Source organism: Pseudomonas sp. MF6751 (assembly GCF_016613265.1).
Taxonomy (GTDB): Bacteria; Pseudomonadota; Gammaproteobacteria; order Pseudomonadales; family Pseudomonadaceae; genus Aquipseudomonas; species Aquipseudomonas fluorescens_BV.
On record NZ_JAENSV010000023.1, the window covers coordinates 1 to 54,823 of the forward strand.

Annotated in this window: 56 protein-coding genes, 2 tRNA genes and 3 pseudogenes (1 of these 61 cut by a window edge); 29 read left to right on the plus strand and 32 right to left on the minus strand. The window is 59.0% G+C overall.

What is annotated here, in order from left to right:
- Window positions 1-296: 296 nt before the first annotated feature.
- Window positions 297-1,514: a class I SAM-dependent methyltransferase gene (locus JJD66_RS18295; RefSeq protein WP_200648707.1), complete on the plus strand. Its 1,218-nt coding sequence runs from the start codon at window positions 297-299 to the stop codon at window positions 1,512-1,514.
- A gap of 541 nt (window positions 1,515-2,055) precedes the next feature.
- Here the strand turns inward: JJD66_RS18295 and JJD66_RS18300 are convergent.
- From JJD66_RS18300 to JJD66_RS18310, 3 genes are all read right to left on the minus strand, one after another.
- Entirely contained in the window at window positions 2,056-4,614 is a 2,559-nt protein-coding gene (locus JJD66_RS18300; RefSeq protein WP_200648708.1) for a TonB-dependent receptor, read from the minus strand.
- A gap of 127 nt (window positions 4,615-4,741) precedes the next feature.
- On the minus strand, window positions 4,742-5,710 hold the full coding sequence (locus tag JJD66_RS18305) for a FecR family protein (protein ID WP_200648709.1): 969 nt from the start codon (window positions 5,708-5,710) through the stop codon (window positions 4,742-4,744).
- The gene (locus JJD66_RS18310) at window positions 5,707-6,246 is read right to left on the minus strand and encodes an RNA polymerase sigma factor (RefSeq protein WP_034126541.1); all 540 of its coding nucleotides are present in this window, start codon (window positions 6,244-6,246) and stop codon (window positions 5,707-5,709) included. Before JJD66_RS18310 ends, JJD66_RS18305 begins: the two co-directional genes overlap by 4 nt.
- Before the next feature lie 168 nt (window positions 6,247-6,414).
- Here JJD66_RS18310 and JJD66_RS18315 point away from each other — a divergent pair, with 168 nt between their 5' ends.
- Window positions 6,415-6,747, plus strand: a complete 333-nt coding sequence (locus tag JJD66_RS18315; RefSeq protein ID WP_105226088.1) for a YegP family protein — start codon at window positions 6,415-6,417, stop codon at window positions 6,745-6,747.
- Between the two features lie 50 nt (window positions 6,748-6,797).
- Here the strand turns inward: JJD66_RS18315 and JJD66_RS18320 are convergent, their stop codons facing one another.
- Window positions 6,798-7,676, minus strand: coding sequence for a dihydrodipicolinate synthase family protein (locus tag JJD66_RS18320; RefSeq protein WP_200648710.1), 879 nt, complete (start codon window positions 7,674-7,676; stop codon window positions 6,798-6,800).
- 30 nt (window positions 7,677-7,706) lie between these two features.
- A complete protein-coding gene (locus JJD66_RS18325) occupies window positions 7,707-8,489 on the minus strand; it encodes an aldolase (RefSeq protein WP_073521601.1) in 783 nt (260 codons plus the stop codon).
- Window positions 8,490-8,649: 160 nt separating this feature from the next.
- Between JJD66_RS18325 and JJD66_RS18330 the strand changes: the two genes are divergently transcribed.
- Complete coding sequence (locus JJD66_RS18330) at window positions 8,650-9,177, plus strand: helix-turn-helix domain-containing protein (RefSeq protein WP_014717336.1); 528 nt, start codon at window positions 8,650-8,652, stop codon at window positions 9,175-9,177.
- A 123-nt stretch (window positions 9,178-9,300) separates the two neighbouring features.
- On the opposite strand, the gene JJD66_RS18335 is transcribed toward JJD66_RS18330, so the two are convergent.
- Window positions 9,301-10,317 (minus strand): DUF4917 family protein, encoded by a 1,017-nt coding sequence (locus JJD66_RS18335; RefSeq protein ID WP_200648711.1) that lies wholly within the window; start codon window positions 10,315-10,317, stop codon window positions 9,301-9,303.
- Window positions 10,318-10,440: 123 nt separating this feature from the next.
- On the opposite strand from JJD66_RS18335, the gene yiaY reads away from it, so the two are divergent.
- Window positions 10,441-11,589: an L-threonine dehydrogenase gene (gene yiaY / locus JJD66_RS18340; RefSeq protein ID WP_014717338.1), complete on the plus strand. Its 1,149-nt coding sequence runs from the start codon at window positions 10,441-10,443 to the stop codon at window positions 11,587-11,589.
- Here the strand turns inward: yiaY and JJD66_RS18345 are convergent.
- Entirely contained in the window at window positions 11,556-12,740 is a 1,185-nt protein-coding gene (locus tag JJD66_RS18345) for an MFS transporter (RefSeq protein WP_198715041.1), read from the minus strand. The two genes, yiaY and JJD66_RS18345, sit on opposite strands and share 34 nt — an antisense overlap.
- Before the next feature lie 105 nt (window positions 12,741-12,845).
- The gene (locus JJD66_RS18350; RefSeq protein WP_200648712.1) at window positions 12,846-14,099 is read right to left on the minus strand and encodes an aminotransferase class I/II-fold pyridoxal phosphate-dependent enzyme; all 1,254 of its coding nucleotides are present in this window, start codon (window positions 14,097-14,099) and stop codon (window positions 12,846-12,848) included.
- Window positions 14,100-14,424: 325 nt separating this feature from the next.
- Between JJD66_RS18350 and JJD66_RS18355 the strand changes: the two genes are divergently transcribed.
- Window positions 14,425-15,099: an NAD(P)H-binding protein gene (locus JJD66_RS18355; protein ID WP_200648713.1), complete on the plus strand. Its 675-nt coding sequence runs from the start codon at window positions 14,425-14,427 to the stop codon at window positions 15,097-15,099.
- On the opposite strand, the gene JJD66_RS18360 is transcribed toward JJD66_RS18355, so the two are convergent.
- A complete protein-coding gene (locus tag JJD66_RS18360; protein WP_200648714.1) occupies window positions 15,071-15,547 on the minus strand; it encodes a DMT family transporter in 477 nt (158 codons plus the stop codon). The genes JJD66_RS18355 and JJD66_RS18360 overlap by 29 nt on opposite strands.
- 77 nt (window positions 15,548-15,624) lie before the next feature.
- Here JJD66_RS18360 and JJD66_RS18365 point away from each other — a divergent pair, with 77 nt between their 5' ends.
- The 4 genes from JJD66_RS18365 (at window position 15,625) to JJD66_RS18380 (ending at window position 18,309) form a co-directional block, all read left to right on the plus strand.
- The gene (locus JJD66_RS18365) at window positions 15,625-16,557 is read left to right on the plus strand and encodes a LysR family transcriptional regulator (RefSeq protein ID WP_442800179.1); all 933 of its coding nucleotides are present in this window, start codon (window positions 15,625-15,627) and stop codon (window positions 16,555-16,557) included.
- Window positions 16,558-16,974: a fosfomycin resistance glutathione transferase gene (fos, locus tag JJD66_RS18370; RefSeq protein WP_200648716.1), complete on the plus strand. Its 417-nt coding sequence runs from the start codon at window positions 16,558-16,560 to the stop codon at window positions 16,972-16,974. It abuts the gene before it with no gap.
- A gap of 46 nt (window positions 16,975-17,020) precedes the next feature.
- Window positions 17,021-17,662 carry a LysE family translocator gene (locus JJD66_RS18375; protein ID WP_198715036.1) on the plus strand — a complete coding sequence of 214 codons (642 nt, stop codon included), beginning with the start codon at window positions 17,021-17,023 and terminating at the stop codon, window positions 17,660-17,662.
- A gap of 119 nt (window positions 17,663-17,781) precedes the next feature.
- A complete protein-coding gene (locus JJD66_RS18380) occupies window positions 17,782-18,309 on the plus strand; it encodes a DUF4142 domain-containing protein (protein ID WP_003189402.1) in 528 nt (175 codons plus the stop codon).
- Window positions 18,310-18,400: 91 nt separating this feature from the next.
- Here JJD66_RS18380 and JJD66_RS18385 read toward each other — a convergent pair whose 3' ends face one another.
- The 7 genes and pseudogenes from JJD66_RS18385 to JJD66_RS18415 all read right to left on the minus strand — a co-directional run bounded on the left by JJD66_RS18385 (window position 18,401) and on the right by JJD66_RS18415 (window position 21,911).
- The gene (locus JJD66_RS18385) at window positions 18,401-18,901 is read right to left on the minus strand and encodes a methylated-DNA--[protein]-cysteine S-methyltransferase (protein WP_105226097.1); all 501 of its coding nucleotides are present in this window, start codon (window positions 18,899-18,901) and stop codon (window positions 18,401-18,403) included.
- A 97-nt stretch (window positions 18,902-18,998) separates the two neighbouring features.
- Window positions 18,999-19,331, minus strand: a complete 333-nt coding sequence (locus tag JJD66_RS18390; protein WP_200648739.1) for a hypothetical protein — start codon at window positions 19,329-19,331, stop codon at window positions 18,999-19,001.
- 85 nt (window positions 19,332-19,416) lie between these two features.
- Window positions 19,417-19,532 (minus strand): annotated as a pseudogene (locus tag JJD66_RS18395) (type II toxin-antitoxin system HicB family antitoxin); the annotation flags it as partial.
- 108 nt (window positions 19,533-19,640) lie between these two features.
- Window positions 19,641-19,714, minus strand: a tRNA-Gly gene (locus JJD66_RS18400).
- Window positions 19,715-19,827: 113 nt separating this feature from the next.
- Complete coding sequence (locus JJD66_RS18405) at window positions 19,828-20,712, minus strand: alpha/beta fold hydrolase (protein ID WP_200648717.1); 885 nt, start codon at window positions 20,710-20,712, stop codon at window positions 19,828-19,830.
- Between the two features lie 304 nt (window positions 20,713-21,016).
- Complete coding sequence (locus JJD66_RS18410; RefSeq protein ID WP_198715033.1) at window positions 21,017-21,709, minus strand: pseudouridine synthase; 693 nt, start codon at window positions 21,707-21,709, stop codon at window positions 21,017-21,019.
- The gene (locus JJD66_RS18415) at window positions 21,699-21,911 is read right to left on the minus strand and encodes a cysteine-rich CWC family protein (protein ID WP_105226100.1); all 213 of its coding nucleotides are present in this window, start codon (window positions 21,909-21,911) and stop codon (window positions 21,699-21,701) included. The genes JJD66_RS18410 and JJD66_RS18415 overlap by 11 nt, the downstream gene beginning before the upstream one ends.
- A 243-nt stretch (window positions 21,912-22,154) precedes the next feature.
- Between JJD66_RS18415 and JJD66_RS18420 the strand changes: the two genes are divergently transcribed.
- Window positions 22,155-22,514, plus strand: a complete 360-nt coding sequence (locus JJD66_RS18420; RefSeq protein ID WP_105226101.1) for a hypothetical protein — start codon at window positions 22,155-22,157, stop codon at window positions 22,512-22,514.
- A 156-nt stretch (window positions 22,515-22,670) separates the two neighbouring features.
- A complete protein-coding gene (locus JJD66_RS18425; protein WP_200648718.1) occupies window positions 22,671-23,123 on the plus strand; it encodes a DUF3757 domain-containing protein in 453 nt (150 codons plus the stop codon).
- Here the strand turns inward: JJD66_RS18425 and JJD66_RS18430 are convergent.
- Window positions 23,109-24,221 (minus strand): enoyl-CoA hydratase/isomerase family protein, encoded by a 1,113-nt coding sequence (locus JJD66_RS18430; RefSeq protein WP_200648719.1) that lies wholly within the window; start codon window positions 24,219-24,221, stop codon window positions 23,109-23,111. The genes JJD66_RS18425 and JJD66_RS18430 overlap by 15 nt on opposite strands.
- A gap of 136 nt (window positions 24,222-24,357) precedes the next feature.
- Here JJD66_RS18430 and ung point away from each other — a divergent pair, with 136 nt between their 5' ends.
- Complete coding sequence (gene ung / locus JJD66_RS18435) at window positions 24,358-25,050, plus strand: uracil-DNA glycosylase (protein WP_020301023.1); 693 nt, start codon at window positions 24,358-24,360, stop codon at window positions 25,048-25,050.
- Window positions 25,051-25,079: 29 nt separating this feature from the next.
- Here ung and JJD66_RS18440 read toward each other — a convergent pair whose 3' ends face one another.
- The 5 genes from JJD66_RS18440 to JJD66_RS18460 all read right to left on the minus strand — a co-directional run bounded on the left by JJD66_RS18440 (window position 25,080) and on the right by JJD66_RS18460 (window position 30,542).
- The gene (locus tag JJD66_RS18440; RefSeq protein ID WP_057975659.1) at window positions 25,080-26,117 is read right to left on the minus strand and encodes an AbrB family transcriptional regulator; all 1,038 of its coding nucleotides are present in this window, start codon (window positions 26,115-26,117) and stop codon (window positions 25,080-25,082) included.
- Window positions 26,110-27,624: a tripartite tricarboxylate transporter permease gene (locus tag JJD66_RS18445; protein WP_200648720.1), complete on the minus strand. Its 1,515-nt coding sequence runs from the start codon at window positions 27,622-27,624 to the stop codon at window positions 26,110-26,112. The genes JJD66_RS18440 and JJD66_RS18445 overlap by 8 nt, the downstream gene beginning before the upstream one ends.
- Window position 27,625: 1 nt before the next feature.
- The gene (locus tag JJD66_RS18450; RefSeq protein ID WP_198715027.1) at window positions 27,626-28,084 is read right to left on the minus strand and encodes a tripartite tricarboxylate transporter TctB family protein; all 459 of its coding nucleotides are present in this window, start codon (window positions 28,082-28,084) and stop codon (window positions 27,626-27,628) included.
- A gap of 147 nt (window positions 28,085-28,231) precedes the next feature.
- Complete coding sequence (locus JJD66_RS18455) at window positions 28,232-29,221, minus strand: Bug family tripartite tricarboxylate transporter substrate binding protein (RefSeq protein ID WP_161793218.1); 990 nt, start codon at window positions 29,219-29,221, stop codon at window positions 28,232-28,234.
- Between the two features lie 28 nt (window positions 29,222-29,249).
- On the minus strand, window positions 29,250-30,542 hold the full coding sequence (locus JJD66_RS18460; protein WP_200648721.1) for an OprD family porin: 1,293 nt from the start codon (window positions 30,540-30,542) through the stop codon (window positions 29,250-29,252).
- Window positions 30,543-30,777: 235 nt separating this feature from the next.
- On the opposite strand from JJD66_RS18460, the gene JJD66_RS18465 reads away from it, so the two are divergent.
- Both JJD66_RS18465 and JJD66_RS18470 read left to right on the plus strand, forming a co-directional pair.
- Window positions 30,778-31,449, plus strand: coding sequence for a response regulator (locus JJD66_RS18465; RefSeq protein WP_014717358.1), 672 nt, complete (start codon window positions 30,778-30,780; stop codon window positions 31,447-31,449).
- A complete protein-coding gene (locus JJD66_RS18470; RefSeq protein WP_105226105.1) occupies window positions 31,442-32,827 on the plus strand; it encodes a sensor histidine kinase in 1,386 nt (461 codons plus the stop codon). The genes JJD66_RS18465 and JJD66_RS18470 overlap by 8 nt, the downstream gene beginning before the upstream one ends.
- Here JJD66_RS18470 and JJD66_RS18475 read toward each other — a convergent pair whose 3' ends face one another.
- Both JJD66_RS18475 and ygfZ read right to left on the minus strand, forming a co-directional pair.
- Window positions 32,828-33,649, minus strand: coding sequence for an HDOD domain-containing protein (locus JJD66_RS18475; RefSeq protein WP_034126564.1), 822 nt, complete (start codon window positions 33,647-33,649; stop codon window positions 32,828-32,830). It lies immediately after the preceding gene.
- 35 nt (window positions 33,650-33,684) lie between these two features.
- Entirely contained in the window at window positions 33,685-34,626 is a 942-nt protein-coding gene (gene ygfZ, locus JJD66_RS18480) for a CAF17-like 4Fe-4S cluster assembly/insertion protein YgfZ (RefSeq protein ID WP_200648722.1), read from the minus strand.
- A gap of 140 nt (window positions 34,627-34,766) precedes the next feature.
- On the opposite strand from ygfZ, the gene JJD66_RS18485 reads away from it, so the two are divergent.
- A complete protein-coding gene (locus tag JJD66_RS18485) occupies window positions 34,767-35,021 on the plus strand; it encodes an FAD assembly factor SdhE (protein WP_003189444.1) in 255 nt (84 codons plus the stop codon).
- The gene (locus tag JJD66_RS18490) at window positions 35,005-35,451 is read left to right on the plus strand and encodes a protein YgfX (protein ID WP_105226108.1); all 447 of its coding nucleotides are present in this window, start codon (window positions 35,005-35,007) and stop codon (window positions 35,449-35,451) included. Before JJD66_RS18485 ends, JJD66_RS18490 begins: the two co-directional genes overlap by 17 nt.
- Here the strand turns inward: JJD66_RS18490 and JJD66_RS18495 are convergent.
- A pseudogene (locus JJD66_RS18495) lies at window positions 35,420-35,611 on the minus strand (L-aspartate oxidase); the annotation flags it as partial. The gene JJD66_RS18490 and the pseudogene JJD66_RS18495 overlap by 32 nt on opposite strands.
- A gap of 43 nt (window positions 35,612-35,654) precedes the next feature.
- Here JJD66_RS18495 and JJD66_RS18500 point away from each other — a divergent pair.
- The 3 genes from JJD66_RS18500 (at window position 35,655) to JJD66_RS18510 (ending at window position 38,935) form a co-directional block, all read left to right on the plus strand.
- Window positions 35,655-37,094, plus strand: a complete 1,440-nt coding sequence (locus JJD66_RS18500; RefSeq protein WP_012273935.1) for a tyrosine-type recombinase/integrase — start codon at window positions 35,655-35,657, stop codon at window positions 37,092-37,094.
- Between the two features lie 194 nt (window positions 37,095-37,288).
- Complete coding sequence (locus JJD66_RS18505; protein WP_131672185.1) at window positions 37,289-37,738, plus strand: hypothetical protein; 450 nt, start codon at window positions 37,289-37,291, stop codon at window positions 37,736-37,738.
- Window positions 37,739-38,695: 957 nt separating this feature from the next.
- Window positions 38,696-38,935: a hypothetical protein gene (locus JJD66_RS18510; protein WP_012273933.1), complete on the plus strand. Its 240-nt coding sequence runs from the start codon at window positions 38,696-38,698 to the stop codon at window positions 38,933-38,935.
- Between the two features lie 614 nt (window positions 38,936-39,549).
- On the opposite strand, the gene nadB is transcribed toward JJD66_RS18510, so the two are convergent.
- Entirely contained in the window at window positions 39,550-41,157 is a 1,608-nt protein-coding gene (gene nadB / locus JJD66_RS18515) for an L-aspartate oxidase (protein ID WP_200648723.1), read from the minus strand.
- Between the two features lie 460 nt (window positions 41,158-41,617).
- Here nadB and rpoE point away from each other — a divergent pair, with 460 nt between their 5' ends.
- From rpoE to JJD66_RS18535, 4 genes are all read left to right on the plus strand, one after another.
- Window positions 41,618-42,199 carry an RNA polymerase sigma factor RpoE gene (rpoE, locus tag JJD66_RS18520; protein ID WP_003172477.1) on the plus strand — a complete coding sequence of 194 codons (582 nt, stop codon included), beginning with the start codon at window positions 41,618-41,620 and terminating at the stop codon, window positions 42,197-42,199.
- Between the two features lie 32 nt (window positions 42,200-42,231).
- The gene (locus JJD66_RS18525; RefSeq protein ID WP_200648724.1) at window positions 42,232-42,819 is read left to right on the plus strand and encodes a sigma-E factor negative regulatory protein; all 588 of its coding nucleotides are present in this window, start codon (window positions 42,232-42,234) and stop codon (window positions 42,817-42,819) included.
- A 16-nt stretch (window positions 42,820-42,835) separates the two neighbouring features.
- On the plus strand, window positions 42,836-43,795 hold the full coding sequence (locus JJD66_RS18530; protein ID WP_200648725.1) for a MucB/RseB C-terminal domain-containing protein: 960 nt from the start codon (window positions 42,836-42,838) through the stop codon (window positions 43,793-43,795).
- 234 nt (window positions 43,796-44,029) lie between these two features.
- The gene (locus JJD66_RS18535) at window positions 44,030-45,466 is read left to right on the plus strand and encodes a DegQ family serine endoprotease (RefSeq protein WP_014717365.1); all 1,437 of its coding nucleotides are present in this window, start codon (window positions 44,030-44,032) and stop codon (window positions 45,464-45,466) included.
- A 68-nt stretch (window positions 45,467-45,534) separates the two neighbouring features.
- Here the strand turns inward: JJD66_RS18535 and JJD66_RS18540 are convergent, their stop codons facing one another.
- Window positions 45,535-46,968, minus strand: coding sequence for a M48 family metalloprotease (locus tag JJD66_RS18540; protein WP_105226110.1), 1,434 nt, complete (start codon window positions 46,966-46,968; stop codon window positions 45,535-45,537).
- 95 nt (window positions 46,969-47,063) lie between these two features.
- On the opposite strand from JJD66_RS18540, the gene JJD66_RS18545 reads away from it, so the two are divergent.
- On the plus strand, window positions 47,064-47,303 hold the full coding sequence (locus JJD66_RS18545; protein ID WP_014717366.1) for a sulfurtransferase TusA family protein: 240 nt from the start codon (window positions 47,064-47,066) through the stop codon (window positions 47,301-47,303).
- Between the two features lie 19 nt (window positions 47,304-47,322).
- Here JJD66_RS18545 and JJD66_RS18550 read toward each other — a convergent pair whose 3' ends face one another.
- Window positions 47,323-47,796 (minus strand): peroxiredoxin, encoded by a 474-nt coding sequence (locus JJD66_RS18550; RefSeq protein WP_057701165.1) that lies wholly within the window; start codon window positions 47,794-47,796, stop codon window positions 47,323-47,325.
- 14 nt (window positions 47,797-47,810) lie between these two features.
- Window positions 47,811-48,371, minus strand: coding sequence for a glycine cleavage system protein R (locus tag JJD66_RS18555; protein ID WP_003189463.1), 561 nt, complete (start codon window positions 48,369-48,371; stop codon window positions 47,811-47,813).
- 262 nt (window positions 48,372-48,633) lie between these two features.
- On the opposite strand from JJD66_RS18555, the gene dapA reads away from it, so the two are divergent.
- The 5 genes from dapA to JJD66_RS18580 all read left to right on the plus strand — a co-directional run bounded on the left by dapA (window position 48,634) and on the right by JJD66_RS18580 (window position 52,322).
- Window positions 48,634-49,512 carry a 4-hydroxy-tetrahydrodipicolinate synthase gene (gene dapA / locus JJD66_RS18560; RefSeq protein ID WP_096143723.1) on the plus strand — a complete coding sequence of 293 codons (879 nt, stop codon included), beginning with the start codon at window positions 48,634-48,636 and terminating at the stop codon, window positions 49,510-49,512.
- Between the two features lie 17 nt (window positions 49,513-49,529).
- Window positions 49,530-50,645 carry an outer membrane protein assembly factor BamC gene (gene bamC / locus JJD66_RS18565; protein WP_032892980.1) on the plus strand — a complete coding sequence of 372 codons (1,116 nt, stop codon included), beginning with the start codon at window positions 49,530-49,532 and terminating at the stop codon, window positions 50,643-50,645.
- Window positions 50,646-50,649: 4 nt separating this feature from the next.
- Window positions 50,650-51,408 carry an MBL fold metallo-hydrolase gene (locus JJD66_RS18570; protein WP_054897606.1) on the plus strand — a complete coding sequence of 253 codons (759 nt, stop codon included), beginning with the start codon at window positions 50,650-50,652 and terminating at the stop codon, window positions 51,406-51,408.
- 27 nt (window positions 51,409-51,435) lie between these two features.
- Window positions 51,436-52,149, plus strand: a complete 714-nt coding sequence (gene purC, locus JJD66_RS18575; protein WP_027604309.1) for a phosphoribosylaminoimidazolesuccinocarboxamide synthase — start codon at window positions 51,436-51,438, stop codon at window positions 52,147-52,149.
- 83 nt (window positions 52,150-52,232) lie between these two features.
- Window positions 52,233-52,322: transfer RNA gene (locus JJD66_RS18580), tRNA-Ser, on the plus strand.
- Window positions 52,323-52,417: 95 nt separating this feature from the next.
- Here the strand turns inward: JJD66_RS18580 and JJD66_RS18585 are convergent.
- The 3 genes and pseudogenes from JJD66_RS18585 to JJD66_RS18595 form a co-directional block, all read right to left on the minus strand.
- Window positions 52,418-52,710, minus strand: a pseudogene (locus JJD66_RS18585) (type II toxin-antitoxin system RelE family toxin).
- Entirely contained in the window at window positions 52,700-52,939 is a 240-nt protein-coding gene (locus tag JJD66_RS18590; RefSeq protein ID WP_020301039.1) for a type II toxin-antitoxin system RelB/DinJ family antitoxin, read from the minus strand. Before JJD66_RS18590 ends, JJD66_RS18585 begins: the two are co-directional and overlap by 11 nt.
- An 807-nt stretch (window positions 52,940-53,746) precedes the next feature.
- On the minus strand, window positions 53,747-54,823 hold the 3' portion of the coding sequence (locus tag JJD66_RS18595) for an MFS transporter (protein ID WP_105226135.1). 150 nt of this gene lie beyond the right edge of the window; the window shows 1,077 of its 1,227 coding nt (coding positions 151-1,227); its start codon lies off the right edge, out of view — the gene reads right to left on this strand; its stop codon occupies window positions 53,747-53,749.

Sequence of the window (54,823 nt, forward strand, 5' to 3'; positions counted from 1 at the left end):
GCTTGGGTGAAAGGAGGAGGGGCGAAATCTCCCACGGTCTGTACTGCGTCAACAGTCAGAATCGGGCTTTGTCCCTTCTCCTCCCTTCAAGTCCTAGCATACAAGCGGGCTTGCTCGCGAAGGCGGTGTTTCAGTCCCCGTTGTATTTGACTGATACACCGCCTTCGCGAGCAAGCCCGCTCCCACAGGGTGTTCGAGGTTGTCCAATTCAATTACCGTTGATCAAATAACCCCGTGCCCTGAACCCCCATCCCGCCTAAAATGCCCGGCATTCTTTACCCGAGGCGTTTTTGTTCATGTCCGTCACCGCTCAACCTGCCCGCCCTGCGCCGGATCATCATGCCCAGTTCATCGAACTGTTGAGCGCAAGCTTGGCCCAGAACGCTTTTATCAAGCTGGTGCTGGCCAAGTACGTTGGTGAGGAAGCCGAGTTGCAGCGGCTGATCATCAAGCCGGTGGTGGTCAAGGAGCAGCCTTGTCTGTCGTTCGTCTATCGCTACAAGACTCGCGACATCACCAAGAACTTTCCCTTGGCCGACGGCGTGGCGGCGATTGCCGAGCTGTTGCCCACCTCGTTCAAGAACGCGCACTTGCTGGCGCTGACCGACGAAGCCCAGTTGGAATACAGCAAGAAGAACAAAAGCTCGCTGTTCAAAAGCAAACCGCAGCAACTGCGCGAAGCGCCGTCGGCCGAGCATAACCGTGAAAAAAATCGCTTCCTCGACCTGAGCCGGCCGTTCCTCGCGGACTTGGGCGTGACCGACGCCAAGCAGGCGTTGATCCCCTCGATGTCGCGCAAGTGGAAGCAGATCAACAAGTTCATCGAAGTGTTCAGCCATGCGCTGACGTCGTCGCCGTTGCAGCTCGACCGCCCGGTGCGTGTCGCCGATTTCGGCTCGGGCAAGGGCTACCTGACCTTCGCCATTCACGATTACCTGCGCAATACCCTCAAGGCCGAGGGCGAGGTCACCGGTGTCGAGTTGCGTGAAGACATGGTCACCCTCTGCAACAGCGCCGCCGCACGCCTGGAGCACCCGGGGCTGGTGTTCAAATGCGGCGATGTGCGCAGCGTGGCGCCCAGTGAGCTGGACGTGATGATTGCCTTGCATGCCTGCGACATCGCCACCGACTACGCGATCCACACCGGCATCCGTTCCGGTGCGTCGATCATCATGTGCTCGCCGTGCTGCCACAAACAGATCCGTCTGCAGATCCAGAGCCCGATGCTGCTCAAGCCGATGCTGCAATACGGCCTGCACCTGGGCCAGCAGGCGGAAATGGTCACCGACAGCCTGCGCGCATTGTTCCTTGAAGCCTGTGGCTATGAGACCAAGGTGTTCGAGTTCATCTCGCTGGAACACACCAACAAGAACAAGATGATCCTGGCGGTCAAACGTGCCGAGCCTGTGGACAACGCGCAGTTATTGGCAAAAATCCAGGAGCTCAAGGCGTTTTATCACATCACCGAACACTGCCTGGAAACCCTTTTGCGCGGGGATGGCTACCTGGCCTGAAATGGGCGCGGTTCCCTGTGGGAGCTTGCTCCCGTGACGGCCCTGGCGGCCAGCGCATATCTACCTGACGCCCCGCGATCAAATTGTGGGAGCTGGCTTGCCTGCGAAGACGGCCTGACAGCCGACCGGGATGTGGGATCAGACTGAGTACATATCTGTTATTTAGGTAACGGCCACTTAGGGTTCCGCCCTGACGGCGGCTCACTTTGCAAAAGCGGCAAAGTAAGCAAAACGCTCTTGCCCCACCACTCGGCACCTCGCCTAGGCTCGGTGTGCCCGTAATCCGCCAGTGATTTGGGGGGGCGCCGCCACGCGCCATCCATGGCGCGGGGCGGCTAAACCGGCATCCCTGCCGGTTTACCCCCCAAATCACTGGCGAATTCCGGCCAGCGTGGTTTAACGGGGCGCCTAAGATCAAAAGCAGATCAAGATCAAAAGCGACTCGCTTCGCATCGTGGTTACCGTCGACCGTTACAGCGTTGTGTAGATACTTATGGCTATCGCAGGCAAGCCAGCTCCCACATTTGGAATGTGTGTGTGCTTAGAAGAACCGCGTCACGCTGATCTTCGCATCACGCCCTTTCGTGTAGGCCCGGTCGCCGCTCAAGGCTGGGCGGAAGTTTTTGTTGAACAGGTTGTCCACCGTGAAGTTCACCTCGGTGCCTTTGAGATATGCCTGCTGCGGTGTCCATTTGGCGAACAGGCCCTGGGTGTTGTAGCGCTTGTTGCCGTACTGGTCGTAGAACACGTCGCCGATGCTGGAGCCCGGGCCGCCAGAGTATTTGTCGCTGGGCAGGCGGTCGGTGGCGCCGATGAATTGGCCCATCCAGCCCACCTGGGCATCCCAGGCCGGGATGTGGGTACCCAGTACCAGCACCCATTTGGTCGGCGGAATATCCCGCGCGGCTACGTCCGGGCCCCAGGGATTGGTGTAGGCGCCTTGGTGCTGGCCCTTGGCATAGGCGAACGACACCGAGCCAAACAGGTAGGTGGAGTTGTAGATCGATTCGAGCTCAACGCCCTTGATGGTCAGGCTGCCGATATTGCGGTAGTTGGACATCGGCCCAGGTGGGCAAGCTGAAGCGATGCTGCCGCCATTGACAGCCTGGTTCTGGCAACCCACGCCGGTGGCCTTGAAGATCTCGTCTTCGACTTTGTTGTGAAACAGGGTGGTGCGCAGTTGCAGGTTGTCGTCCTGGGCGAGCAGGTTATCGAAGCTGGTGATGTTGCCCAGGGTGATCGAGGTGATGCGCTCCGGGTCCAGGTCGACGCTGGTGGCGGTGCGACTGCCCAGGCCCTGCACTTCGTATTGTTCGTCGATCACCGGCGCGCGCCAGGTCTGGCTCCAGTTGGCGAACAGCCCCACATTCGGCGTCACGGTCCAGAACAGCGCCAGGCGTGGTGACCAGCCAGTGTAGGTGCGGTCGCTGTAGTCGTGACCCACTGCCGGGCTGGGGTTGTTGTAGTAGGGCGCATCATTGCCTTCGCCGCGGTTGCGCACATGGTCGTAGCGCAGCGACGGCGTGATCGTCACGTCGCCCAACGTCACCGCGTCCTGGATAAAGAAGCTGTTGGTATCGACTTTGCCGTGGGGCATGAAGCCCGGCTGAAAGTGCCCGTAGTTGTAGCGCGGCGTGTTGTAGGTGGCGCCGGGCATCCACATCTCGGTTTCGCGGGTGTGCTTGCGGATTTGCCCGCCGACCGTCACGGCATGCTGCAAGGGGCCGGTTTCAAACAGGCTGACGTTACGGATATCCAGGAGCTTGTCGGTGTAGGCGGTGTCCATCTTGCGCCCGCCGGTGGCCAACTGGAAAAACGCCGTGGCGTCACGCTCATCGGTCTGTTCGGTGTTGGACTGGGAATACTTGATGGTCAAGTCCACCAGCGGGTTGTCCAGCGGCTGGTATTCATACTTGCCCGACCAGGTGGTGTCGACCGTGTCACGGTGGGCGAGGAAGCGCTTCAACGCGCCTTCGTAGCCGTAGCGGTCGATGTTGAACTGGGTTGGCGGTGTGGGGTAGCTGGCGGCGGAAAATGGGGTCCAGCGGTTGCTGTGGGAGCGCGAGTACGACAGCCCGACACTGTGCTCATCGGTAAAGTGCGCGTTGACCTTGAACAGCTTGCCGTCCACATCCTGGGCGCTGTTGGGCAGGCGCTGGGGGTTGATCGGGTACTCATTGTTGTCGTTGGGCAATTTGGCGGCCACCTTCATATCGCCGCCGTCGCGTTGGGTCAGGTAGGCCAGCGCATCGAAACGGCCGTCGTCGGTACGGCCATAGACGGCACTGCTGTAGACCTGTTCATGGTCGTTGCTGGAGTAGCCATATTTGAGCATCGCACCGCTGTTGCGGCCGTCCTTGAGCAGGTCCGGGGCGTCCTTGGTGACCATGTTGACCGTGCCGCCGAAGCCGCCATTACCGGTGAACGGCGAGTTGGGGCCTTTTTCCACTTCAATGCGCTTGATCAGCTCGGGCTCGATAAACACCGTGCCTTGCTGGTAACGCTCAAAGCCTGTCTTGGTGGCACCGTCAACGGTCAGCGGCACGTCTTCGGCATCGCCGAAGCCACGGATGTTGATGGTCTGGCCGCCGGGCTTCAGCGAGCCGCCCTGGCTGACACCGGGCAAGGTCTGCAACAGGCTGGGAATGTTATTGGACTGGTAACGGTCGATGTCGGCCTGGGTCAGGGTGGAGCGGTTGACGGTGCTGGCGTTTACCTCATTGCCGGTGCCGATCACGCTCAGGGTGTCCAACTGGATCGCGCCACCGGTGGTGGTTTTGCCCTCATCGGGGCGCACCACATAGGTACTGCCGACCTTGATCAGGTTGAGCTCACCGTTTTTGAGCAGGGAACGGATGGCCACTTCCGGTGTGTAGTCACCGTCAAGCGCTGGGGCCTGCACGTTCTTGAGCAGGGTTTCATCGAACAGCAGCTGGATTTTCGCTTGCTGGGCCACCTGGCTCAGGGACGTGGCCAGCGACTGGGCCGGCAGGTGCAGCTTGAACGACTCGGCTTCGGCGCTGAGGCTCAAGGCCAGGCACGTAGCCATGAGTGTCGGTCGAAGAAACAGGTGCGAAGCGTGGCAAGGCGCGCGAAACATGAAATCCCCCGGAGCGGCTAAATAGCCAAAAAGGTGTGCGTATCAAACACAGACAGGAGGAAGACGGGGCAGGCAAAAAAAACCACACATGCGAATGCAAAATATTCTCATGTGTGGTTTCTGCCGTTTATTTGCTCGGCTCGATTCTCATGATGCCATCCGCCGAGAGCACGGTTTTTACTGGCAACAGCGCGGGCAAGGCGTTGAGCAGGGCATCCGGGTCGCTCACATCAAGGTTGCCCGACACCTTGAGCTGCGCGACGGCCTTGCTGACCTGTAACGGCGTCTGTGGACGGTAGAGGCTCAGTTCGTCGATCAGGCTGGCCAGCTCTCGATTGCGAAACGACAAATGCCCGCTGCGCCAATCGGCGATCTCTTCGGCGCTGAGGCTTTGCGGCTGCACGGTGCCTTTGGCGTAGTTGTATGAGGCCCGTTGCTGGGCGTCGAGCAGGGTGACGGGGCTTTCGCCATTTGGCGCGAAAGCGACCTGGCCATGGGCAACGCTGACCACCAATTGCTGCTGCCCACGGCGCACATCGAAAGCCGTGCCCACCACCCGTACGCTCGACTCGCCGGCTTGCACGTAGAGGGGGCGTTCCTTGTCGGCGGCCACTTCGATGTACAGCTGGCCTTTGTCCAGGTGCAGCACCCGTTGATGGGCGCTGAAGTCCACGCGGATATGGGTGTTGGCATTCACATACAAGGTACTGCCATCTGGCAGATTCAGCGTGCGCATGCCCTTGGCATGGGTGGCAACCTGGTTGTGATACAGCTCGCGCGGTGCGCCGATAGAGGTCGCCAGCACGGCGCAGAGCAGGGCGGCGGCCATCGCCAGGGCAGGGCGCCAAAGGCTGGGCTTGCGCTTGGGCAGTGCCAACGGTTTGTTCAGTTGTTGCAACTGGGCGAGGTCGGCCCACAGCTGTTCGAATTCGGCATAGGCGCGCGCATGCGCGGGCACCGCCTGCCAGTCGGCAAAGGCTTTACGGTCGGCGCGGCTTGCTTCGTTGCGGTTGCGTGCAAACCAACTGGCGGCTTGGGCGTCGATGCAATCGCTCGCTTGGCTGTCCAGCGCGTCTGTGTCGCTCGGGCGGTTCATTCTGGCTGCTCCGTGCCGGGGGCGGGTTGAAGGCGGCGCTTGCAGTGCAGCAGGGCAAAGGCGATGTGCTTTTCCACCATGCTGGTGGAGATGCCCATGCGCGTTGCTATCTGCGCCTGGCTCAAGCCTTCGAAGCGGTGCAGCATAAGGGCTTCTCGTCGGCGCGGCGAGAGTTCGGCAAGGACTTCTTTCAACTGTTCCAGGCGTTGCAGGCGAAGGGCGGCGGCCATGGGGTCGTTGTGCTCGTCGGTGACCGGCTCGGCATCCATTTCGGCGTGATCAGGGTGGACGGTTTGCCGTACCTTCTGTTTGCGCCAGTGATCGCGCAGCAGGTTGCGCGCCATCTGGAACAGAAACGCCCGTGGCTGCTCGACCTTGGCACGGTCGCGGTAGCCCAGCCATTGGGTAAACACATCCTGGGCCATGTCCGCCGCGTCGCTGGCGTTGTCCGTGCGTTTACGCAGGAAATACAGAATGTCTGCATAAAACCCGCGACAGGCATCGGCCGCCGACGGATCGGGCTGGGGACGAGACATGGATACCCTTCTTGACGAAGTACGACGTGGAAAAGTCGCGAATGATATCGAGAACTATTGTCATTTGTCTCCAGCTAAATGGATCTCCCGTGTTTGGCTGGAAAAAATTGGGGCATGGCCTTTAATCCTACAAGTTTGGGAGCGATATCCCACTCAAAGGAGAAAGTCATGGCTGGATGGTATGAGTTGAGTAAAAGCAGTAACGGGCAGTTTCGTTTCGTGCTTAAGGCGGCGAACGCAGAAACCATATTGACCAGCGAGCTGTACACCACCCGCGGTGCTGCTGAAACCGGCATTGCTTCAGTGCAGGCCAACAGCCCACATGATGAACGTTATGAGAAAAAAGTGGCCAGCAACGGCCAACCGTTCTTCAACCTCAAGGCGGCCAATCATCAAGTGATCGGCAGCAGCGAGCAGTACACCTCTACAGCCGCACGAGACAATGGCATTGCCAGCGTCAAGACCAATGGTCCCAGTGTCACTATCAAGGACAAGACCTGACAGTCGTGCAAGAACACCTGCGCCCCGGCTCGCGAGAGCCGGGGCGTTTTTTACACCGATGACAGCAACGCTTTGAGCTGTCCGATCCCTGCCTCACCCAATGGGAACACCGGCAAGCGCGGATTACCCACCTCCAACCCGGTCAAGCGCAACCCGGCCTTGATCGTCGCCGGCAGCCCGCCTTTGAGGATGAACTGCAGCAATGGCAACTGTCGGTAGAACAGCTCCCGCGCCTTGCTCAAATCATCGGCCAGTACGGCCTGATACAAGCTCAGGTTCAGTTGCGGGATCAGGTTCGGCGCCGCGGTGCACCAGCCTTTTGCACCTGCCGCGAAGGCTTCCAGTGCCAGCGGGTTGCAGCCGTTGTAGAACGGCACGTCACTCTGCAGTTTCAGCTGGTGCATGCGCTGGATGTCGCCAGTGCTCTCCTTGACCATGGTCACGTTCTCGACCTGCTTGAGAATCCTCAGGATCAGATCCACCGACATGTCGGTGCCGCTGGTGGCCGGGTTGTTGTAAAGCATGATCGGCACGCCGATGCTGTCGCCGATCGCGGAGTAGTGAGCGAGGATTTCCGCTTCACTGAGTTTCCAGTACGAGGCCGGCAACACCATGACCACATCTGCACCGTGCTCTTCGGCGTAGCGGGCGCGGCGCACGGCCTTGGCGGTGGTCAGGTCGGACACGCTGACAATGGTCGGCACGCGCTTGGCGACTTTCTTGATGCTGTAGGCACTGACTTCATCCCACTCGGCATCGCTCAGGTAAGCGCCTTCGCCCGTGCTGCCCAAAGGCGCAATGGCGTGGACGCCGCTGTTGATCAAGCGGTCGATGGAGTGCCCGAGGGCGTCGAGGTCAACGCGCTGGCCGTCGGCGCTGAAGGGGGTGATGGTGTAGCCGATGATGCCGTGAATGGTTGGGTTGGACATGGGGAAAACTCCGGTCGAAAAGGGGGGCAATCAGTTCAGGCAATCGGCGTGCTTGCGCAGGTTTTGCCGGGCGTAATAGTTGAACGCGGCGCCGTGGCGTTTGGGCTTGGAGATCCAGTCGTGGGCCTCGCGCCCCAGCTCCGGCAGGATCGGCTTGACGGTACCTGCAGACATCGCCAGCAACTGCAACTTGGCAGCCCGTTCGATCAACTGCGCAATCACGCAGGCTTCTTCGATGCTGGCCCCGGTGGATAACTGCCCGTGGTGCGAGAGCAGGATGGCGCGCTTGTCGCCCAGGGCCGTGGTGATGATTTCCCCTTCTTCGTTGCCCACCGGCACGCCGGGCCAGGCCTCCAGGAACGCGCAATCTTCGTACAGCGGGCAAAGGTCCATGTGCGACACCTGCAACGGCACTTCCAGCATCGACAGCGCGGCAATGTGCGTGGGGTGTGTGTGGATGATGCAGTTTACATCCGGGCGGCCGCGGTACACCCAGGTGTGAAAACGGTTGGCGGGGTTGGGAATGCCATGGCCTTCCAGTACTTCGAGGTCTTCGTTGACCAGCAGCAGGTTGCTGGCGGTAATTTCATCAAAACCCAGGCCCAGTTGCTGGGTGTAGTAGGTGCCGGGCGTCGGCCCACGGGCGGTGATCTGCCCGGCCAGGCCGGAGTCGTGGCCGTACTCGAACAGGATTCGGCAGGTCAGCGCCAGCTTTTGCCGGTCGGTCCACGTATTATCTGCCAGGCTGTTTTGCATCTGGCTCAGTGCTTGCTTGACCAGTTGGTCTTTTGGGAGTGCTAATGTCTTGGCCATATCGGTGTCCTTTGGGTGGTTCAATGGACGTCGGATTTGCTGGTCGCCCGCTGCTCGCAAGGTCGTTGGGTGAATGCAAATGACACTAAAGATGCTATATGACACATTGTGTCATTGGCAAGCCTGTCTCATCGCTTTCTGCAGGGATTAACCGCAGCACATGTCTATCCGCTTGAAAATATTAAGAAAAAAACTTGGCGTGACCCTGGAGGCCCTGGCCGAAAAATCCGGGATGACCAAGAGTTACCTGTCGAAAGTCGAACGCGGGCTTAATACGCCATCCATCGCTGCGGCGTTGAAACTCGCCAAGGCGTTGAACGTGAAGGTCGAAGAGCTGTTCAGCGAAGACAACGTCAGCCTCGACAGCTACAGCCTGGTGCGCAGCCATGAGCGGCCGGACACCTCGCCGGGTTATGCGGTGCTGGCCCATCAAGTCAGCGAGCGCAGCCTGTTGCCGTTCATCATCTACCCGCCGGCTGAGTTCACCGACAAGACCTTCAAGGAGCATCTGGGGGAGGAGTTTTTATTCGTGCATGAAGGTCAGGTGGAAGTGGATTTCATGAGCGAGCGCGTGCTGTTGGCGCGCGGTGATGCGCTGCATTTCAACGCGCAGAAACCCCACCGGATTCGCTCGGTGGGAGAGGTGCAGGCGCAGTTGCTGGTGGTGGTGCACAGCGCTGAGGAGTGATCCCTCTTATTCATTGAAATGCAGTCAATGTGGGAGCTGGCTTGCCTGCGATAGCGGTGTATCAGTGCCAGATGGGCCAACAGACAGGCCGCTATCGCAGGCAAGCCAGCTCCCACATTTTACTCAGCGTTCTACAGGGACGGACAATGCCGGATTGCCCAGTGGGTGCGTACGCGCGGTAAAGAACCTCAGTTCCACAGCAGAGCCCTCGAACAGCTCCATATACCGCCGCTTCTGCTGACGAACAAACCCATCACTGCGTCCCGACACCGAGATCGCAAGGGTGCTGATGCTGGCCTGGCCGATAGCATCCACCAGGTGTTTATCCTGCGGCCCCAAGTCATGGCCGAAGATGCACAGCGCGCCTTCATGGCTCAACAGCTGTTCATAACAGAACGACAGATAATCCGAACTGCGGATACTTTTGAGTTTCTCCTGCACCTTGCCTTCACTGACAAACAGCGGCACATCGTCGAGGGTCTTGATCGTGTTGTTGATGGCAAAACTGCTGAGCAGGGTGCTGTCGGTGGACTGCAATTTACGCGCCGTGCCGTCAAGGTTGCGCACCAGATGCAGGCCGCCGTGCAGGTACAGGATGCGGGTGATGTCGGTGCGCGTATTGCGCAGGTCGAAGCTTGAGTCGGCGCTGCGAAACAGGTCGTCGATACCCGGTGCGTGCAGGGTCGCCCAGTAGTTGAGCAAATCGTAGTTACTGGTGAAGACGGTGGCGTAGGTGGTCAGCTCCGCGTTGATCGTCGCCAGCGTCGACGGTTGCACCAGGCGCCAGGGAATGTGCACGGCATGGATGGTGTTGATCAGTGCTTCCTTGATCGCGTAGTAACGGTTACGCGGCGCCGCCGAGCTGACCGCCAGGGCCTTGTTGACCCGGCTGGTGGTTTTCAAGGCGCCCAGGGCTTGCTCGAAACTGCGGGTTTGCAAGGCGTCGAACACGCTGAGCTCGGATGGGCTCAGGGGTTTTTCTTCGACGGTACGGGCGTTTTCGAACAGCGAGTCGTAGGCAAAGTCTTCCCAGATCGTACGGCTGGCGCCGTTACCGATCAGTATCCCGCTGAAGTCGACGGCAGCGCGCAGGGCACTCCAGTCTTCAAGGTGGGCGTCAATATCCTGGAAATCCTTCATTGCGGCGGGTCTACTCGAAATCGGCTGGGGGGTGACTTTATCACGAGCCGGCATTGATCCTGATCAAGATGCGCCACGCGGTACAGGTTGATTCTGTCGGTATAAAGCCTTTGAGGATTGATCATGAGCAGCACGTTCTTCATCCCCGCCGTCAACATCATGGGCATCGATTGTCTCGACGAAGCGATGACCGCCATCCGCAACTACGGCTTTGACAAGGCGTTGATCGTCACCGACGTCGGCCTGGCCAAAGCCGGTGTGGCCGGCATGATCGCCGAGAAGCTGGCGATGCAGGATATCGACTCGGTGATCTACGACGGCGCCAAGCCCAACCCCAGCGTGGAAAACGTCGAAAAAGGCCTGGCGTTACTGCAACAGAGTGCCTGCGATTTCGTCGTGTCCCTGGGCGGCGGTTCGCCCCATGACTGCGCCAAGGGCATTGCCCTGTGCGCCACCAACGGTGGGCGTATCGGCGACTATGAAGGCGTGGACCGATCGAGCAAGCCGCAACTGCCGCTGGTAGCCATCAATACCACCGCTGGCACGGCCAGCGAGATGACGCGTTTTTGCATCATCACCGACGAAAGCCGCCACGTAAAAATGGCCATCGTCGACCGCAATGTCACGCCGTTGCTGTCGGTCAACGACCCGGCCCTGATGGTCGGCATGCCCAAGGGCCTCACCGCCGCCACGGGCATGGATGCGCTGACCCACGCCATCGAAGCCTACGTGTCCACCGCGGCAACACCGATCACCGACGCCTGCGCGATCAAGGCCATCGAATTGATCAGCGCCAACCTGCGCCTGGCGGTCCGCGACGGCACTGACAAGGCCGCACGGGAAAACATGGCCTACGCGCAATTCCTCGCCGGCATGGCCTTCAATAATGCGTCCCTGGGGTTCGTGCATGCCATGGCCCATCAATTGGGCGGCTTGTACGACCTGCCCCACGGCGTGTGCAACGCGGTGCTATTGCCCCATGTACAAAGCTTCAATGCCAGCGTCTGTGCCAAACGCCTGAGCGACGTGGGCCGGGCCCTTGGCGCAGATATCAAGGGCATCACCGCCGAGGAGGGCGCCCAGGCTGCCATCGCGGCGATTCGTCGGTTGTCCCAGGACGTGGAAATCCCTGCGGGCTTGCGTGAGCTTGGCGCTAAGTTGCAGGACATTCCATTGCTGGCCAGCAATGCGCTGAAGGATGCCTGCGGGCTGACCAACCCACGGCGGGCGGACCAGCGTCAGATTGAGGAGATCTTTCGTAGCGCTTTTTGATCCGAGCTGCAGCGGGCAAGGCATACGAATGTGCCGCCCGCCAACGCCACACACAGCACCGCCAGCGGCCACGCCTGCTGGCTCACCAATAGGCTTGCCGCACCGCCGATCATGGCTGCCATCCATTGATGCACAAAACCGCTGAGGGCCATGGCGTAGGAGCCGCTGGTGGGAGCCTCATCATTGGCGAGAGACAAACTGATAGGGTAACTGATCGACTGCCCCAGCACCGCCAGGCAATAGGGCAACCACAGCAGCACTGCGAGCCCACTGGCAAGCACGCTGCCAAGCAACATGGTCGCCGTACCGAGCAGTATCAATGCAACGCCTGCACGCATCATCCTCAAACGACCTGTGCGTGTAACGAAGCGATTGACTATCAACGCACCTGCCAGGTAAGCCCCACTGATCGGCCAACCCAGCCAGCCGTATTCCATTGCGCTCCACTGAAAACTTCCCTGAAAAATCAACGGTGCGCAGGTATTGAATGCAATGATCACCCCATAGCCCAAACCGCCGGCCAGTGCGGCGTGCAGAAAGGGAGGATGTCGCGCAATCGCGTTGTAGACACGCCAAGCGCGGACCGAGGAACCAGCCTTTGCTTGCGTCGCAAATACCACCCCCTGCAACACCCCTATCAATGCGACAGCCCCGATTGCCAACGTATAGAAAATCGCCTTCCAGCCGAACACCATTTGCAATAACGAACCCACGAATTGGCCGATACCCAGGGCGACCACGAAGGTCATTCCCAGCCACGACAGCCCCTTGGCCAACAGTGCACCGCTGAAGTTGTCGCGCATCAATACCCGCGCCATGACGGACATCCCGCCAGCCCCAAAGCCCTGAAGCAGGCGTAAGGCTAGAAATGACTCAATGTTGAACGCTGATGGAATCGTCGCACTCGCCAGGGCATACACCGCTAGGGCTGCAAGTAACACCGGTTTTCTGCCAAATCGCTCAGCCAGGCTACCCCACAGCAGCATTGGCAATGCCATGCCCACCAGGTACACCGCTAGAGCCAGAGCGACATGCTTTTCGACGGCTAAAGCTTGCGCGATTGCTGGGACTGCGGGCAGATAGCTGCTGATACCGGCTTGAGCGAGAAAGGCCGCGCTACAGGCGAGGGGGAGAGCGATATGGCTTTTCAATACAAGTCGTCCTATATCCTAAGTAAGGAAGAAACTGCTAGCTCGGTATCGTTTACACAGTTTTCAATCCGTTTCAGTAATCGTGGCCATTAATGAAAGGCCCCCTTAGGTAGCTTCTGACTGGGAGTTCAAGCTGAGGCTGGTCTTTGAGAGTGTGATTAGTTGGGTTAGCTGTGAGCAAAATGATTTTATCGTTGTAGGACTCATATCTGCTCGAAGCGTTATGCGTACGGCTGCTTTTCCTTTTGGCACTACCGGGAAAAATACAGCAGATGTAAAAAAACCAGCGTCCGAAAGTCGGATGGCGAGCTCATTCGCTTTTTCAGCTTCTCCACAGTTAATTAAGCGTATGGCCGTCTGTGTGCCGTGCTGCTCTGTATGTATTAGCTGGTCAAATAGTTTGATGTTGAATTGAAGCTTTTCTTGAAGCTCGTATAGCTCTTCAGACTGGTGTATTTTTAGCGAGGCCAGCCCAGCTCCAATAGCTGCTGAGTTCAGACTTTGCGACCAGTTGCTTGGGCCACCGTAGCGGTACATCAAACTTTTTTGTCGTTCGCTGCCAAACATGATCAACCCGCCGCTAGCACCGAAAGACTTTCCTAAGGACGCGACTATTAAGGTCTGATCGTCTTGCGTGTGCATAAATGGCCGGATGTAACCACGTCCTCCTTCTCCGAATGCCGACAGCGCATGCGAGTCGTCCATATAGAGAAATAGCCCGTAACGAGCTTTTAAGTAAAGTAAGCCGTCAACGTCCGCAACGCCGCCCATGCTGTATATGCCGTCAGCTATATACGCGACGCATTTGCGGGTTTTGCATAAATCTTCAATGAAAGAGAGATCGTTGTGGGGGGCGGTCACTACTTCAGTCTCATCAGCGCAGGACGCTTTGATGTGATTCATCGAGTAATGCGAGTGCTTGTCGAATACCATCGTAGGCGGGCAATGACTAGTAAAGGCTCCGCTCGCGAGCAGAGGGAGCAGTCCAGAGCTAGCAGCACTGCAAGACAATGTGCTTAAACATAGGGAGTTAAAGTGGTCCGATAGTTCTAGCTCGTATCGTTCGAGTATTTCCAGTTTGCAACGGTTCTTTGAATTTGCGATTCGCAGGGTTTTGGCCTCCCTTATTCCCTGCATCGCACCTTCTATTATGGCTGGATGGTGATCGAGTCCAAGATATGAGGTTGTGCAGAAGTGATGGAGGTCACGCCCATATTGATCTGTCAGGTAATTATTGTTTTTGACGGTGACATTGAGTTCGCATATTCTCCCGCTCTTTGCCGAGTGCCAGTCCGGTTCGGCCAATGCTATGAGTTTTTTGTAATTTGAGAATTTGTGTGTGTGTATTGAATTTTCCATTTCTCTAGCGTCCTTTGGGGGGGCTGGAAAACACTATCGGGAAAATTTTGATTCGATAAGTCAGACGATTCCCATGCACGATAGTCCGGATGGAGTATTTCGCGTAGGCACATTCCTACTTTTTAGGGTGGCGCAGTAATGTCATTCGAATAGATGCCTACACTGTCCTGGTGTGTCAATGGACCTGAAGGGGGATATCATGCGATTTAATGGGGCTGTGCGTCAGTGAAGTGAGTAAGGTGCCGGCGTGCAGGGCGGATGGGCCGGTAGCCTTCAAGAGGCTCGTATATCGACTCGCCAAGTCAGTGGGATGAAGGAATATTTGATGAGAGTTCTGTTATTCGGCGCCACCGGCATGGTGGGCCAGGGTGTGCTGCGCGAGTGCCTGCTGGCGGCCGATGTGCAGGAAGTGGTGGCCGTCGGTCGCACGCCCTTGACCCAGGAGCACGGCAAGCTGCATCAGGTATTGCACAACGACATGCTGGATTTTCAACCCCTGGAAAACTTGTTGCAGGGTTTTGATGCATGTTTCTTTTGCCTCGGCGTTTCGTCGGCGGGCATGAAGGAGGCGCGCTATACCCACCTCACCTATGACCTGACCCTCGTGGCGGCCAGTACCCTGGCGCGGCTCAATCCGCAGATGACCTTTATCTATGTGTCCGGCGCTGGCACGGACAGTTCCGAAGCCGGCAAGTCGATGTGGGCGCGGGTCAAGGGCAAGACCGAAAATGCCTTGCTGCGCTTGCCGTTCAAGGCGGTGTATCTGTTCCGTCCGGGGATCATCCAGCCGTTGCACGGTGTGCGTTCGAAGACGCCGTTGTATCAATCTTTCTATAGCATGCTTGGGCCGGTGCTTTCGTTTGTGCGGCGACTGAAACCGGATTGGGTGGTGAGCACCGAGACCGTCGGCCGTGCGATGTTGCAGGCGGCCAGCCAAGGCGCGCCGCAGCCCGTGGTGGAGCAGGCCCAGATCAATCGCCTTGCGGCTGAGCGCCGCTGAACTGAATCAGCGCAACGCCGCTGATCAGCAGTAACGCGCCTAACGCCCGGGAGGTTGTCAACTGACGTTCCACCAGGCCGAACAGGCCGAAATGGTCCAGCAGCAATGACGCGAGAACCTGCCCGGCCATGGCCAGCGCAATGAAGCCCGATGCGCCGAGCTTGGGCAGCAGCATCAACGCCAATGAAATAGAACACACGCCAAAGGCACCACCGGCCCACATCCACAACGGTGCCTTGCTGATAAAGGCCAGGCTCGGCAGGGGTAAACGCATCGCCACAATCACCGGCAGCAGCACGATGATGCTCACCAGCAACGATGCCAGGGTGGCCCACAACGGATGGCCGAGCCCGCGCCCGAGGTTGGCGTTGATCGCACTCTGAAACGGCACCACCGCGCCGGCGAACACCGCCAGTGCTAACAAACCTACCCAATGCAACACAGTCATCTCGACGCTCCCAAAGGTTTTGCTGGACTCTAGGGTATTCGTCGCGCAAATTTAAATTCCAAAGTCTTATGCTGGGCATGCAGCTTATGAATGATCTGCGCCGCGTCGACCTTAACCTGCTCGTGATCCTCGACGCCTTGCTCAGCGAGCAACACGTCACCCGCGCCGCCGAGCGCCTGCACCTGAGCCAGCCGGCGGTCAGCCATGCGTTGGCGCGGCTGCGCGATATGCTGGGCGACCCGCTGCTGATGCGTCAGGGCGGCACACTGGTGCCAACCGCCCGCGCCCTGGAATTGGCGGCGCCATTGACCGAAGCCCTGGCCCAGGTGCAGGCCTTACTGGCGCCGAATCGTTTTGATCCCGCCTCGGCCAAGCGCCGCTTTCGCGTGGCGATGTCGGACTACAGTGCGGCGATATTCCTGCCGGGCCTGGTTCGCCTCCTACGCCATGAAGCGCCCGGTATCGACTTGCAGATCATCCAGGCCAGCCGTGAAGGCATGGTTGAGGGTGTGCTCAATGGCGACCTCGACCTGGCTGCGGGTGTATTCCCCGACATGCCCGCCGAACTGCGGACTACGCCGCTGTTCGAAGAGCATTACACCTGCCTGGTCGACCCCACCAGCCTTGCGCCCAACGGAGTGCTGGACCTGCCGACATACCTGTCACGCCCCCATGTGCTGCTGGAGATGCGCGGCAGCGGCACGCCAGAAATAGAACGGGCGCTGACGGCCATTCGTGAACGCCGCCATGTAGCTATAAGCCTGCCGCACTGGGGTGTGGCGCCGCAGTTGATCCAGGGTACGGACCTGATTCTGACGGTGTCGTCCCGGGGTTTGATGAATATTGACGCTCGGCAATTGCTGGCCGTGCCACCGCCGTTTCATATTCCGTCGTTTGCCTTTGAGCTGGCCTGGCATACGCGGCGGGGTGGGGATGTGGGGTTACAGTGGTTGATTGGCAGGGTGGTGGGTGTATTGTCCGCAGACCCACGACAACGCGAGAACACCTAGATGCTCAGCGGTTTCAACCACCTGACCCTGGCCGTCACCGATGTGCCGCGCAGCGTCAGTTTCTATCAAGACCTGCTGCGCCTGCAGCTCGACGCAACCTGGGACAACGGTGCCTACCTCTCACTGCCTGGGCTTTGGCTGTGCCTGTCGCTGGACCCGTTGCGCTCGACTGCTCCGGCGGTGGATTACACCCACTATGCCCTTACTGTCGATGCTGCTGATTTCACTCCTTTGGTCGAATGCCTGCGCGCCGCCGGCATACAGGAGTGGCGAGACAACCGCAGCGAAGGCGCATCGTTTTATTTTCTCGATCCCGACGGCCATAAGCTGGAGCTCCATGTCGGCGATCTGGCCTCGCGGCTGCAAGCCTGTCGCGCCCGGCCCTATGCTGGAATGAAGTTTTACCCACCGCGCTGAAACATGCAGAATCGTTCACCTTCAAGCGTCTGTCGGAGCGTCTACCATGACCCCATCCTTGCTGTTCGCCGTACTGGCTTCGGGTTTTATCTACGGCATTACCCCTGGCCCCGGTGTCCTGGCCGTATTCGGCATCGGTGCGGCCCGTGGCCGGCGTGCCGGGGCAGGATTCTTGTGCGGTCATTTGCTCGGCGATGTGGTGTGGTGCAGTACGGCGCTGATTGCCATCGTCGGTGCGCGGGAAGTCGGCAGCAGTGCGTTTGACGTACTCGGTGTACTCAGTGGACTTTATTTGTTCTGGCTCGGCTGGCGTGCGATCCGTACCCAACGCCGCAACAGCGACGCTCCTCAGGGCGCGGCGCGCCATCCGTTCTGGCACGGTATTCTGTTTGGCTTGACCAACCCCAAGGCCTACCCGGTTGCCGTGGCGACGTTCACCGCGTTGCTGTCCAGCCGGGCCGAGTTGTTGACTTGGTCGATGCTGCCGACCTTGATTCTGCTGAGCTTTGTCGGTGGTTTGCTGGCCTACGCGATCCTGATCGGCGTGGTGGGTGCCCAACGGGTGCGCACGCTGTATCAACGCCATGAAATCCTGATCACCAAGCTCTGCGGCGTAATGTTTATCGGCTTCGCCCTCAATGCCCTGGCGCACGCATTGCCGGGCCTGTTCGGCAGCAAAGCGGCCTGAGGCGACGACGACCGTTCGTCGCACAGGTAAGTTTTTTCTAAACCTTTACCGCCGTGAAAATTCGAATTCAGGGCGGGTTGTATGCTCCCGCGCCTATTTTTGCCCTGGAGGAACCCATCATGAGCCGCATGGCTATCCGGTTACGCACCGCCAGTTTCGCGATGCTGCTGGGCCTCGGCGCCAGCAATGCTTTCGCCCAGTCGCCTGCAGAATTCATCGAGCAGGCTTCGGCCAAAGGCATGGCCGATATCGAAACCAGTCGCATGGCCCACGCCAAGACCTCGTCCCAGGAAATCAAGGACTACACCATTGAGGTCATCAACGAGCGCACTCTGGCCAACCAGCACTTGGCGGCGATCGCCAAGAAGCTTGATTTGCCAGTGGCCCCACGGGAGAAGATCGTTGATAAGGCCGAAACCCTGATGCCTGAACTCAAGGACGGCGATTCCTTTGACGCGGCCTATACCGCGCAGCAGGTCAAGGAGAACGAAGACGCCATTGCCCTGTTCCAGAAAGAAGGTGCGGCGTCGGATGTGCCAGAGATAAAGGCACTGGTGGATGAGACGCTGCCCAAGCTCGAAGAGCGCTTGCAAAAAGCCCGGGCCCTGGCGTCGACCTACGGTAAGGGCCATCAAGGCGACGGTTGAGGCCGCTGCCCGATCTGAAAAGCGGCGGTGGGAGGGGACTCCCACCGCCGTTTTTATGCAGGGTTTTAGACGGGGTATGGGTCAATGCCGTCTATAACGCCAGTTCCGTCTGACCTGTGCCTTCAAGTGCGAGCAAATACTGCTTGGCTGCCAGCCCGCCTGCGAACCCGGTCAGTCCGCCGGAGGCACCGATCACCCGGTGACATGGCGCAATGATTGAAATGGGGTTGCGCCCATTCGCGGCGCCGACGGCGCGCACGGCTTTGGGGTTGCCGATCTGCTGTGCGATCTGGCTATAGCTGCGGGTTTCGCCGAAGGGAATGGTCAGCAGTGCTTGCCAGACTTGCTTCTGGAAGTCAGTGCCGGTGAAGTCCAGTTCCAGTTCGAAGTGGTTACGCTTTCCGGCGAAGTATTCCTGCAATTGACGCTCGGTTTCCAAGAGCACTGGGCTGTCGTCGGCTTCGATCAATTCACCCAGGCGCACGCGATTGGCACGTTCTACTTCCCAGAGGATGGCGTTGAGTTTGCCATCCCGCGCCACCAGGGTGAGTTCACCGACAGGGGAAGGCATGAGCTTGTACTGGTAGTCCATGAGCAGTTTCCTTGAAGGGCGTTGATGGGGACGACGCCACTGTAGTTCCAGCAAGGGGGTTGGGAACTACGTTTCTTGCGGTCAAATTCTTGCCCAACTAGACATTCCAGTAAACCCAGCTGGAATAATGGGGGTACCCGTAGAGCCAGGCGATAATGTAAAGGGCCTTGAGTGCTGACGCTGTACTTAACATGACCATAGAAATGACGTTGAGCAGGGTGACAAACAAAGCGAACACAGCCGCGCGTGGGGTTGCGTGACGCCAGGCAAACCTCACGCCATACGCTGAGGCGGCAATCACTCCTGACTCCAGCAATAATTCGAGGGGCAAGGGCAGCCGTACAAACGAGACCAGCAGCGGCAAAACCAACACCCAGCCGGCTACTTGGCACAGGATGATTTTGGGTGTAGCTTTTTTGGTGTCCAGCATTTCCATGTTTCCGAACTCTGGGCCGATGAGCCTACATTATCGTGAGGTGTTGCCGGTCTTCCTGTAAGACTTTGCTTAGGCGTACCTATCGCTCCTGTTGTAATACCTTTCGCGCTGCGAATGCCAGAAACCCCGAGCAGCTTTTTCCTGTGGATGATTCAACACGTATTCAACGATGCGATTCAACAGATAGCCGAGCAGCAGATGAGTGCTGGAGACTAAATTTTAGGCATAAAAAAACCGGTCACCAAGGACCGGTTTTTTGTGCAGCCTCCGCCAGAAACCCCCTGACGCAAGTGCAAATCTGAGTGGAGCGGGTAGAGGGAATCGAACCCTCAACTAAAGCTTGGGAAGCTTTCGTTTTGCCACTAAACTATACCCGCTCAGAGCGGCTGACTTTGTACCAGATGTTCAGCTGGATTTGAAGTTTTTCTTTGAAAAATGTGAGAGTTGCGTGTGGCGACACAGCTTGCTCGCCACAGTCTCAGGCCTGATTTCAAAGCGTCCATGCATGCTGCGCCTGGCCCTGGCTATACCGTAACGGGCTTGCGGGCCGCTGCCCTTTCAAGAAGCCCACCACGGCCTCACGGCTGTCGCGGCACGCGGCTTTATGTTCCATGTCCAGGAAGTGTCCCGTCGCCTGAATGGTGCTGAAGCTGCTCTTGGCCACATGCTGGCCAAACAGTTTGGCGTCGTCTGCACTGGTGTATTCGTCCCACTCGCCGTTCAAGAACAACACTGGAATATCGATCTGCCTGGCTGCCTTGAGGTAGCACTGCCGGTCGCTGTTGAGCACGTGGCTGATGTGAAAGTGCATCTGCCCGTATTCGTGTGCGGCCAGGTTGCTGACATGGCGGTAGTTGAAGCGTTTGAACAGCGAAGGCAGGTGCTTGCCGATGGTGCTGTTAACCAGATGGCCGACGCGGTCGCGGTCGAGGTTGCCCAGGTAGTCGACGCCACGTTCGAGGTAGTCACGCATGGGCGCATTGATCACCGGCGAGAATGAGCTGATCACGGCTTTTTCTACCCGATGGGGTCGCTGTGCGAGGGCAACCAACGTGGCGGCCCCGCCCCAGGAGAAGGACAATACGTGTTCAGCGGCGAAGTGGTCGAGCAGTTCAAGGAGGATCTGGCCTTCGACTTCCTTGGTAAGCATCTGCTCATGACGGTTATGGATTTTGGAACGGCCAGCGTAGGGCTGGTCGTACAACACCACATTGAATTGCGGGTACAGGCTTTTCACGGTTTGAGCGAAGGACGCTGTGGTCGCCATTGAGCCGTTGACCAGGACGATGGTCTTTGCCGCCGCGTCCGCGCGATAGAACTCCGTGTACACCCGATACTGACCCTGTATATCCAGCACAGCGATTTCTGGCCTCATGTCGTAAGACTCCTGGCAAGCGGGTAGTGCGCGCAGATCACTCTGCACGAGCTTTATGACAGGTAGGCATACGCCTGGAAAATGAGGGCCCATGTCGGTCCGATGACGGCTGGCCGGCGGGTGTTGTTATGGCGGGCGGTTTGCCGGGAAGGCCCGTGGATCAGGCGCGGGCGAGGCAAGGTGTTTCTTGGAGGTTATAGGCGACTCATCAGTCATTATCTGGCTGAAGCCCTGATTCAAGCAGTACGGAACGCATGTCGCAAGGCGAGCGGCTGGTTTTTTGCCATCATCGGCTGAACGGTCGTCAGACTTTTAGGATCTCTTCGTCAGTCAGTGGCCGATACTGACCCGGCGCAAGCGACGCATCGAGCATTAACGGCCCCATTCGCTCGCGGTGCAGGCCGATCACCTTGTTATCAAAATGACCGAACATGCGTTTGACCTGGTGATATCGGCCTTCGATGATGCTCAACCGCGCTGTCCTGGGACCCAGCAGTTCAAGTTCGGCAGGTTGGGTGGTGAGATCTTCGAAAGCGAAATACACGCCCGCCGCGAACGTCACCGCGTACTGCGGGCCGATGTCCTGTTCGGTTTGCACGTGGTACACCTTGGGCAACTTGGTCTGCGGTTGCGTGAGGCGCCGCGACCATTGGCCGTCGTTGGTGATCAGCATAAGGCCGGTGGTGTTGAAATCCAGGCGCCCGGCGATATGCAGTTCGGCTTTGTCCGGTTCGTCCAGCAGGTCAAGGACCGTGGAGTGTTGCGGGTCCGACGTGGCGCTGACACAACCCTGGGGTTTGTGCAGCATGAAATAGCGCGCCGGCTTGCCCGCTTGCAGGATTTCACCATCAACGCAGACCTGGCTGAATTCACGTACGTCATGGTGAGGATCGCTGACCGCAACCCCTTCAACGGTCACCCGGCGTTCCACCAGCAACAGGCGCACTTGCTTGCGATTGAACTGTGGCAGGTTGCTGAGGAAACGATCAACGCGCATTGCGGTTCCGCAACTGTTCGTCCACCTGGGCGCAGCGTGGGCACAGGCAGGCTTTATTACGCAACTCATCCGGCAGGGCTTCAAGCACCGCCGGGTCGATTCTGACGCTGTAGCACCAGCAGGCTTGATCGGCAGTGCGCGGATCGGCCAGGGAGCAGTCGTTGCGGGCACCACAGGCGGGGCAAAGAGTCGGCGAGGTCATGGGTTGGTTCAGAAGGAAATCGGGTAGGGCACGTTAGTTGTTGCACGATACAGCGCTGCTGCGCGGCATTCCATCCTCATGGCGTTTTGGCGGGCTTTCACTTCGTTTGAAACAGATGTTTCCACTTGTGTCGCGAACGCACCAGATTCGGTTTTTGATGTCAGATGTTTCGTCATTCAGTGAAAGCTAAATGCCGCTCGCCAGCGTCGCTGGAGGAGCTCTTCCGCGGTCCAGGAGGCCGCCATGTATCGACGACTGCTGCTCATCGCTTTGCTCGGCCTGACCCTTTCAGCCTGCGTGCCCTATTACGATGGAGGCGCTACCTACTATCGCTCCGAGGTCTACACCGCACCGGCGCCAGCCTATTATTACGGCGGCCCGCGTTATTACCCTTCTGGGCGCAGCTATTACGCGCCAGCGCCTCGTTACTATGCGCCACAGCCTCGTTACTATTCGGCGCCGCGCTACTACCAACCAGCCCCGCGCTATTACCCGCGGGCCGGCTACAGGCCCTCCCCAAACCATGGGTGGGGCGACCGCTGGGGGAATGGCGGGCGTGGACGTGGTTCCGACCACGGAGGTGGTCGCGGCGGTCACCGTTAAATATCTTGAAAAACAAGCGGCGCATCATGCGCCGTTTTTTATGGGTACCGTACGTCTGTACTGTCAGATTTAACAGCTATCTTTGAGGTGCTAGCTGTACTTCACTAGCGCAAAGCCTGTGCTTTTGCGTGGTGAGACTGAGCAGATGGAATCCCTATGTTCAAACAATTGATTTGCGTGCTGCTGCTGTTGAGCTACGTCATTGCGCCGGCAAAAGCGGAGCAGGGCTGTCCTTATACGACGCAGATCGCGTACGCCGACGGCCATTATCGCGCCAAGGACAATGGCCTGCGCTGGCAGAGCCCGAAGGTTGCGTCTCGTGGTGTTATTGACGGATTCATTGGTGCAGTCTTCATGCCGGGCGAGGGCGAGGAGAGAGGAAACGGCTACATGGACAAGTGCATCTACCGCACCAGTTGGAACGGGGTGGTAGCGTTGAGGCCAAGCAGCGGCAATGAGGTTATCAACATGTCGTTGACCAGCACCTTGTATTGGAGGCTGCAGCCCGATGCGTTCGAGTTGCCGGTGTATACGTGCGAGGACAGCCAGCCGGACAATTGCGCTTTCAAGGTCAACGAAAAGCGTACAGGCCTGTCAGTAATCAGATAAATCTGCCAGAGGATTCCTACCTTCCCAGGCTTTGTCAAAGTGCGCCTGCACCACCGTTTCCGGGAGTGTGTTGATATCCGGCCAGTGCCAACGAGGCGCCTGGTCTTTGTCGATCAGGCGCGCCCGAACCCCTTCGGCGAATTCCGGATGACGGCAGCAGTTGAGGCTCAGGGTGTATTCCATCTCGAACACCTGGGCCAATGAGAGGTGACGGGCACGCTGGAGCTGTTCCCACACCAGATGCGCCGTCAGTGGGCAGCCCTCATTGAGGGTTTTGCCGGCCCGGCTCAATAGCGGGTCGCTGTGGTCGCGCAGCAGGCTCAAGGCGCGCCAGGCACACCGCACATCTCCTACATCCAGCCATTCGTCGATCTGTGCGCGGCGCGGTAGCCATTGCGCTTCGGGTTGATCGCTGATTGCCTCCTGCGCCAGGGCCTTGAGCAAGCTGTTGAGTTGCATCGCGCTCTGTTCCTGCCAGTTCAGCTGCAGCAGGCCATCGAGCAGATCGTCTTGCTGGTCATCACGCAGGAAACGGTCGGCCAGGCCCAAGTCCAGCGCGTCGCGACCGTTGATATGGGCGCCGGTGAGGCCCAGGAACAGGCCGAGCTTGCCTGGCAAGCGGGACAAGAACCAACTGGCCCCCACATCCGGGTACAAGCCAATGCTGATCTCGGGCATGGCCAAACGACTGCTTGGCGTAACGATACGCACGGCGGCGCTTTGCAACAGGCCCATGCCACCGCCCAATACATAACCGTGGCCCCAGCAGATCAACGGCTTCGGGTAGGTGTGCAGGCGGTAGTCAAGACGATATTCGGCGGCAAAAAACTGCGCGGCCAGGGTCGGAACTTCGCCCGGCTGTTCACGGCAAGCCTGAGCCAGACTGCGCACTTCGCCACCGGCGCAAAAAGCTTTGGGGCCGTTGCCGCGCAGCAGCACGCAGACGATCTGCGGGTCTTTGGCCCAGGCCTCCATGCGCTCATCCAGGGCCAGAATCATCGGCAGGGAGAGGGCGTTAAGGGACTTTGGCGCGTCCAGGCTGGCGATACCGATGCGAGCGCCGCCACTGCCGGTCAGTTCTTCGAAATGCAGGTTCATCGTGACCTCAATCGAGAAGGTGAAGGATGAGTATGATCCCTTCGTGGGAAAGTGCCGGTGCTGTGTCAGATCAATTGACAAGCGGGGTCGGCTTTCCTAGGGTTCGCCTCATTCTTTTTTACAAGACAATTCAACTATGACCGATGGCGACCGTATCAAACTCGAACCCAGCTGGAAACACGCCCTGCGGGAGGAGTTCGAGAAGCCCTACATGGCGCAATTGCGCGAGTTTCTGCGCCAGGAACATGCTGCTGGCAAAGAGATCTACCCCCCCGGCCCATTGATTTTCAACGCGCTCAACTCAACGCCGCTGGACAAGGTCAAGGTCGTGATCCTCGGACAAGACCCCTACCACGGCCCTGGCCAGGCCCATGGCCTGTGCTTCTCGGTACAACCGGGCGTGCCGGCGCCGCCGTCGCTGGTCAATATCTATAAAGAGCTCAAGCGCGACCTGAACATCGACATCCCCAACCACGGCTACCTGCAAAGCTGGGCCGACCAGGGCGTGCTGATGCTCAACACCACCATGACCGTGGAGCGCGCCAACGCCAACGCCCATGCGGGCAAGGGCTGGCAGTTCTTTACCGATCGGATTATCGAGGTAGTCAGCGAGCATCAGCCGCACCTGGTGTTCCTGCTGTGGGGCGCTCATGCTCAAAGCAAGCAGAAGCTCATCGACGCCACCAAGCATCTGGTGCTGACCTCGGTACATCCGTCGCCGTTGTCGGCGTATCGCGGGTTTCTGGGCTGCGGGCATTTCAGCCGGGCCAACAAGTTTCTCGAGCAGAATGGCGAGGCCCCCATTGAGTGGCGTTTGCCACCGGTCTGAGGCCTGGCACATTCAACATGTGGGAGGTTTTAGAGGGGGGCTGGCTGACGGTTCCAGTGCCGAAACAAAGGCTCGGCCAAAAACAGCACGAACAACAAGCGCATCACCTGCATCGCCGTCACCAAGGGCACCGACAGCTGCAGGGTTTCAGCTGTCAGGCTCATCTCAGCGATACCGCCTGGCATCATGCCCAGGGTCAGTGATCGCAGGTCGAGGTGAGTGAGGGCGCTCAAGCCCACCGCCGCTAACGTCGCCAGCAGCATGGTCAACGCCGTGCCAATCAAGGTGCGGCCCATGAACGATGGCGCGCGACGGAAGAACTGCCGATTGAAGTGGCAGCCCAAACCACTGCCGATCAACCATTGGCCGATCTGACTGCCGCCGTCTGGCAGGCCGATGTGTAAATCCCAGGTCACACTGGCGATCGCACTCACCAGCAATGGCCCGAACAGCCAAGGGTTGGGTTGGCGCAAGCGTTGCCAGCCCCAGGCAACCAGCGCACCCACCGGAAACAGCACGGCCAGCCACGCCCAGTCCACGGGCGCCGGATGGAACTGCGGCGCGCCGCCTCCGAGCAAATATTTGAAGATCGCTGGCACACACAGCACCACCACCAGCACACGCAGGCTTTGCCCGGCCGCAACCCGGCTGAGCACCGCGCCATTGCGGGCGCCAAGGTTGACCATCTCCCCGGAGCCGCCCGGCATGCTGGAGAAAAACGCCGTGGCGCGGTCTTCACCGCTGCGGCGCATCAACCATACGCCCACCACGCTCGACAAGCTGGTGACCAGTGCACCGAAGAAAATCAGGCCGAAGTGGCTCATCACCTGCTCGATCACCACCGGGGTGAAGTGCAGGCCGATGCCGATGCCCACCACCCATTGGCCGCATTTGCGCCCGCCGGGAATCTCTGCCAATTGCCAGGGCGTCAGGCAGCGCACCAGGATGATCGCCAGCAACGAGCCGACCATGTACGGCAACGGCCAGCCCACCAGGCTGGCCAGGTAACCGCCGGCCAGGCCGACCAGCGGTGTTCCCCACCAATGTTTAAAGGTGACCTCAGACATCGGCCAGGGCACGACGCTGTTGCTCGCGTTTACGCCAGATACGCAGCAGCGGTACAAGCAGCATGATTGCGGTCAGCACCCAGACGCCAAAGGTGATCGGGCTCGACCACAGGATTTCCAGCGCACCGTTGGAGATCGACAGCGCACGGCGTAGGTTCTGCTCCATCAGGCCGCCGAGGATAAAGCCCAGCAGCAGCGGCGACAGCGGGAAGTCCAGCTTGCGCAGGATGTAGCCGAAGATGCCGATGGCGATCATCAGGAACAGATCAAAGGTAGTGGCATGCACGGCGTACACGCCAATCGCGGTGATGATGGCGATCACCGGCACCAGCGCCCAGTTCGGCACGGCGAGGATACGGGTGAAGATGCGGATCATCGGGATGTTGAGCACCACCAGCATGATGTTGGCAATGAACAACGAGGCGATCAGGCCCCAGACAATGTCCGGTTGCTGTTGGAACAGCAATGGGCCGGGGGTGATGTTGTACAGCGACAGCGCGCCGATCATCACCGCCGTGGTGCCCGAGCCAGGAACGCCGAGGGTCAGCATGGGTACCATAGCGCCGCAGACCGACGCGCCGATTGCGGTTTCAGGAGCTGCCAGGCCGCGCATGTCGCCCTGACCGAATTTGCCGCTGGCGCCTGCGATGCGTTTCTCGGTCATGTAGGCAACGGCCGAGGCCATGGTCGCACCAGCGCCCGGCAACACGCCGATGATAAAGCCCGACACGCCGCAACGAAGATTCACGGTGAGCACCGACAAGGCTTCCTTGACGTTGAACATCATGCGCCCTGTGGCTTTCACCGCTTCCTGGCCACGGTGGGTTTTTTCCAGCAGCAGGAGAATCTCGCTGATGGAGAACAGGCCGAGCACCAGGACCACGAACTGGATACCGTCGGTCAGGTGAATATTGTCGCCGGTAAAGCGGTATACACCGCTGTTGGCGTCGATGCCCACGCAAGAGAGGAACAAGCCGATCAGCGCGGCAACAAACGTCTTCAGCGGTTTGTCACCGGCCATGCCGCCCAGGCAGACAATCGCAAACACCATCAGGACGAAATATTCCGCCGGGCCGAACGCAATTGCCCACTTGGCCAGCAGCGGGGCGAACAGCACCATGCCGCAGGTGGCGATAAACGCGCCGATGAACGAACTCCAGGCCGACAACGACAGTGCCACGCCAGCCAGGCCTTTGCGGGCCATCGGGTAGCCGTCGAGGGTGGTCATCACGGTGGAGGCTTCGCCTGGGATGTTCAGCAGAATCGAACTGATGCGGCCACCGTATTCGCAGCCCAGGTACACGGCTGCCAGCAGGATCAGCGCCGACTCGGGCGGCAAGCCCAGGGCGAAGGCGATGGGAATCAGCAGTGCCACGCCGTTGATCGGGCCCAGGCCCGGCAACAGGCCGACCACGGTGCCGATCAGGGTGCCGCACAACGCGGTCACCAGGTTATAGGGGCTCAGCGCAATGCCGAAACCCTGGCCCAAATAGCCAAAAGTATCCATATCAGTTCTCCAGAACGTCGAGCAGGCCGAGGGGCAACGGTACGTCCATGGTTTTATCGAACAGCAGATAAAGCCCGACGCTCATCAAGGTGATGATCACCACGCTGGGCCACCAGCGGCCGCCGTACAGCCGTGCCATCGGAATACCGATCAGCATGCTGCTGAGAATGAAGCCCAAGGATTCGAACGTGGCGGCAAACACCAGCAGCAGGGCCACACAGATGCCGATCTTGATCAACGTGGGTTGGTCCAGCGCGGGTTCATCGTCAGTGTGTTTGGTCGCCTGCGGGCGAATCATCATGTAGATAAGCGCCAGACCCATCAGCCCGAGCAACAGCAGGGGGAAGGCTCTTGGCCCTACGGGTTCGTAGGAAAAAGCCGCCTGATACGGCCAAGCCATCAGTGCCAGGCCGATACAGGCCAGCAATAGCACGGCAGCGAAAATGCGTTGTAAGAGCATAGAAAACTCCAAGGCCCCTCTTGTAGGAACGAGCTTGCTCGCGAAAAACTTCAACGATAACGCGTGCTCTCTGGACGCACGTGGATGTCCTTGGGTTCTTCGCGAGCACGCTCGCTCCTGCAGGGGCATTACACAAAAGAGGGGCGATTACTGGATCAGGCCGAACTCTTTGGCCAGCACTTTGTAGTCAGCCACCTGTTTCTTCACGTAGGTGTCCAGCTCCTGGCCCGTCATGGCGAACGGGAACAGCTCGCGCTGGTCACGCAGCTTGGCGAACTCTTCGGAAGCCAGCAGTTTGTCGAAGGCGTCTTTCCACCAGGCGTAGTCGGCATCGCTGACCTTTGGCCCCAGGTAGAAGCCACGCACCACCGGCCAGACGATGTCGTAGCCTTGCTCTTTGGCGGTCGGGATATCCTTCATTTCCGGCTCATCCAGGCGTTGCTCGGAGAACACCGCCAGCAGGCGCATATCGCCGCTCTGGATATGCGGCATGGAGTCGGAGATGTCGGTACTGCCCACCTGGATATGCCCCCCCAGCAGAGCCGTAGCGATTTCACCGCCACCCTCAAGGGCGACGTAACGCAGTTCGCGCGGGTTGATCCCGGCGGCCTTGGCGATCAGCGCGGTTTGCATCCAGTCCTGGCTGCCGACGGTGCCGCCAGAGCCGATCACCACGCTGCCTGGGTCTTTCTTCAGGGCTTTGACCAGGTCATCGAGGGTCTTGTAGGGCGAGTCGCTTTTCACCGCGATGGCGCCATAGCTGGTGCCCACTGCCGCCAACCAGCGCACGGCGCTTTCATCAAAACGGCCGAACTTGCCCTGGGCCAGGTTCAGCAGCGAACCGCTCGACCAGGCGACCAACGTGCCCGCATCCGCAGGGCGCTGGGCGACGACCGCGTTGTAGGCTACCGCGCCCACGCCGCCTGGCATGTAGGTCACACGCATCGGCTTGGTCAGCAGCTTTTGGTTCACCAGCGCGCTTTGCGCCAGTTTGCAAGTCAGGTCAAAACCGCCGCCTGGGGAGGCCGGGGCGATGCATTCCGGCCGCTTGGGTTCGTCGGCGGCCAGCAGTTGGCCGGCGAACAGCATGCAGCCAGCGGCGAGGGCAAATTTACGCAGTGAAAGGGTCATGGTGATCTCCATCGTTTTTGTTATGAGGGGGTTACTACCAAAGTGCGACGCTATAGCTGACCAGCAAGCGCATTTCATCCGCATCACGGGCCGAATAGTTGGAACGATAGGTGGCGTTACGCAGGCGCACGGCCACATCTTTGAACGTGCCGCTTTGCACCACGTACTTGATCTCGCTGTTGCGTTCCCACTCTTTGCCGGTCTCGCCGTTCTTGAGCTTGATGTTGTCACCCGAGAGGTAACGGCTCATGAAACTCAAGCCAGGAATGCCCAGCTTGGCGAAATCGTAGTCGTAACGTGCCTGCCAGGAGCGTTCTTCGGCGCCGGCAAAATCGTTGATCTGCACGAAGTTGACCAGGTACGGGTCACTGCCATCCACATACGGGAAGGCGCTGTCGCCGGACATGTGCTGGTAGCCGGCGCTGAGCTTATGGCCATTGAGGGCATAGCTGAACAGGCCGTTGAGGGACTTGTTGTCGATATTGCCGCCGCGGGCCGAGCCGGTGTCATCGCTGATTGCCAGTCGCAGGTCGGCGGCGAAAGTGCCAGGGCCCATCGGGCGTGAGGCGACCATGCCGAGGAAGTGTTGGCGATACACGTCGTCGAGTTGGGCGAAGTGGTAGCTGCCGATGATCTTGTCGGCGAACTTGTAGTCGACGCCGCCGAAGTTGAAGTGCTTGCCGGTGGCACCGCTGAGGAAGCGGCTGTTCTTGTTATTGAGCGCGATGTCTTCGTAGTTGGTGTCGTCGCGGTCCTTGGCTTTGTCCAGGCGACCACCAGTGAATACCAGGTTCTTGAATTCCTTGGAGGTGATCAAGCCACCGTTGAAGGTCTGCGGCAGGATGCGCCCGTCGTTGGGCTTGAGGATCGGCAGTTCGGGGATCAGCGAGCCGATCTTCAGCTCGGTGGCGGAGATTTTCACTTTACCGGTCAGGCCCAGCTTGGAGTACTCGTTGGCGGCGCGGCCGTCATCGTGGGTCGGCAGCAGGCCGGTGCCGGTGCGGTCGGGGCTGGAGTCGAGCTTGACGCCGAGCATGCCCAGCGCATCCACGCCAAAGCCGACGGTGCCGTCGGTGTAGCCTGATTGCAGGTTGAGCATGAAGCCTTGGGCCCATTCGTCGCGCTTGGATTGCTGGGCACTGGTACCGTCGCGAAAGTCGCGGTTGAAGTACATATTGCGGGTTTCCAGGGTCGCGCTACTGTCTTCGAAGAAGGCAGCCTGGCTGAGCGGCGAAAAGCCGGCAAGGGCAGCGGCACTGGCGAGGGCGGTGTGGGTCAGGCGGGAAGAACGAACAGGCGGGCAAGCCTGTGGCTGGGTCGACAGCATCGTGGTGTACTCCGTTATTGTTCTTATTCTGGCGAAAACGCTTCGAGGCGTTTTTCGGGCGCTACGGGTCAGGCAACTCGGCGGGCATAGACCACCGTGGTTGGATGCTAAAGGGCGAAGCTTTCACTAACCTTTCAATCGCCTTTCAATGTTTTCGGGCTTCACAGGCCAGGTTGCGGCTGTAAACTGCCGGGCAAAGCGTGGCGCCGACCACCCCTGAACGAGGTAGAAATCCATGCGTGTTCTCCTGGTTGAAGACCATCTTCAGCTCGCCGAAAGTGTCGCCCAAGCGCTCAAGAGCATGGGTTTGACCGTTGATGTGTTGCATGACGGCGTGGCGGCGGACCTGGCCTTGAGCAGCGAGGAATACGCCGCGGTGATCCTGGACGTAGGGTTGCCGCGCCTGGATGGTTTCGAGGTGCTAGCACGTTTGCGGGCGCGTGGAAAAAACCTGCCGGTGCTGATGCTGACTGCTCGCAGTGATGTAAAAGACCGCGTGCACGGCCTGAACCTGGGCGCCGATGACTACCTGGCCAAACCGTTTGAACTCACGGAGCTTGAAGCACGGGTCAAGGCACTGTTGCGGCGCAGCGTGTTGGGCGGCGAGCGCCAGCAAACCTGCGGTGTGCTGGTGTACGACCTCGACACCCGGCGCTTCACGGTCGCAGGCGAACTGATGACCTTGACCTCCCGAGAACAAGCGGTGCTCGAAGCGTTGATCGCCCGGCCGGGGCGCGTGATGAGCAAGGAACAATTGGCGTCCCAGGTATTCGGCCTGGACGAGGAGGCCAGCCCCGACGCCATCGAAATCTACGTGCATCGCCTGCGCAAGAAGCTCGATGGCCAACCCATCGCCATCGTCACCTTCCGCGGCCTTGGCTATTTGCTGGAAGCCCGTGATGCATAAGCCCAGCAGCCTTCGCTGGCGCTTGCTGTGCAACCTTGCGTTATTGCTGGTGTTGTTGATGCTCGCCAGCGGCATGAGCGCTTATTGGAACGGTCGCGAAGCCGCCGACACCGCTTATGACCGCACGCTGCTGGCCTCGGCACGCACCATTGCCGCCGGCTTGACCCAGGTGGACGGCACACTCAGCGCCAATGTGCCCTATGTGGCCCTGGACACCTTTGCCTACGACAGTGCCGGGCGCATTTATTACCAGGTCAATGATATTGATCAGAAACTGATTTCCGGTTACGAAAACCTGCCTGGCCCGCCGCCGGGCACGCCCCGCACCGACGATTATCCAGCCTTGGCGCGGTTCTACAACGCCATGTACCTGGGCCAGCAGGTGCGCGTGGTGAGCCTGCTCAAGGCCGTCTCGGAGCCGAACATGAATGGCATGGCCGAAGTTCGTGTCGCGGAGACCGACGAAGCCCGGGTGGCCATGGCCCGCAGCCTGATGGCCGATACACTGCTGCGTCTGGGCATGCTCGCCATCGGTGCGTTATTGCTGGTGTGGTTCGCGGTGAGCGCCGCACTGCGCCCGCTGGAACGCCTGCGTACGGCGGTGGAAGAGCGCCAGCCTGATGACCTGCGGCCTCTGCCATTAGTGGAAGTTCAGGATGAGTTCGGCCCGCTGGTGCGCTCTCTCAACCATTTCACCGAACGTCTGCGCGGGCAGTTCGAGCGCCAGGCGCAGTTTATTGCCGACGCTGCCCACGAGCTGCGCACCCCCCTGGCGGCGCTCAAGGCCCGGCTGGAACTGGGCCTGCGTGCCGAAGAACCGGCCACCTGGCGCAGCACCCTGGAAACGGCCGCCCAGGGCACCGACCGCCTGACGCACCTGGCCAATCAATTGTTGTCCCTGGCTCGTATCGAAAACGGTGCACGAGCTATTGCTGAAGGCGGTGCGCAGTTGCTCGATTTAAGCCAATTGGCCCGTGAGCTCGGTATGGCCATGGCGCCGCTGGCCCACGCGCGGGGCGTGGCCCTGGCGCTGGAGGCCGACGAGCCGGTATGGCTGCGCGGCGAACCAACGCTGTTGAATGAGCTGCTCAGCAACCTGGTGGATAACGCCTTGGCCCATACCCCGCCCGGCGGCAATGTGATTTTGCGAGTGACGGCTCCGGCGGTGCTGGAAGTCGAGGATGACGGCCCTGGCATCCCACTGGATGAGCGGGACCGGGTGTTCGAACGCTTTTATCGACGCAGCCAGCAGGGCATGGGGTCGGGCTTGGGGCTGGCGATTGTCGGGGAGATTTGCCGTGCGCACCTGGCGCAGATCAGCCTGCATGATGGCGAACTGGCGGGGCTTAAGGTGCGCGTGAGTTTTATCGCGGGTTGATCAGTAAAACATCGAGCGCGCTTCGTCCAGTTCGCTGCGCAGGGCGTCGCTGTGCAGGTCTATGCGCAACTTCATGAGGGCCGGCAAGGCGGTAATCGGCACGGTTCCCAGGGGGTGGTCGGTGCCGCGGTGGCAGTACAGCGCGGCGACCTGCACCAGGTCGACGTAGTCCAGGCTTGCAGAGTCGCGCGTCAGGTCCAGGTATTGGCCCGGCACGTTCACCAGCATCTCAGGGAAGTCCCAGACCCGCAGCAGCTTGTCCCCCAGCACCGGGTGGATGCTGTCGATGACGTGGTTGAGGCTGACGGGGTCGGCCAGCAGCTCATAGTGATCCTCGGCATACGTGAGGATCGGCAGCACGCCTATCTGATGCACCAAGCCACCCAGGGCCGCCTGGTCTGGCTTGAGCTGGCTGTGGCGACGGCACAAGGCGTAGCTCACGCCCGCCACTTCCAGGCTGCGGCGCCACACGTCGCGCATTTTCTGTTCGACCACTTCGGAGCGGGCGTGAAAGATCTGCTCCATCACCAGGCCGATAGCCAGGTTGCTGCTGTAGTTGGTACCGAGCCGGGTGATGGCGGTGTGCAGGTCGGTGACTTCCTGACTGGCCCGCAGCAACGGGCTGTTGACCACTTTGATCAGGCGCGCCGACAGGGCCGTGTCACGGCTGATCACTTTGCTCAGGTGGCTGATGCTGATGTCCGGGTCTTCGGCGGCCTGGCGAATTTTCAGGGCCACCTCCGGCAATGTCGGCAGAACCAGGTCATCGTTGTCGATGGCCGTTACCAACGCTTGTTGGACTTTTTCCGCCAGCTTGTTCATTCATGCTCTCTAGGGTGCTGCAAAAAGTACGGCGATTAACGCTGGATCTCGCGATCACGGTCCAGTTGGTAGGGCAGGTCAAGCAGGTGCAAGCCCGGGCCCTCCAGGGTTCCCAAGCGCACGTCGCCACTGTCGGCAGCTTCGGCTTGCAGCACGGCGAGAAGTTCAATCGACTGGTCAGCTTTTGCTGCGATGACCACTTCGCCGATCGCGCTGTTATGGCTCGGGGAAAATAACGGAGTGCCTGGCTCAGGAAGTTCGTCGGCCTCCAGGCTCAGGCGATACAGGCGCCGCTTGAGTTTGCCCAGGTACTGCATGCGCGCGACGATTTCCTGGCCGGTGTAGCAGCCTTTCTTGAAGCTGACGCCGCCCACAGCCTGCAGGTTGAGCATCTGCGGAATGAACAGCTCGCGCGTCTGGGGCATCACCTGGCCGATACCGGCACGGATCTGGCCAAGCAGCCAGGCATTCAATTCAGCTTGTTGCAACTGCGCGGCCAATTGGCTACGCACGGCGTCGGCGTGTTCGGCAGGTACCCAGAGTTCGGCACGGCCCGGGGAAACGCGGACGGCAATCAATGCCTCGTTGCGTGCCACGCTGTCGGTCTCGACTGGCAGTTCCAGGCCTAGATCGGTCAAGGCCGCGTCTGCGTTCACCAGGCCGAAGCGCGCCCAGGCAGCGCTTTCGTCGGTGAGCTTGGATTTGGAGAACACCGCGTACTTTTTCAGATCCGCCAACTGCGGCTCAAGCAACTCGGTGGCCATGGCCAGGAGTACGCCATCACCCTGCAGCAGGATGCGGAAGCTCGACTGCATCCGGCCTTTTTGCGTGCAGCGCGCGCCCAGGCTGGCCTGGGTATCACTCAGGTAATTGAGGTTGCAGGTCAGTTGGCCCTGCAGGAACTTGGCAGCATCAGAGCCGCGGACGGCGAGAACGCCTTCGTGGGACAGGGAGCAGAAAAAAGCGGAGTCAGCCATGGGTCATCGCAGGTCAAAAAGTCATGGGTGCATCATAGAGGGGCGTCCGGCAAATGCATAGTTTCCATATAGGGCGACCAAAGCCGACTGTTCCAGTGTCGTCGGGGCTGTATACTTGCGCTCTATTTTAGGAGGGCTCCATGGTCGAAGATGTAGAAATCAATCGCCTCTACTGGCACAGCCGTCGCGGCATGCTGGAGCTGGATGTGTTGCTGGTGCCTTTCACCAAAGAGGTATACGCGACGCTCAATCAGGTGGACCGCGACCTCTACGTCAGGTTGCTCGAGTGCGAAGACCAGGACATGTTTGGCTGGTTCATGGAGCGCGCCGAATCCGAAGACCCGGAGCTGCAGCGCATGGTTCGGATGATCCTGGATCGTGTCCAGCCCAAGTAATCGTTTCGAATGCCGCTGGCAGGCCTCACGGCTGTTGCTGGCGGCCTATGTCCTTGCCCAGCTGGTCGCGCTGAGCAGCCTGCTGGCTCTCGACCTGCCTTATTCAAGCCTTGGCATCCTGCTATGCCTGGCTCATTGTGCCTGGGTATTGCCGCGGCAAATCCTGCTCACTCACCGTTCGTCGATTCGTGGCCTGCGCCGTGACGACGATGGCTGGCAGTTATGGAGCGCCGCGCGCGGGTGGCACCCTGTGCAACTGCGGCCCGACAGCCTGGCGTTGCCGCTGATCGTGGTGTTGCGTTACCGGGTGCAGGGTGAGTGGCGGGTGCGGTCAATCTGCGTGCCAAAGGATGCGCAGGCGGCCGATGTGCACCGGCGCCTGCGGGTACGCCTGAAGTTCAGCCGCCGTAGGTGGTTGGCACCAGGATAGTGTCCCGGGCTTCGGGCAGCATCTGTGGGTAGTCGAGGGTGTAATGCAGGCCGCGGCTTTCCTTTCGCTCCATGGCCGACCGGATCATCAGCTCGGCCACTTGGGCCAGGTTGCGCAACTCGATCAGGTCGCGGCTGACCTTATAATTGCTGTAGAACTCGACCCTGTGAGGCTAAACCCAATGGATACAGGGGTTTCAGCCGATGACCGTCAACCACCGCTCCCAAAGTGGGACAAACCTGTTACAAACTGCGCTCGCCAAGCCATACCACTATCGCCGGTCTGGTCGCTATTACCTTCGCCTTCGCCCGCAAGGAACCGTTAAGGGCTTCTTCACGCTGTCACTCAGGACCACCGACAAGGCCACCGCAATGACCATCTCAGACGACATCCTTTCGACCCTCAAGGCCTACCACTTGGACAACCCAGAGGCGTCATGGGATGAACTGCGCGCGCGCCTGACTGACTTCGCTGAGTACAACTTGACGATGGCACACGGTGACAGCTCACTGGTCGCTTACGAGATGATCAACGATGAGCATCACTTGGCGTTGCGTAAGGCGTCCGCAACGTTGCCTCTGAGTGTGAATCAGCAGCGGGCAGTCAGTAAGGCCCTTGAGATCCTTGAGGCCTCTCAGGAGCGTATGCGGGGCCGTTCAGGGAAGCTGGTCGAGATCGTTAAGGACCTCAACGATGAACCTTGTGGCACGCCTGAAGCCCTCTTTCTCTCCCAATCTGTAAATGCTTCTCCGGGTCTGACCTTTAAGTCTCTCTCTGCGCTCTACATGGAGGAACGCAAGGACAGCATTCAGGCCAGCACCATGCGGGACGTGAAGTCATCGTGTGAGGCCATCGGTGCGGTCCTTGGTGACTTGGACATGAAGAGCCACACACGGGAGGAGATGAAGGGCCTACGGGACAAGCTCCTTGAGGACCGTAAACCGTCGACGGTTAAGAAGCTGCTGACCCGGCTATCGACGGTCATGGATTGGGCTGTGAATAACGGCTATCTCGACAAGAGTTTCGACAAGGGTCTGAAGCCGACTAAGGGCGCTGACAGTTCGCGTGAGGCGCTCTCTCAGGCTCAGGTAAAGGCTCTGATGACCCATGCTAATTCTCTACCAGTGGACGCATGGCAGCGCTGGGCGTTGTCCCTTGGTGCGATCACTGGGACCCGTATTGAGGAACTGAGGCAATTGACCAAAGCTGACGTTAAGCAGGTCGGGGAAGTGTGGGTCATCGACATTAATAGGAACGATGGCAAGACAGCCAAGACCAAGAATGCTCTGCGTGTCATACCGCTAACTGACGGGGCCTATGGGTTCGACCTTAAGGCGTTCCTTGAGTTTGTCAGGAAGGCCGACTCTCGGCTGTTCACCTTGGGAGCTGGTCAGTTCTCGAACGTGCTTAATGGGGCGCTACGGGATGTCTTGAGCTTGAAAGCTGATCGGACCCAGACCTTCCACTCGTTGCGTCACTCTCTGGCCGGTGCCCTGAAGGCCGCTGAGGTGCCTGTGGGGACCGCTGAGTCCATCTTGGGGCACGCCTCGGGGTCGATCAGTTATGACCTGTACGGGGCTGGGAGTGCGGTTGAGGTAAAACGAATGGCCGAAGCTCTGATTGAGGCATTATCAGAAGGCTGATTCGAGGGTCGCTGGCGTTCGATCTGTACGGAGGCAATGCGAGCGCCTCAATGGTGCTTATGGTGTGCGGGCTTCAGGAGATTCGCTGGGTATGTGGTAGCCTTCAGCCATTACGGGTTGAAAGGAATCCATTGCAAATGGGCCTAATGAGTTTTTTTAAGAGGCGGAGCGAGCCAGCGCCGAAGGTTTACCCTGTGAGTAGTCCAGCGGTGACAGACCTTGTAGCTGATGTGTGCTCGGCGCTCAAGGCGCAGTACCAGTTACTCTGCGGTGGTGAAGATAGAGGAAATCCTCCATTAGTTCACTGGACCAACGACGGAAAACCGATTATTGATCTTTGGCTGATGGGCTATATAAGTGGTTTTTATGATGCAGCCAGTCAAAGTCGAGGCTGTCCATTCGAGCTTAATGCGCTGGAGCTTATTTTTTGCGTGTTCTATGGTGAAGAAGATGCAAGCGCGGCGGTGGCGCAATATCACGTAGTGCGCATGGCACTTAAGTCAGATTCGGAAGCGGCGAAGCTCTTCGGCTTTGATGAGTTCGAGGAAGGTATGCTTTCTGGAGGTAACGAGCTATTCGAGTGGCTGAGCAAAAAAATTCAGTGTCCGCTAAAAGTTTACAAACGGTATAGCGGGATGGCTTAGATTTAGTTTGTGCTCTGAGCGCTATTCCTTATCGGTACCACGGTCCGAAGCGATTTGGAGCTGGGTGAAGCAGCAGGTGAGTCCGTCGATCAGCGAACTGCGTCTTACAGGGCGGAGTGGTCGGAGACAGCGTAGCCAGTTGTAGCGTGTGGCTTAACTAACAAGTTGGCAGCACGTTCGACGAAGATTTAAAAACCCTCACCCAAAGAGGGACAGGCTAAATCAGCGTTGCTTTCCTTTCAAGATGCCGCAAGGTCACCTCAAGGTGGCCCTCTGCGGGCAAGGCGTGTACGTCCAGTGACTGGCGCTACCTCTCATAGGTAGCCCTATATCCAAGACCCCACGACCACCAAGCAGAGCCCTAACGGGACCTCTGGGACCAGCATCAGGTCCACTGTAGCGATTCTGTCTGACCACTCCGTGTGGAATGACCCTTGATAGGTTTGGGCCTCCTATCACTGATCGCACAGTATAAAGGGGCCTTTTAACTTAAAGACCTCTATAAGATGACTATAAGTTTAAGTCTTATTAGTTTAATTCTATAAAGAATAAAAACTTAAAGAGAATACTCTTAGAGTTACCTTAAGGTAGCTCATTAAGATCTTGGGTCTACCTTCGGTGTCGTGGTAACCGAACTGTGACCGTAACGGCTCGTTGGGTCTCCAGTATGACCAGATTAAAAATCCTCACAAGAACAGGGCAGACTGCTTAGCTAAGCGGTCGCTCTGAATTCCTCTACGTCCGTCGCTGGGCTTACTTCAACGTCAAGTCTTTCTGAATGCTTCTTGAGCCATGGTCGATGCCCGTAGTGGGGCCTTGACGGTCGGCCTGTGGGAGCGAACTCAGGGAGCATTCAAAAGGAGTCCACTACTATGTTTAACGGTATCAAAGAAATCACCATGACCACCGTCGAGATTGCCGCAATGACTGGCAAGCGTCACGACAACGTACTTCGAGATGCACAAGGGCTTTGCCTCGCTGTCGTTCCGTCATGACCAAGAAGGCGACGTATGGAAGATCCTTGCGAGCCGTAATGTTGGCGTACAGGGCTGGGACTTTGAGGTGAGCGGTGTGGCTGACGTAATGGCTCAGGCCAAGGTCAAGATCAAGCTGGCAAACCCAGCGGACCCTACTGAGAAACTTCAGGTCGAGACCGTAGACTTTCCGCTGATCACCCGTGTGGTCGTCAAGCCGTAACACCCGCTGTATCCATGAGGTCCGTAATGGGCCTCATGGGCGAGCTGTTTAGTTGCTATGCTTGGGCATCGACCATGTTACGGCAAGGCCAGCCATGAGTTTTACTCTCTGTTATACCTACAAGGACAAACGGGTGGTTACGAAGATACAAGTCGATCACCTGACCCCATATGCAGCCGTTTGCTTTGCCCTGCTCCAGTCAGGGGCCACCAACGACTCAAGTGGTGGAGGCTGGCCTAAATCCTATGAGGGCATCCTTGAGATTGCCACTCAATACGGTCTCACAAACCTGACGGTTCACCGATCCCTTAACTCTTAGGACAACTTCATGGACACGTTTAGCGCGGCCTACGGGCCTGCGTTGGTGTCCATGTGGCCTTCTGGCTGTATGGGTGCCTCAAGGGCACCTCATGAGGATCTGGCACAAAAATCTGAGTGACCACCTGTAACTACTAACCTGCGCGCTTACCCCCATAGGCCCTCGCATGCTCGCTCAGGCGCACGATAAGGACCCTTGCGGGCAGGTGATAAGGACCTCAGCGTTGGGACAAATGTGCGCCAAAGCTGTTACAAACTGGGGCCCCATGGTGCTACGCTATGGCTCCTAACGTGCCTCATTTGTCGGGTGTAAGGATCGTATCCTTCGCCTCTGGCAGCAGCTCTGGATAGTCCAACGTGTAGTGCAGACCCCGAGATTCCTTACGTTTCATGGCAGACCTGATCATCAGTTCCGCTACTTGAGCAAGGTTCCTCAATTCAATCAGGTCTCTGCTTACGCGATAGTTGCTGTAGAACTCGTCGATCTCATCCAGCAGCAATCGCACCCGATGTTGCGCCCGTTGCAGGCGTTTGTTGGTGCGCACGATGCCCACATAGTCCCACATGAAGCGCCGCAGCTCGTCCCAGTTGTGGGCGATGATCACATCCTCGTCCGAATCGGTGACCTGGCTCGCGTCCCAGCGGGGCAGGGCGGCCGGTACCGGGATGCGCGGCAGTTGCTCAAGAATGTCCGCTGCCGCCGAGCGCGCATACACGAAGCATTCAAGCAATGAATTGCTGGCCATGCGGTTGGCGCCGTGCAGGCCTGTGAAGCTGGTTTCGCCGATGGCATACAGGCCCGGCACGTCGGTGCGGCCATGCTGATCGACCATCACGCCACCGCAGGTGTAGTGCGCGGCCGGTACCACGGGGATCGGGCCCTTGGTGATGTCGATATTGAAGGTCAGGCAGCGTTCGTAGACGGTCGGGAAGTGGGTCTTGATGAAGGCTTCGGGCTTGTGGCTGATGTCCAGGTACACGCAGTCGATACCCAGGCGCTTCATTTCGTGGTCGATGGCGCGGGCGACGATATCGCGTGGTGCCAGTTCGGCGCGTGGGTCGAAGCGCTGCATGAAGCGTTCGCCATTGGGCAGCTTCAAATGTGCGCCTTCGCCGCGCAGGGCTTCGGTGATCAGGAAGCTCTTGGCCTGCGGGTGGTACAGGCACGTGGGGTGGAATTGGTTGAACTCCAGGTTGGCGACCCGGCAGCCCGAGCGCCAGGCCATCGCAATGCCGTCGCCGCAGGCACCGTCGGGGTTGCTGGTATAGAGGTAGACCTTGGCGGCGCCGCCCGAGGCGAGAATGGTGAAGCGTGCGCCGTAGGTATCGACTTCACCGCTGGTGCGGTTGAGTACGTAGGCGCCCAGGCAGCGTTCGCCCGGCAGGCCCAAGCGTTTTTCGGTGATCAGGTCGACGGCGACGCGCTGCTCCAGCAATTGGATATTTGGACGTTGGCGGGCCCGGTCGAGCAGGGTCTTGAAAATCGCGGCCCCCGTGGCATCGGCAGCGTGAATGATTCGGCGATGGCTGTGGCCGCCTTCGCGGGTCAGGTGGAACTCAAAGCCACCGTCGTCGCTGCCGGCATGTTCATCGCGGGTGAAGGGCACACCTTGGTCGATCAACCATTGGATGGCTTCCCGGCTGTGCTCGACTGTGAAGCGCACGGCGTCTTCGTTGCACAGGCCACCGCCGGCGTTAAGGGTGTCTTCGACGTGGGATTGCACGGTGTCTGTGTCGTCCAGCACCGCAGCAACGCCGCCCTGGGCCCAGAAGGTCGAGCCGTTGGCCAGGTCGCCTTTGCTCAAAACCGCTATACGCAAATGGCTGGGCAGGGTCAGGGCCAGGCTCAAGCCGGCGGCGCCGCTGCCGATTACGAGGACATCGTGTTGAAACTGTTGGCTCATTTGACGGATTCCGCAAAAAGCGATCCAAAGGGGGGCGCAAACAGGACGCCTGGATCGGCGAATCAAAGGGTCACACGGGCCACTAGTATATAGAGGGGTGGAGCGGCACAATAGCCACGCCTTCGTGGCATTGTGAGATTATGCTGCGCAGCTTTGGGAAACGGCCGGTTGGCGGGACGGGAACTTTTTGCATAAGCCCCGACTCAATAGCAGGTTGCCCGAAAGCTGGGAAAACGTTGAGTTTATTGGCCCGTCGGGAGCATTGGACGCGTCACGAAACCGGCGACAAGATTATTCGCGCAGCCGGCACCGACCGTGCTGCGTTTTTCGTGTGTGCCAAATCAGTGCATGCCGGAAACTTGCTTGAAGGGGGAGAACTTTTGCGAAAAGCCCGAGTCTATGTTTGCAAGCCTGATCGTTTAGTTATGCAAGCCTCCTTCAAGTACAACGAGGAGTGTTCATGCTAACCCAGGAAGAGGATCAGCAGCTGGTCGAGCGCGTACAGCGCGGTGATAAGCGAGCATTTGATCTGCTAGTGCTGAAATACCAGCACAAAATTCTCGGGTTGATCGTGCGGTTTGTGCACGACACCCATGAAGCGCAGGACGTTGCGCAGGAAGCCTTTATCAAGGCTTACCGTGCACTTGGAAATTTCCGCGGTGACAGTGCGTTTTACACGTGGCTATACCGCATCGCCATCAACACGGCGAAAAACTATCTGGTGTCACGCGGTCGCCGCCCACCAGACAGTGATGTCAGTTCGGAAGATGCTGAATTCTACGATGGTGATCACGGCCTCAAAGATCTCGAGTCGCCGGAGCGTGCATTGCTGCGCGACGAGATCGAAGGCACCGTCCATCGCACTATTCAGCAACTGCCAGAAGATTTGCGTACGGCGTTAACTTTACGTGAATTCGATGGTCTGAGTTACGAAGACATTGCGAGCGTCATGCAATGTCCGGTGGGGACTGTGAGGTCGCGGATTTTCCGGGCCCGGGAAGCCATCGACAAAGCCTTGCAACCGTTGTTGCAGGAAAACTAAAGACAGCGGCGACAGCCAAGAGAGGAACCGCCATGAGTCGTGATGCCCTGCAGGAATCGCTGTCCGCAGTGATGGATAACGAAGCGGATGAACTGGAACTTCGTCGAGTGCTCAACGCATTTGATGACGCCGAAACCCGTGATACCTGGTCTCGTTACCAAGTCGCTCGGGCGGTGATGCACAAGGATCTCCTAATCCCTCGTCTGGATATTGCTGCGGCCGTTTCTGCTGCACTGGCTGATGAAGCCGTTCCGGCAAAAGCCTCGCGTGGTCCGTGGCGCAGCCTGGGTCGTCTGGCAGTGGCCGCTTCGGTGACCGTTGCTGTATTGGCAGGTGTTCGCCTGTACAACCAGGACGAGATCGCAGGCAACGAGCTGGCCCAACAGACTCAGCAACCGGTCATGGCCGGTCCGCAAGTCAAAGGTCCGGCCGTGCTGGCTGGCTACAACGAAAGCACTGATACCACCGGCCCTATGGCTAATGGTGTACTTCAGGGGCAATCCGGCTGGCAGGATCAGCGCCTTCCAGGCTACCTGCGTCAACATGCGCAGGAATCGGCTGCCAAAGGCACTGACAGCGCTCTGCCATACGCTCGTGCAGCAAGCCAGGAAAACCGCTGATTCGCTAAGGAGCCCTATGCGCGCCATACCGCTCCTTACGCTTTTGCTCAGTAGTTGGTTTGCACTATCCGCCCATGCCGATGAAGCCCAAGACTGGCTGACTCGACTTGGGCGTGCAGAGCAGCAGCAAAGCTTTGAAGGTACGTTTGTCTACGAACGTAACGGCAGTTTTTCTACCCATGACATCTGGCACCGTGTCCAGAATGGTCATGTCCGTGAACGCTTGTTGCAACTTGACGGCTCCGCCCAGGAAGCGGCCAGGGTTGATGGTCGGGCACAATGTGTCAGTGGCACATTGGCGGCTGGTCTCGGTCAGTCACCTGAGGCACCCTCGCGTATTCTTGATCCAAAAAAACTCACTTTATTCTATGACCTGGCCGTTATTGGCAAATCGCGCGTGGCCGGTCGTCATGCGGTGATTGTGTCGATCAGCCCGCGTGATCCCTACCGTTATGGGTTTGAATTACACCTGGACCGTGAAACTGCGCTGCCGCTTAAATCCTTGCTGCTGAATGACCAAGGGCAGTTGTTGGAGCGTTTTCAGTTCACCCGTCTGGATGCTTCGGCCATTCCTTCTGACCAGGACTTGCAGCCCAGTGGCGACTGTTCGCCGGTAACGATGTCCGCCGCTAAAGCACCTGATCTGTCTGCGACGCAAAGGTGGCATCTGGACTGGCTACCGCCTGGTTTCCAACAGATCAGCAGCGCTACGCGCAAAGATGCCCAAACGAAATCTACCGTCGACAGCCTGATGTATGACGATGGGCTCGCGCGTTTTTCGGTGTTTCTTGAGTCAGCCAACGGCGCTGATGTGAATGAAACCCGCGCTCAGCTTGGGCCGACCGTGGCAGTATCCCGGCGTTTGAATACGGTAGATGGCGAAATGATGGTCACGGTGGTGGGCGAAATTCCCATCGGCACAGCTGAACGTATCGCGTTGTCGGTGCGTGGTGAAAAGGCCGCCGCCAAGCCCTGAGATTGTTAATCTTATGTTCATCCTGGTCTATCAATCTGGGCCCGAATTTCGTTGGGTGCTGGGCGTATGAAATCTCTGGATCAGCATTTTCACTTGCAAAAACTTCCCATGTTTTTTATAGGTCAGGGTTTGATGGCTCTGGCCTTGTTTGTTCGCGGAACAAAAATGCCGCTCGCAGTATCCGGCGTTTATTGAACCCTGTCGCTTAACCCTGCTCGTCGTAACGGGAGCTGTATGTCGATACCACGTTTGAAGTCTTACTTATCCATAGTCGCCACAGTGCTGGTGCTGGGCCAGGCCTTACCTGCGCAAGCGGTCGAGCTGCCTGACTTCACCCAGCTGGTGGAGCAGGCCTCGCCTGCCGTGGTGAACATCAGTACCACGCAGAAGCTGCCGGATCGCAAAGTCTCGAACCAGCAGATGCCCGACCTGGAAGGCTTGCCGCCCATGTTGCGCGAGTTCTTCGAACGCGGGATGCCGCAACCTCGCTCTCCTCGTGGCGGCGGTGGCCAGCGCGAAGCCCAGTCCCTGGGCTCCGGCTTCATCATTTCGCCTGACGGTTACATCCTCACCAACAACCACGTGATTGCCGATGCCGACGAGATTCTCGTGCGCCTGGCGGACCGCAGTGAACTCAAGGCCAAGCTGATTGGCACCGATCCACGTTCCGACGTGGCTTTGCTCAAAATCGATGGCAAGGACTTGCCGGTGCTTAAACTGGGTAAGTCCCAAGACCTGAAGGCCGGTCAGTGGGTGGTCGCGATCGGTTCTCCGTTCGGCTTTGACCACACCGTTACCCAAGGCATCGTCAGCGCCATCGGTCGCAGCCTGCCAAACGAAAACTACGTGCCGTTCATCCAGACCGACGTGCCGATCAACCCGGGCAACTCCGGTGGCCCGCTGTTCAACCTGGCCGGCGAAGTGGTGGGGATCAACTCGCAGATCTACACCCGCTCCGGTGGCTTCATGGGCGTGTCCTTCGCGATCCCGATCGATGTAGCCATGGACGTCTCCAATCAGCTCAAAAGCGGCGGCAAGGTCAGCCGCGGCTGGTTGGGCGTGGTAATCCAGGAAGTGAACAAGGACCTGGCTGAGTCCTTCGGTCTCGACAAGCCGGCCGGTGCCCTGGTGGCGCAGATTCAGGACAATGGCCCTGCGGCCAAAGGCGGCCTGAAAGTCGGTGACGTCATCCTGAGCATGAACGGCCAGCCGATCATCATGTCGGCGGACTTGCCACACTTGGTCGGCGCACTCAAGGCCGGCGGCAAAGCCAAGCTGGAAGTGATTCGTGACGGCAAGCGCCAGAACGTCGAACTGACCGTTGGGGCAATTCCGGAAGAAGGCGCGACCCTGGACGCCCTGGGCAACGCCAAGCCAGGCGCCGAGCGCAGCAGTAACCGCTTGGGTATCGCCGTCGTTGAACTGACCGCCGAGCAGAAGAAAACCTTCGACCTGCAAAGCGGTGTAGTGATCAAGGAAGTTCAGGACGGCCCAGCCGCCTTGATCGGCCTGCAACCGGGTGACGTGATCACCCACTTGAACAACCAGGCAATCGATACCACCAAGGAATTCGCCGACATCGCCAAGGCGTTGCCGAAGAATCGCTCGGTGTCGATGCGCGTCCTGCGTCAAGGCCGTGCCAGCTTCATCACCTTCAAACTGGCCGAGTAATCCGCTAGACCTATAAAAAAGCCCCGCTGCCGGTTAACGGCAGCGGGGCTTTTTTGTGGGCGGCGGGTTCAGCTCATCATGCCTTTCACCAAGCGCTCCTGCTCGATCAGCTCACGCTGACGGGCGTCGATGCGTGAGGACAACGGGAAGTTATTGCCGGCGCGCCGCTTGGCGAAGTCCAACTGCTGGATGGCTTGCTGGAAATCCCCCACCAATGCGAAATATTCGGCGCGAGCCTGATGCAGGCCAATGATGTTGCCGGACAAGCCGCGAGTCTCGGCGACCTGATACCACACGTCCGGATCGTCCGGTCGCGACTTGAGCAGCCCATCCAGTGCCTTTTCTGCATCGGCGGTACGGTTCTGTTTAAGCAGCAGGTCTACCCGCACCTGGTTCAGCGGATAGTTGCTGGGGTACTGGGTGAGCATGCGGTCGGTACGTTGCTGCGCATCCGGCATGCGGTTACTGGTGATGTCCAGTTCGATTTGGGCCAGGTTGTAGGTAATGTCGTTGGGCGCCTTGGCCAACAGCGGCGCCAGGCTTTCCCGCGCTTCCTTGAGTTGAGTACCCTTGATCTGAGCGATGGCCAGGCCATAACGCGCTACGTCATTTTTAGGGTTCTCATCCAGCTGCGCCTGGAAGCGCTTGGCGGCCAGACCTGGTGTGTCTTCGTACTTGAGCTGCACCCGTGCGCGAATCAGTTGGTAGCGCAGGCTGTCTTCCTTGCCGCCAGGTTTGGCTTGTTCGGCGCGGTTGCGGGTGTCGGCGATACGCGATTCGGTCACGGGGTGAGTCAGCAGGAACTCCGGTGGCTTGGCGTCGAAGCGGTATTGGCGCATAAGCCGTTCGAACATCGTGGGCATGGAGCGCGGGTCGTATCCGGCTTTCTCCAGGTTGAGGATGCCGATGCGGTCGGCCTCTTGCTCGTTCTGGCGAGAGAAGCGGCGCTGTTCCTGGATCGCGGCGGCTTGTGAGCCGGCAATCGCGGCGATACCGGCATCGCCGGCACCCGCAGCGGCGGCGATAATGCCGCCAAGCAGGGCGGCCATCATCGGCAGTTGCATGCGTGATTGCGCTTCCACGCCTCGGGCAAAGTGACGCTGAGACAAGTGCGCCAGTTCGTGGGCCATTACCGACGCGTATTCGCCTTCGGTCTGTGCATTGAGAAACAGGCCGCCGTTGACCCCGACGATCCCACCGGGAGCCGCAAAGGCGTTGAGCTGTGGGCTGTTGATCAGGATGAATTCCAGGCGCCGGTCATTGACCTGGCTGGTCTCCACCAGCTTGTACACGCTGGTTTCAACGTAATCCTTGAGTTGCGGATCATTGAGTTGCGAAACCTGGCCGCGCAGGTAAGCAAGCCAGGCGCGGCCCAGTTGGTATTCCTGTTGCGGCGAGACTATGGCAGAGCTGGCGTCACCAAGTGACGGCAGGTCGTCAGCAAAGGCCGGGGAGGCCAGCAGGCAGGCCAGCGTCAGCAGGGTAGGGCGCAAAAAAGTCATGCACAAAGCCTTTCGACAAAGAGCTTACTGTAGCCGGACACTGAGCTTGGGACCAGATATTCTAAGCGGCCCGAATGTTTGCCTGGAGTAGCACCATGACCGACGCTGTAGCCTGTGACGCCGAACTCGACGCCAGCGGTCTTAACTGCCCTTTGCCGTTGCTCAAGGCCAAGCTGGAACTCAATAAAATGGCCAGCGGTGCCGTGCTCAAGGTGACTGCCACCGACGCCGGCTCCCAGCGTGATTTTCGCACCTTTGCCAAGCTGGCCGGCCACACCCTGGAGCATGAAGACGCCGCCGAGGGTGTGTACCGTTATTGGTTGCGCAAGGCCTGACGGCCTTGTCGACGCAGAATCAGGCCTTATTCAGCGCCTGCGCTGCCGCCAACACTGCATCAACATGCCCCGGCACTTTCACGCCGCGCCATTCCTGACGCAGCACGCCTTGGCTGTCGATCAGGAATGTGCTGCGATCCACACCCAGGTATTCCTTGCCATACAGCTTCTTCAACTTGATCACATCAAACAGCTGGCAGACCGCTTCGTCCTTATCGCTGATCAGCTCGAAAGGAAATGCCTGTTTGCCCTTGAAGTTCTCGTGGGACTTCACGCTGTCACGCGACACGCCGAACACTTCGGTATTGGCGGCCTTGAATGCGGCGTACTGGTCACGAAAGCCTTGGCCTTCGGTAGTGCAGCCTGGGGTGCTGTCCTTCGGGTAAAAGTAGATCACCACTTGCTTGCCCTTGAGGGCCGCGAGGCTGAAGGTCTGGCCGCTGGTGGCCTGGGCCTCGAAATCGGCCACGGGTGTGTCGATGGCTACCGGCATAGAGAGGTACTTCCTTACATGGGGTTCTGTGGGCGCCATGGTTCGATCAAGGCGTCGAGGTTCAGGGCATCGGCGAAATCGAGGAACTGGTCGCGCAGCCAACTGATCTGTACGCCGGCCGGCAAGGTCACGGTAAAGGTGGCATTGAGCATGGTGCCGCCGGTTTGTGGCGCCTGGTAGGTGTCACAGGTCAGGTTTTCCAGCTCGACGTTATGGTCGATAAAGAACTGGCACAGCTCGTTGACGATGTCCGAACGGTAGGCCGAGCTGACATAGGCTACGTAAGGCAGGGCCTGGGGACGGTTTTCCAGAGCGGCGCTGCGTACCACGTTGACGGTGAAATCATGCTTCTTGGCCAGGCCCGGCAGGCCGGTTTCCAGGCGCGCCAAGGCATCCCAGGAGCCAGAAATCTGCAGGACCAGCGCACTGCACTCGCCATGGCGGGTCAGGCGGGAGGTCACGACGGCGCAGCGGTTCTCATGGCTGGCGCGGCACAGGACGTTGGTCAGCTCCATGGGGTTGGCGCCGAGGGCACTGATAACAAGGAATTGTTCGCGAACTGTGGGGGTGGACATGCAGCCTTCCTAAAGCGATGAGCGGTCGATACCGTGTGGGCTGTATCGATCAAAGGATCAAGGGTAGCGAAAAGCGTCGCCAAGGGCTAGGAGGTGGCGTTTTCATTGCGTGATCAGCCGGCTTCGGGCGGTCCTTTGGCCCGATGATGTCATTGCCCGACGTTTAGTTGCGCCAGAACGCATCCTCACGCGGTACTTCGCTTGTACAAGCATCTTGGCGCCAGTACCATTACGGCTCTCTTTTTCCGGCAGGAGCGGTTGCATGATTGCGGGCAGTATGGTGGCACTGGTCACACCCATGGATGCACAAGGTCGTCTCGACTGGGACAGCCTGGGCAAACTGGTGGACTTCCACCTGCAAGAGGGCACCAACGCCATTGTGGCGGTCGGCACCACAGGTGAATCGGCCACCCTCGATGTGGAAGAACACATCCAGGTGATCGAGTTCGTGGTCAAGCGCGTAGCAGGCCGCATTGCCGTGATCGCCGGTACGGGCGCCAACTCGACGCGTGAAGCGATCGAGCTGACCAAAAACGCCAAGAAGGCCGGCGCCGACGCTTGCCTGCTGGTTACCCCGTACTACAACAAGCCGACCCAGGAAGGCTTGTACCAGCACTTCAAAGCTATCGCCGAAGCCGTGCAGATCCCGCAGATCCTCTACAACGTACCGGGTCGCACTGCGTGCGACATGAAGGCCGAGACCGTGATCCGCCTGTCCACCGTGCCGAACATCATCGGCATCAAGGAGGCCACTGGCGACCTGCAACGCGCCAAGGACATCCTGGCCGGCGTGAGCAGCGACTTCCTGGTTTATTCCGGTGACGACGCCACCGCTGTCGAGCTGATCCTGCTGGGTGGCAAGGGCAATATCTCCGTGACCGCCAACGTGGCCCCGCGCGCCATGAGCGATATGTGTGCCGCCGCCATCGCGGGCGATGCAGCCACCGCTCGCGCCATCCACGAAAAGCTGATGCCGCTCAACAAGACACTGTTTATCGAATCCAATCCTATTCCCGTGAAGTGGGCGCTGTTTGAGATGGGCCTGATGCCGGACGGTATCCGTCTGCCGCTCACCCCCCTCAGCGAAGCCTGTCACGAACCGCTGCGACAGGCCCTGCGCCAGTCCGGCGTCCTGGTTTAATTGAGGAAGCACTACGCATGAAGCGATTGGCCGGACTTTCCGCACTTGCCTTGATTATCTCCAGCACCAGTGGCTGCGGTTGGGTATGGGGCCCGGAAGGCTACTTCCGTGACCGCGGCAGCGATTACCTGGAAGCGCAAGCAACCAAACCGATGCAACTGCCGCCTGATGTCAATGTCGCCAAGCGCCTTGACCCATTGTTGCCGATTCCACGCAACGTCGCCGACGACACGGTCAAGGGTGAGTACGTAGTGCCGCGCCCACAGCCGATTATGGCCGTGGCCGATGCCAGCGACTACAGCCTGCAGAAAAGCGGCGACAACCGCTGGATCGTGGCTCAGCGTCCGCCTGCCGAAGTCTGGCCGGTGGCGGTGCAGTTCTTCCAGGACAACGGTTTCCGCCTCGACCAGCAACGTCCGCAGACCGGTGAGTTCACCACCGCATGGCAGCAAGGTCGCGAGCTGTCCGCCAACATGGCCCAGCGCCTGCTGGCGGGCGGTGTAGCCGCCGACAGCGAAGCCCGTGTGCGTGTGCGCATCGAGCCCGGCGTGCAGCGCAATACCAGCGAAGTCTATGTAGTCAGCGCCGAGCGGCCTGCCGGCAGCACGGCTGACGTCGACTTCACGCCGCGCTCGGTTAACACCGGCGTCGACGCCGCGCTGGTCGACGAGATGCTGGCCAGCATGAGCCGTATCTCCGAGAAGGGCGGTTCCGTTTCCCTGCTCGCCGCCCGTGATTACGACACCCCTAGCCGCGTCAGCCTCACCGAAGACGGCAGCGGTAACGTCGTGCTGAACCTGGGTGAAGACCTCGACCGTGCCTGGGCCAGTGTTGGCCGTGCGTTGGAGCAGGGCCCTTGGCGCGTTGAAGACATCAACCGCAGCCTGGGCCTGTACTACATCAACGTGGCTGAAAAGGCCGAGAAGAAAGACGATGAGCCAGGTTTCTTCGGCAAATTGTTCGGCAGCGCGCCGACCAAGGAAGAGATCGAAACCCGTGCCGAGCGTTATCAGGTTCGTTTGAGCAAGGTGGGTGAAAGCGTGCAAGTCACCGTCGAGAAGAACATCAACACCGTCGCGCCAGCTGAAACAGCGCGCAAAGTGTTGGGCGTGATTCAAGACAACCTGGGCTGATCCGATGCGTTTTGCCGTTCTCGGCAGCGGTAGCCAAGGGAACGGTACGCTGGTCGCCCATGATGACACGTACGTGCTGGTCGATTGTGGTTTCTCCCTGCGGGAAACCGAGCGGCGCCTGTTGCGCCTGGGGGTTCACCCCACGCAACTGAGCGCGATTCTGGTAACCCACGAACATGCCGACCATGTGCATGGCGTGGGTTTGCTGTCTCGGCGCTACAATCTGCCGGTGTACTTGAGTCGCGGCACGTTGCGCGGGATGCGCAAACCCATTGAGCCGGCAGGTTTTCTGGCCGGTGGCGAGCAACTGCAAATCGGTGCCCTGAGCATCAATGTCGTCGCGGTGGCCCACGATGCCCAGGAGCCCACGCAATACGTATTCAGTGACGGCCAGCGGCGTTTCGGCGTGCTGACCGACCTGGGTTCCTATTGCGCCAGGGTGCTGGACGGATACCGGGACCTCGATGCCTTGATGATCGAGTCCAACCACTGCAGGGATCTACTGGCACGCGGTCACTACCCTTACTTTCTCAAGCAACGGGTGGGCGGCGAGCTGGGACATTTGAACAACCACCAGGCCGCATACCTGGTGTATGAGTTGGGCTGGCAAGACCTGCAACACCTGGTCCTGGCTCACCTCAGCAGCAAGAACAACCTGCCGACGCTTGCCCGGCAATGTTTTGTCGACACCCTCGGGTGCGACCCGGACTGGCTGCAACTGGCCGATCAAGATTCAGGGCTCGACTGGCGACACATCGCCTAGCCCACCTTACTCAAAGCGGAGCCCATCATGGAAAAACGTGAAGAACTCTACCGCGGCAAAGCCAAGTCGGTATACAAGACCGACGACGCCAACCGCTTGATCCTGCTGTTTCGCAACGACACGTCGGCGTTCGACGGCAAGCGCATCGAACAGCTGGATCGCAAAGGCATGGTGAACAACAAGTTCAACGCCTTCATCATGCAGAAACTCGAAGCGGCCGGTATCCCGACCCAATTCGACAAACTGCTGGGCGACAACGAGTGCCTGGTCAAGAAGCTCGACATGATCCCGGTCGAATGCGTCGTGCGTAACTACGCCGCCGGCAGCCTGGTCAAGCGTTTGGGCGTGGAAGAGGGCCTCAAGCTCAACCCTTACACCTTCGAACTGTTCCTGAAGGACGACGCCAAGGGCGACCCGTTCATCAACGAATCCCACGTCGTGGCGTTTGGCTGGGGCACCGCTGAGCAACTGGCGCGCATGAAGGAGTTGTCCCTCAAGGTCAACGACGTGCTGAGCAAGCTGTTCGACGACGCTGGCCTGTTGCTGGTGGACTTCAAGCTGGAGTTCGGCGTATTCCACGACGGATCCATCGTCCTGGGCGACGAATTCAGCCCGGATGGCTGCCGCCTGTGGGACAAGGACACCAAGAAGAAGATGGACAAAGACCGCTTCCGCCAGGGCCTCGGTGACGTGATCGAAGCCTACGAAGAAGTCGCCAAGCGCCTCGGCGTACCGCTGTAATCGACGCAAGCATCTGATAGCACGGAAAAAAATCGCTTCGGCGCTTTGCATCCATCAATCATGCTGTTATGATGCGCGCCGTTGGAGAGATGCCAGAGTGGCCGAATGGGACGGATTCGAAATCCGTTGTACCTTCACCGGTACCTAGGGTTCGAATCCCTATCTCTCCGCCATTACATAGAAAAAGCCCCGTAGCTGAATAAGCTGCGGGGCTTTTTCGTTTCCAGCCGTTATTAACGGCTGCTTCAGGGATTTATTGTAGTCCCGCCTAGCGCTGTTCAAGGCGCTCAGACGCTTTGCGATAAGCTTGATCACGCTCACGTTTATCAACGGCGACCACGAACACCGTAATTTCCTGATCGATCACTTGATACACCAGCCTGTACCCGCTACTACGCAGTTTGATCTTGTAGCAGTACGCAGGCTATGGAGGCGATTAGCTTCAATACGTGGGTTGTTCAGGATTTCGACTAGCTTCTTTTTGAGTTGCTGACGGAGGGTGTCTCCGAGTTTTTGCCATTCCTTCAATGCACGCGCATCAAAATCAAGGCTATAGGTCATCCAAAGAAACCCTCACGCGTTGAGGCGATGCAAGACGCTCACGTACGGTCGCCATCAAGGCTTCATCCTCTTCAGTCATCAGCACAGGCTTAAATGGCAACTGGCCGCGCTCGGCAACATATTGCAGCGCCTGGCGTATTAGTTCGGAAGGGGTGACACCGAGCTTCTCCAGCTCCAGGTAGGCGCGAGTTTTCAGGTCGTCATCGATACGGATGTTGATAGATGCCAAGGGATAGCTCCTTGTGTAATGACGTTGGTCATTACATTGGAGCAATCGGGTTTCATTGGCAAGTTTGTCTGGACATACGGCAGTCGCTCTCATCTGTTGATCCTACTTTTTGGCCGTCGGCTTCGCCGGGCGCTTTTTATCGGTTTCTTTCACCGTTTCCCTTGGTCTTTTCTTCGCCTCTTGCTCGGTTACGTATTCACCTGTGACCGCATCGCGATATCTCGTTGGCATATCAGCACCCTTGACAGTATGTCGCCACGGCGGCGACTTTTTGAGACTAGCTCGCAGGCTTATGCGCACAAGGTTCCCTGTGGGCATTCTGGTTACCAAGCTTTTCCGAAACAGGTGCTTACGTTATGCGGGTTCGGCGGTTTTCGAGCAGGGTTGCGTTGGCTGGGGTAGGGCGCTGACCTTCCGCCGTCGCCCTCATGGCGACCGGTTTTGACAGGCCGAATAACGTGCGATCTCTGTGCATCCCCAAACTGGTTCCAGGCGTCTGTCTGTGCCCATTTGTTATGACGGCTGTGCGTGGGGCATCTTCGGGTGCGCCGGGTTTCCACGTTTCCGGTCTGTCAACCCGCGTACAGCTCATCCGCCCTTCAAACCGCCTATCAATGCGCCGAAGATCCTGACAGCACGCAGTCGCCCGTGATCATGGCCCTGGCTCAATTGATCGAGAACGCGCAAGCCTTGGTGGATGCTGTCCTCGAGCGTGATTTCTCCACGGCCAAATAAATACCTGCTCCCGAAACGAAAAAAGCCTGCTGAACTCAACGCTCAGCAGGCTTTTTTGCGCATGCAGTTCGGTCAGGCAGGCTGCGCCACCAGGCTATTACTCACCTTGCGCCCCAACACCAGCACGGTCGCGAACCCGAACCCCACCAACACCGTAGCCAGGCTCAACAACACCGAACTGCCCATTTGGTCGACGATGCGCCCGCCAAAGAATGAACCCAGGGCGATGATCACCTGAAACAGCGCCACGAACAGCGGCATGCCTCGTTCCACATCCTTGGGTGCCACCACGAACATCCAGATGCTGGCGCAAGCCGGGAAAGCGCCAAAGGCAAAACCCCAGAGCGCGATCAGCACTACGGCGCCTGTCATACCGGTGGCGAAGTAGGGGAACAGTGCAGTGCTGGTACCGATCATCAGCGCGACCAGCAGCAGGGTGTTGCGTACGCTGCGGTTGGCGGCAAAGCCAGCGAATATATTGCCCAGCACTCCAGCCACGCCATACAGCAACAACAGCGAGCCAATCGTGGGGCCGTCGAAGCCGGAGCTGTGTTTGAAAAACGGTGCAACATAGGTATACGCCGCAAAGTGCGCCAGGCCGATCAGCAGCACGGCGATCAACCCGACCCGTGCTTGTGGGTTGATAAACAAAGCCGGCAGGTCACGGATCTGAATGGCTTTCTCAGGGGTGAGTCGCGGCAGCAGGAAGATTTGCGCCAACAGCACCGGAATGCCCACCAACGCCGTGACCAGGAAGGTCATCCGCCAGCCCATCAGGCCGCTGAGCCATGTACCTACCGGCACGCCCAACACGGTGGCCAGGGTCACGCCCATCATGATGATCGAGGTGGCCTTTGCTACGCCCACGCCCTTGGGCGCCAGCCGCCCGCTGAGGGCAATGGCGGTGGCCCAGAAGCCGCCGATGCTGATGCCGAGCAATACGCGGCCGAACAGTAGCAGGCTGAAATCGTTAGCGAAGGCCACCACCGAGTTGGCGATGATCATCACCAGTGTCAGGCCAATCAGCAGATAGCGACGGTCCATGGCGCCAATGCTGACCGACAGAAACGGCGCGGCGAGGGCAGCCATGATGCCGGGCAATGTCACCATCAAACCGGCGTGACCGGCACTGATGCCCAGATCGCTGGC

Excerpts from the sequence above, each read along its gene's own strand:
- rpoE (WP_003172477.1), top strand. The coding sequence starts at position 41,618 with ATGCTAACCCAGGAAGAGGATCAGCAGCTGGTCGAGCGCGTACAGCGC.
- JJD66_RS18470 (WP_105226105.1), top strand. The coding sequence starts at position 31,442 with ATGCATAAGCCCAGCAGCCTTCGCTGGCGCTTGCTGTGCAACCTTGCG.
- JJD66_RS18335 (WP_200648711.1), bottom strand. The coding sequence starts at position 10,317 with ATGAAGGATTTCCAGGATATTGACGCCCACCTTGAAGACTGGAGTGCC.
- JJD66_RS18390 (WP_200648739.1), bottom strand. The coding sequence starts at position 19,331 with ATGCTGGACACCAAAAAAGCTACACCCAAAATCATCCTGTGCCAAGTA.
- fos (WP_200648716.1), top strand. The coding sequence starts at position 16,558 with ATGCTCAGCGGTTTCAACCACCTGACCCTGGCCGTCACCGATGTGCCG.
- JJD66_RS18360 (WP_200648714.1), bottom strand. The coding sequence starts at position 15,547 with ATGACTGTGTTGCATTGGGTAGGTTTGTTAGCACTGGCGGTGTTCGCC.
- JJD66_RS18545 (WP_014717366.1), top strand. The coding sequence starts at position 47,064 with ATGACCGACGCTGTAGCCTGTGACGCCGAACTCGACGCCAGCGGTCTT.
- JJD66_RS18310 (WP_034126541.1), bottom strand. The coding sequence starts at position 6,246 with ATGTCTCGTCCCCAGCCCGATCCGTCGGCGGCCGATGCCTGTCGCGGG.
- JJD66_RS18300 (WP_200648708.1), bottom strand. The coding sequence starts at position 4,614 with ATGTTTCGCGCGCCTTGCCACGCTTCGCACCTGTTTCTTCGACCGACA.
- JJD66_RS18405 (WP_200648717.1), bottom strand. The coding sequence starts at position 20,712 with ATGAGGCCAGAAATCGCTGTGCTGGATATACAGGGTCAGTATCGGGTG.
- JJD66_RS18555 (WP_003189463.1), bottom strand. The coding sequence starts at position 48,371 with ATGTCCACCCCCACAGTTCGCGAACAATTCCTTGTTATCAGTGCCCTC.
- JJD66_RS18535 (WP_014717365.1), top strand. The coding sequence starts at position 44,030 with ATGTCGATACCACGTTTGAAGTCTTACTTATCCATAGTCGCCACAGTG.
- JJD66_RS18525 (WP_200648724.1), top strand. The coding sequence starts at position 42,232 with ATGAGTCGTGATGCCCTGCAGGAATCGCTGTCCGCAGTGATGGATAAC.
- JJD66_RS18510 (WP_012273933.1), top strand. The coding sequence starts at position 38,696 with ATGCACAAGGGCTTTGCCTCGCTGTCGTTCCGTCATGACCAAGAAGGC.
- JJD66_RS18445 (WP_200648720.1), bottom strand. The coding sequence starts at position 27,624 with ATGGATACTTTTGGCTATTTGGGCCAGGGTTTCGGCATTGCGCTGAGC.
- JJD66_RS18315 (WP_105226088.1), top strand. The coding sequence starts at position 6,415 with ATGGCTGGATGGTATGAGTTGAGTAAAAGCAGTAACGGGCAGTTTCGT.
- JJD66_RS18540 (WP_105226110.1), bottom strand. The coding sequence starts at position 46,968 with ATGACTTTTTTGCGCCCTACCCTGCTGACGCTGGCCTGCCTGCTGGCC.
- JJD66_RS18410 (WP_198715033.1), bottom strand. The coding sequence starts at position 21,709 with ATGCGCGTTGATCGTTTCCTCAGCAACCTGCCACAGTTCAATCGCAAG.
- JJD66_RS18320 (WP_200648710.1), bottom strand. The coding sequence starts at position 7,676 with ATGTCCAACCCAACCATTCACGGCATCATCGGCTACACCATCACCCCC.
- JJD66_RS18305 (WP_200648709.1), bottom strand. The coding sequence starts at position 5,710 with ATGAACCGCCCGAGCGACACAGACGCGCTGGACAGCCAAGCGAGCGAT.
- JJD66_RS18375 (WP_198715036.1), top strand. The coding sequence starts at position 17,021 with ATGACCCCATCCTTGCTGTTCGCCGTACTGGCTTCGGGTTTTATCTAC.
- JJD66_RS18530 (WP_200648725.1), top strand. The coding sequence starts at position 42,836 with ATGCGCGCCATACCGCTCCTTACGCTTTTGCTCAGTAGTTGGTTTGCA.
- ung (WP_020301023.1), top strand. The coding sequence starts at position 24,358 with ATGACCGATGGCGACCGTATCAAACTCGAACCCAGCTGGAAACACGCC.
- JJD66_RS18475 (WP_034126564.1), bottom strand. The coding sequence starts at position 33,649 with ATGAACAAGCTGGCGGAAAAAGTCCAACAAGCGTTGGTAACGGCCATC.
- JJD66_RS18485 (WP_003189444.1), top strand. The coding sequence starts at position 34,767 with ATGGTCGAAGATGTAGAAATCAATCGCCTCTACTGGCACAGCCGTCGC.
- JJD66_RS18450 (WP_198715027.1), bottom strand. The coding sequence starts at position 28,084 with ATGCTCTTACAACGCATTTTCGCTGCCGTGCTATTGCTGGCCTGTATC.
- ygfZ (WP_200648722.1), bottom strand. The coding sequence starts at position 34,626 with ATGGCTGACTCCGCTTTTTTCTGCTCCCTGTCCCACGAAGGCGTTCTC.
- nadB (WP_200648723.1), bottom strand. The coding sequence starts at position 41,157 with ATGAGCCAACAGTTTCAACACGATGTCCTCGTAATCGGCAGCGGCGCC.
- JJD66_RS18355 (WP_200648713.1), top strand. The coding sequence starts at position 14,425 with ATGAGAGTTCTGTTATTCGGCGCCACCGGCATGGTGGGCCAGGGTGTG.
- dapA (WP_096143723.1), top strand. The coding sequence starts at position 48,634 with ATGATTGCGGGCAGTATGGTGGCACTGGTCACACCCATGGATGCACAA.
- yiaY (WP_014717338.1), top strand. The coding sequence starts at position 10,441 with ATGAGCAGCACGTTCTTCATCCCCGCCGTCAACATCATGGGCATCGAT.
- JJD66_RS18420 (WP_105226101.1), top strand. The coding sequence starts at position 22,155 with ATGTATCGACGACTGCTGCTCATCGCTTTGCTCGGCCTGACCCTTTCA.
- JJD66_RS18380 (WP_003189402.1), top strand. The coding sequence starts at position 17,782 with ATGAGCCGCATGGCTATCCGGTTACGCACCGCCAGTTTCGCGATGCTG.
- JJD66_RS18365 (WP_442800179.1), top strand. The coding sequence starts at position 15,625 with ATGCAGCTTATGAATGATCTGCGCCGCGTCGACCTTAACCTGCTCGTG.
- JJD66_RS18430 (WP_200648719.1), bottom strand. The coding sequence starts at position 24,221 with ATGAACCTGCATTTCGAAGAACTGACCGGCAGTGGCGGCGCTCGCATC.
- JJD66_RS18385 (WP_105226097.1), bottom strand. The coding sequence starts at position 18,901 with ATGGACTACCAGTACAAGCTCATGCCTTCCCCTGTCGGTGAACTCACC.
- JJD66_RS18350 (WP_200648712.1), bottom strand. The coding sequence starts at position 14,099 with ATGGAAAATTCAATACACACACACAAATTCTCAAATTACAAAAAACTC.
- JJD66_RS18440 (WP_057975659.1), bottom strand. The coding sequence starts at position 26,117 with ATGTCTGAGGTCACCTTTAAACATTGGTGGGGAACACCGCTGGTCGGC.
- JJD66_RS18325 (WP_073521601.1), bottom strand. The coding sequence starts at position 8,489 with ATGGCCAAGACATTAGCACTCCCAAAAGACCAACTGGTCAAGCAAGCA.
- JJD66_RS18460 (WP_200648721.1), bottom strand. The coding sequence starts at position 30,542 with ATGCTGTCGACCCAGCCACAGGCTTGCCCGCCTGTTCGTTCTTCCCGC.
- JJD66_RS18295 (WP_200648707.1), top strand. The coding sequence starts at position 297 with ATGTCCGTCACCGCTCAACCTGCCCGCCCTGCGCCGGATCATCATGCC.
- JJD66_RS18425 (WP_200648718.1), top strand. The coding sequence starts at position 22,671 with ATGTTCAAACAATTGATTTGCGTGCTGCTGCTGTTGAGCTACGTCATT.
- bamC (WP_032892980.1), top strand. The coding sequence starts at position 49,530 with ATGAAGCGATTGGCCGGACTTTCCGCACTTGCCTTGATTATCTCCAGC.
- JJD66_RS18465 (WP_014717358.1), top strand. The coding sequence starts at position 30,778 with ATGCGTGTTCTCCTGGTTGAAGACCATCTTCAGCTCGCCGAAAGTGTC.
- JJD66_RS18570 (WP_054897606.1), top strand. The coding sequence starts at position 50,650 with ATGCGTTTTGCCGTTCTCGGCAGCGGTAGCCAAGGGAACGGTACGCTG.
- JJD66_RS18550 (WP_057701165.1), bottom strand. The coding sequence starts at position 47,796 with ATGCCGGTAGCCATCGACACACCCGTGGCCGATTTCGAGGCCCAGGCC.
- JJD66_RS18330 (WP_014717336.1), top strand. The coding sequence starts at position 8,650 with ATGTCTATCCGCTTGAAAATATTAAGAAAAAAACTTGGCGTGACCCTG.
- JJD66_RS18415 (WP_105226100.1), bottom strand. The coding sequence starts at position 21,911 with ATGACCTCGCCGACTCTTTGCCCCGCCTGTGGTGCCCGCAACGACTGC.
- JJD66_RS18500 (WP_012273935.1), top strand. The coding sequence starts at position 35,655 with ATGACCGTCAACCACCGCTCCCAAAGTGGGACAAACCTGTTACAAACT.
- purC (WP_027604309.1), top strand. The coding sequence starts at position 51,436 with ATGGAAAAACGTGAAGAACTCTACCGCGGCAAAGCCAAGTCGGTATAC.